This window comes from Massilia solisilvae (assembly GCF_024753215.1).
In the GTDB taxonomy this organism is placed as follows: domain Bacteria; phylum Pseudomonadota; class Gammaproteobacteria; order Burkholderiales; family Burkholderiaceae_D; genus Telluria; species Telluria solisilvae.
The window spans coordinates 113,483-167,416 of the sequence record NZ_JANUGV010000008.1 but is presented as its reverse complement, the minus strand read 5'-3'; the positions used below and the strand labels follow the sequence as shown (position 1 = coordinate 167,416).

The 53,934-nt window shown below is 66.9% G+C and carries 44 protein-coding genes (1 of these 44 running past the window's edge); 9 read left to right on the top strand and 35 right to left on the bottom strand.

The annotated features are described in order from the left end of the window. Positions 1 to 24: 24 nt before the first annotated feature. The 5 genes from NX773_RS21600 to NX773_RS21580 form a co-directional block, all read right to left on the bottom strand. Complete coding sequence (locus NX773_RS21600) at positions 25 to 2,850, bottom strand: ATP-binding protein (RefSeq protein WP_258858328.1); 2,826 nt, start codon at positions 2,848 to 2,850, stop codon at positions 25 to 27. An 8-nt stretch (positions 2,851 to 2,858) separates the two neighbouring features. After that, on the bottom strand, positions 2,859 to 3,584 hold the full coding sequence (locus tag NX773_RS21595) for a hypothetical protein (RefSeq protein ID WP_258858327.1): 726 nt from the start codon (positions 3,582 to 3,584) through the stop codon (positions 2,859 to 2,861). Continuing rightward, positions 3,577 to 4,953, bottom strand: a complete 1,377-nt coding sequence (locus NX773_RS21590; RefSeq protein ID WP_258858326.1) for a hypothetical protein — start codon at positions 4,951 to 4,953, stop codon at positions 3,577 to 3,579. Before NX773_RS21590 ends, NX773_RS21595 begins: the two co-directional genes overlap by 8 nt. Positions 4,954 to 5,324: 371 nt before the next feature. Continuing rightward, positions 5,325 to 6,077, bottom strand: a complete 753-nt coding sequence (locus NX773_RS21585; RefSeq protein WP_258858325.1) for a DUF3108 domain-containing protein — start codon at positions 6,075 to 6,077, stop codon at positions 5,325 to 5,327. 1 nt (position 6,078) lies between these two features. After that, the gene (locus NX773_RS21580) at positions 6,079 to 7,191 is read right to left on the bottom strand and encodes a DUF3108 domain-containing protein (protein WP_258858324.1); all 1,113 of its coding nucleotides are present in this window, start codon (positions 7,189 to 7,191) and stop codon (positions 6,079 to 6,081) included. 112 nt (positions 7,192 to 7,303) lie between these two features. Here NX773_RS21580 and NX773_RS21575 point away from each other — a divergent pair, with 112 nt between their 5' ends. Next, the gene (locus tag NX773_RS21575; RefSeq protein WP_258858323.1) at positions 7,304 to 7,984 is read left to right on the top strand and encodes a PhaM family polyhydroxyalkanoate granule multifunctional regulatory protein; all 681 of its coding nucleotides are present in this window, start codon (positions 7,304 to 7,306) and stop codon (positions 7,982 to 7,984) included. 189 nt (positions 7,985 to 8,173) lie between these two features. Further along, entirely contained in the window at positions 8,174 to 11,422 is a 3,249-nt protein-coding gene (locus NX773_RS21570) for a patatin-like phospholipase family protein (RefSeq protein ID WP_258858322.1), read from the top strand. On the opposite strand, the gene NX773_RS21565 is transcribed toward NX773_RS21570, so the two are convergent. The 4 genes from NX773_RS21565 to NX773_RS21550 are packed head-to-tail and all read right to left on the bottom strand — an operon-like array spanning position 11,419 to position 16,167. Next, positions 11,419 to 13,161, bottom strand: coding sequence for a tetratricopeptide repeat-containing response regulator (locus tag NX773_RS21565; RefSeq protein WP_258858321.1), 1,743 nt, complete (start codon positions 13,159 to 13,161; stop codon positions 11,419 to 11,421). The two genes, NX773_RS21570 and NX773_RS21565, sit on opposite strands and share 4 nt — an antisense overlap. Further along, the gene (locus NX773_RS21560) at positions 13,158 to 13,880 is read right to left on the bottom strand and encodes a sensor histidine kinase (protein ID WP_258858320.1); all 723 of its coding nucleotides are present in this window, start codon (positions 13,878 to 13,880) and stop codon (positions 13,158 to 13,160) included. The genes NX773_RS21565 and NX773_RS21560 overlap by 4 nt, the downstream gene beginning before the upstream one ends. Before the next feature lie 45 nt (positions 13,881 to 13,925). Beyond that, positions 13,926 to 15,596, bottom strand: coding sequence for an FAD-dependent 5-carboxymethylaminomethyl-2-thiouridine(34) oxidoreductase MnmC1 (mnmC1, locus tag NX773_RS21555; RefSeq protein WP_258858319.1), 1,671 nt, complete (start codon positions 15,594 to 15,596; stop codon positions 13,926 to 13,928). A gap of 7 nt (positions 15,597 to 15,603) precedes the next feature. Beyond that, positions 15,604 to 16,167, bottom strand: a complete 564-nt coding sequence (locus NX773_RS21550) for a DNA-3-methyladenine glycosylase I (RefSeq protein WP_258858318.1) — start codon at positions 16,165 to 16,167, stop codon at positions 15,604 to 15,606. 90 nt (positions 16,168 to 16,257) lie between these two features. On the opposite strand from NX773_RS21550, the gene NX773_RS21545 reads away from it, so the two are divergent. Both NX773_RS21545 and NX773_RS21540 read left to right on the top strand, forming a co-directional pair. Continuing rightward, positions 16,258 to 16,719 carry an OsmC family protein gene (locus NX773_RS21545; RefSeq protein ID WP_258858317.1) on the top strand — a complete coding sequence of 154 codons (462 nt, stop codon included), beginning with the start codon at positions 16,258 to 16,260 and terminating at the stop codon, positions 16,717 to 16,719. Continuing rightward, a complete protein-coding gene (locus NX773_RS21540; RefSeq protein WP_258858316.1) occupies positions 16,719 to 17,354 on the top strand; it encodes an FMN-binding negative transcriptional regulator in 636 nt (211 codons plus the stop codon). Before NX773_RS21545 ends, NX773_RS21540 begins: the two co-directional genes overlap by 1 nt. Before the next feature lie 247 nt (positions 17,355 to 17,601). On the opposite strand, the gene NX773_RS21535 is transcribed toward NX773_RS21540, so the two are convergent. From NX773_RS21535 to NX773_RS21445, 19 genes are all read right to left on the bottom strand, one after another. Next, positions 17,602 to 18,561, bottom strand: a complete 960-nt coding sequence (locus NX773_RS21535) for a DUF4142 domain-containing protein (RefSeq protein ID WP_258858315.1) — start codon at positions 18,559 to 18,561, stop codon at positions 17,602 to 17,604. A 256-nt stretch (positions 18,562 to 18,817) separates the two neighbouring features. Beyond that, positions 18,818 to 20,473, bottom strand: a complete 1,656-nt coding sequence (locus NX773_RS21530) for an acid phosphatase (protein ID WP_258858314.1) — start codon at positions 20,471 to 20,473, stop codon at positions 18,818 to 18,820. 192 nt (positions 20,474 to 20,665) lie between these two features. Further along, a complete protein-coding gene (locus NX773_RS21525; protein ID WP_258858313.1) occupies positions 20,666 to 21,133 on the bottom strand; it encodes a DUF4405 domain-containing protein in 468 nt (155 codons plus the stop codon). Between the two features lie 3 nt (positions 21,134 to 21,136). Beyond that, entirely contained in the window at positions 21,137 to 21,952 is an 816-nt protein-coding gene (locus NX773_RS21520; RefSeq protein WP_258858312.1) for an FAD:protein FMN transferase, read from the bottom strand. Beyond that, complete coding sequence (locus NX773_RS21515; protein WP_258858311.1) at positions 21,949 to 22,485, bottom strand: FMN-binding protein; 537 nt, start codon at positions 22,483 to 22,485, stop codon at positions 21,949 to 21,951. Before NX773_RS21515 ends, NX773_RS21520 begins: the two co-directional genes overlap by 4 nt. Before the next feature lie 11 nt (positions 22,486 to 22,496). Further along, positions 22,497 to 23,846 (bottom strand): putative porin, encoded by a 1,350-nt coding sequence (locus tag NX773_RS21510; RefSeq protein WP_258858310.1) that lies wholly within the window; start codon positions 23,844 to 23,846, stop codon positions 22,497 to 22,499. Between the two features lie 18 nt (positions 23,847 to 23,864). Further along, positions 23,865 to 25,073 (bottom strand): cytochrome-c peroxidase, encoded by a 1,209-nt coding sequence (locus tag NX773_RS21505; RefSeq protein ID WP_258858309.1) that lies wholly within the window; start codon positions 25,071 to 25,073, stop codon positions 23,865 to 23,867. Positions 25,074 to 25,324: 251 nt separating this feature from the next. Then, positions 25,325 to 25,981 carry a response regulator gene (locus tag NX773_RS21500; protein ID WP_258858308.1) on the bottom strand — a complete coding sequence of 219 codons (657 nt, stop codon included), beginning with the start codon at positions 25,979 to 25,981 and terminating at the stop codon, positions 25,325 to 25,327. A 32-nt stretch (positions 25,982 to 26,013) separates the two neighbouring features. Further along, complete coding sequence (locus tag NX773_RS21495; RefSeq protein WP_258858307.1) at positions 26,014 to 27,960, bottom strand: type IV pili methyl-accepting chemotaxis transducer N-terminal domain-containing protein; 1,947 nt, start codon at positions 27,958 to 27,960, stop codon at positions 26,014 to 26,016. A 75-nt stretch (positions 27,961 to 28,035) separates the two neighbouring features. Further along, the gene (gene moaA, locus NX773_RS21490; protein WP_258858306.1) at positions 28,036 to 29,010 is read right to left on the bottom strand and encodes a GTP 3',8-cyclase MoaA; all 975 of its coding nucleotides are present in this window, start codon (positions 29,008 to 29,010) and stop codon (positions 28,036 to 28,038) included. A 19-nt stretch (positions 29,011 to 29,029) separates the two neighbouring features. Next, positions 29,030 to 29,776 carry a peptidylprolyl isomerase gene (locus NX773_RS21485; RefSeq protein WP_258858305.1) on the bottom strand — a complete coding sequence of 249 codons (747 nt, stop codon included), beginning with the start codon at positions 29,774 to 29,776 and terminating at the stop codon, positions 29,030 to 29,032. A gap of 10 nt (positions 29,777 to 29,786) precedes the next feature. Further along, a complete protein-coding gene (narI, locus tag NX773_RS21480; RefSeq protein WP_258858304.1) occupies positions 29,787 to 30,470 on the bottom strand; it encodes a respiratory nitrate reductase subunit gamma in 684 nt (227 codons plus the stop codon). A 13-nt stretch (positions 30,471 to 30,483) separates the two neighbouring features. Further along, entirely contained in the window at positions 30,484 to 31,152 is a 669-nt protein-coding gene (gene narJ / locus NX773_RS21475; RefSeq protein ID WP_258858303.1) for a nitrate reductase molybdenum cofactor assembly chaperone, read from the bottom strand. Beyond that, a complete protein-coding gene (gene narH / locus NX773_RS21470; protein WP_258858302.1) occupies positions 31,149 to 32,705 on the bottom strand; it encodes a nitrate reductase subunit beta in 1,557 nt (518 codons plus the stop codon). The genes narJ and narH overlap by 4 nt, the downstream gene beginning before the upstream one ends. Before the next feature lie 3 nt (positions 32,706 to 32,708). Then, complete coding sequence (locus tag NX773_RS21465; RefSeq protein ID WP_258858301.1) at positions 32,709 to 36,404, bottom strand: nitrate reductase subunit alpha; 3,696 nt, start codon at positions 36,402 to 36,404, stop codon at positions 32,709 to 32,711. Between the two features lie 133 nt (positions 36,405 to 36,537). Continuing rightward, on the bottom strand, positions 36,538 to 37,197 hold the full coding sequence (locus NX773_RS21460; RefSeq protein ID WP_258858300.1) for a carbonic anhydrase: 660 nt from the start codon (positions 37,195 to 37,197) through the stop codon (positions 36,538 to 36,540). 17 nt (positions 37,198 to 37,214) lie between these two features. Then, positions 37,215 to 38,600 carry a NarK family nitrate/nitrite MFS transporter gene (locus NX773_RS21455; protein WP_258858299.1) on the bottom strand — a complete coding sequence of 462 codons (1,386 nt, stop codon included), beginning with the start codon at positions 38,598 to 38,600 and terminating at the stop codon, positions 37,215 to 37,217. A 27-nt stretch (positions 38,601 to 38,627) separates the two neighbouring features. Beyond that, positions 38,628 to 39,875, bottom strand: coding sequence for an MFS transporter (locus tag NX773_RS21450; RefSeq protein WP_370662275.1), 1,248 nt, complete (start codon positions 39,873 to 39,875; stop codon positions 38,628 to 38,630). A 184-nt stretch (positions 39,876 to 40,059) separates the two neighbouring features. Beyond that, a complete protein-coding gene (locus NX773_RS21445; protein ID WP_258858298.1) occupies positions 40,060 to 40,611 on the bottom strand; it encodes a helix-turn-helix domain-containing protein in 552 nt (183 codons plus the stop codon). Between the two features lie 129 nt (positions 40,612 to 40,740). On the opposite strand from NX773_RS21445, the gene NX773_RS21440 reads away from it, so the two are divergent. From NX773_RS21440 to NX773_RS21425, 4 genes are read left to right on the top strand one after another with little or no spacing between them, the layout of a single operon-like run. Continuing rightward, positions 40,741 to 41,523: an aldolase gene (locus NX773_RS21440; protein ID WP_258858297.1), complete on the top strand. Its 783-nt coding sequence runs from the start codon at positions 40,741 to 40,743 to the stop codon at positions 41,521 to 41,523. A 23-nt stretch (positions 41,524 to 41,546) separates the two neighbouring features. Continuing rightward, the gene (locus NX773_RS21435; protein WP_258858296.1) at positions 41,547 to 42,431 is read left to right on the top strand and encodes a dihydrodipicolinate synthase family protein; all 885 of its coding nucleotides are present in this window, start codon (positions 41,547 to 41,549) and stop codon (positions 42,429 to 42,431) included. A gap of 10 nt (positions 42,432 to 42,441) precedes the next feature. Continuing rightward, complete coding sequence (locus tag NX773_RS21430) at positions 42,442 to 43,185, top strand: MOSC domain-containing protein (RefSeq protein ID WP_258858295.1); 744 nt, start codon at positions 42,442 to 42,444, stop codon at positions 43,183 to 43,185. Between the two features lie 52 nt (positions 43,186 to 43,237). Beyond that, on the top strand, positions 43,238 to 43,471 hold the full coding sequence (locus NX773_RS21425; RefSeq protein WP_258858294.1) for a hypothetical protein: 234 nt from the start codon (positions 43,238 to 43,240) through the stop codon (positions 43,469 to 43,471). A gap of 133 nt (positions 43,472 to 43,604) precedes the next feature. On the opposite strand, the gene NX773_RS21420 is transcribed toward NX773_RS21425, so the two are convergent. The 5 genes from NX773_RS21420 to NX773_RS21400 all read right to left on the bottom strand — a co-directional run bounded on the left by NX773_RS21420 (position 43,605) and on the right by NX773_RS21400 (position 50,688). Beyond that, positions 43,605 to 44,384: an enoyl-CoA hydratase gene (locus NX773_RS21420; protein ID WP_258858293.1), complete on the bottom strand. Its 780-nt coding sequence runs from the start codon at positions 44,382 to 44,384 to the stop codon at positions 43,605 to 43,607. 113 nt (positions 44,385 to 44,497) lie between these two features. Continuing rightward, on the bottom strand, positions 44,498 to 45,694 hold the full coding sequence (locus NX773_RS21415) for an acetyl-CoA C-acyltransferase (protein ID WP_258858292.1): 1,197 nt from the start codon (positions 45,692 to 45,694) through the stop codon (positions 44,498 to 44,500). 25 nt (positions 45,695 to 45,719) lie between these two features. Beyond that, positions 45,720 to 48,116: a 3-hydroxyacyl-CoA dehydrogenase/enoyl-CoA hydratase family protein gene (locus tag NX773_RS21410; protein WP_258858291.1), complete on the bottom strand. Its 2,397-nt coding sequence runs from the start codon at positions 48,114 to 48,116 to the stop codon at positions 45,720 to 45,722. A gap of 117 nt (positions 48,117 to 48,233) precedes the next feature. Further along, positions 48,234 to 50,024, bottom strand: coding sequence for an acyl-CoA dehydrogenase C-terminal domain-containing protein (locus NX773_RS21405; protein WP_258858290.1), 1,791 nt, complete (start codon positions 50,022 to 50,024; stop codon positions 48,234 to 48,236). A 49-nt stretch (positions 50,025 to 50,073) separates the two neighbouring features. Continuing rightward, on the bottom strand, positions 50,074 to 50,688 hold the full coding sequence (locus NX773_RS21400; protein ID WP_258858289.1) for a TetR/AcrR family transcriptional regulator: 615 nt from the start codon (positions 50,686 to 50,688) through the stop codon (positions 50,074 to 50,076). 224 nt (positions 50,689 to 50,912) lie between these two features. Between NX773_RS21400 and NX773_RS21395 the strand changes: the two genes are divergently transcribed. Further along, on the top strand, positions 50,913 to 51,467 hold the full coding sequence (locus tag NX773_RS21395) for a hypothetical protein (RefSeq protein ID WP_258858288.1): 555 nt from the start codon (positions 50,913 to 50,915) through the stop codon (positions 51,465 to 51,467). Positions 51,468 to 51,481: 14 nt separating this feature from the next. On the opposite strand, the gene NX773_RS21390 is transcribed toward NX773_RS21395, so the two are convergent. Then, on the bottom strand, positions 51,482 to 52,507 hold the full coding sequence (locus NX773_RS21390; RefSeq protein WP_258858287.1) for a hypothetical protein: 1,026 nt from the start codon (positions 52,505 to 52,507) through the stop codon (positions 51,482 to 51,484). Continuing rightward, on the bottom strand, positions 52,504 to 53,934 hold the 3' portion of the coding sequence (locus NX773_RS21385) for an FAD-binding protein (RefSeq protein ID WP_258858286.1). The gene runs 774 nt beyond the window's last position; only the last 1,431 of its 2,205 coding nucleotides appear in the window; its start codon lies off the right edge, out of view — the gene reads right to left on this strand; the stop codon is at positions 52,504 to 52,506. The genes NX773_RS21390 and NX773_RS21385 overlap by 4 nt, the downstream gene beginning before the upstream one ends.

Sequence of the window (53,934 nt, the reverse complement as noted above, 5' to 3'; positions counted from 1 at the left end):
GGGGCCAGCGGCTCCTTTCGATTTTTATGCGGCCTTGGCCGCCTCCGCCTGCCGGCGCTGCAGCACGAAGATCGGCTGCGCCCACTGCATGTCCTTCTTCTTCTTGCTCGTGATGAGCGTCAGTTCCGAAGGATCGTACACGTCGGTGTTGTGCGTCAGCGGCGTGGTCATCAGGTACTGGGCGTCGGTGTTCTTCAGGAACTCGCCCACCAGCTGGATATTGCGGATGTCCAGGTGCGCAAACGGTTCGTCGATGAACACGAAGCCGCCCGAGCCGTCCTCTGACTTCAGCAGGCCGATCAGGAGCACCAGCGACTTCATCACCTGCTGGCCGCCGGAGGCCTCGCCGTCGTTCATGCCGATCTGGTCCTTGCCGTCGAACTTGAAGCGCACGTGCAGGCCCGCCTGCGCCAGCTGCACATCGTCGTTCTCCAGCCGCACCGGGTCGGCCTGCACGTCGATGCCGGCCAGCGCGCCCAGCTCCTTGATGTTTTTGCTGTAGGTCTTGATCGTGTAGCGCAGCCGCTCGATGTAGGCGCCGCGCGCGTTGGCGGTGGCCTCGATCGCGCGGTTGTTCTGGTAGCGCCGCTCTTCGGTCTCGGACTGGCGGCTGTGCAGCTGGTCGTTCAGGCGCTGGTACTGGTCGATCACGGTCGCGTCCAGCTCCCAGTCGTCGCGCGCCAGCGCGTTGTCCAGCCAGTGAACGCGCAGGTTCACCTGGTGCACGTTCTGGTGCTCGGCCACCAGCGCTGCACGGCGCGCGGCACGCCGCCACGACATCGGCAGGTGGCGCCAGGAACGGCGCAGGTCACGCAGCGCCTTGGCGTGCTCGCCGCGCTGCTCGATCTGGCGGCGGTGGTTCAGGCGCAACCCGGCTTCCGCTTCCGACAGGGCCATGCGCGCGTTCTGCCACACGGTGTCGGCACGGGTGCGCGCCACCGTGGCGTTCTTGATGAGCGTTTGCAGCTCGCCCAGGCGGCCACCCACTTCCAGGCGCTCGGCCTTGAGCGGGCCGATGTTGCGGGCCGCTTCCTCGAACTCGGCCTGGCGCGCGTCCAGTTCCTTGGCCGCGTCCACACCCGCGATGCGCGCGCGCAGGCCGCCCACTTCGGCCGCCAGCTTGCTGATCGACAGCGTGAGCTTGTCTTCCTGCTCTTCCAGTGCCGGCAGCGAGCGCTGGATCGCTTCCAGGCGCTGGATGCGGCCGGCTTGACCGAAGCGGTAACGCGACGGCTCGACGAACAGCGAGCGTCCACCGCGGCGTTCGCGGTGGTAGGCGTCCGGCGTGATCCACTCTTCCGATTTGCTCTTGAAGCCGTCATCGACCGAGTCAACGCGGTCGATGCGTGCCAGCTGGTCGATCAGCCACGACGGTGCCTTGCCGGTAAAGCGCACCACCGACAGCAGGCTCGAATCCTTGACGTTGGGCGCCTCGATGCAGTCGGGGACGATGAAGTGGCGATAGCGCTCCTTCTCGGCCAGCTTGTAGGCCGCGGGTGCGTCCTTGGCGCGTTCGAGCAGCACCACCGACGCGTAACCGCCCAGCACGCCTTCGACCGCGCCCTGCCATTTCGGATCCGTCACTTCGACGATATCCGACAGCATGGCGTGGGCGATGCCTTCGTCGTTGAGCGCGCGGCGCATCAGGCGCTGCGCTTCCGGCTCCGGCATTGCGCTCTTGCCCTGCAGGGCCGAGATGGTGGCGCGCTCGCCCATGATCTTGGCCGAGATGGAATCGCGCGACTGGCGCTGGCGTGCCAGCTCGATCTCTTTTTCCTCGATCTGCTTGGCCACGTCGGCCAGGTCCGCCCCGGCGTCCGCCGCCAGTTTCTGCAGGCGCTCCTTCTGCTCCAGCAGACTTTCCAGCGGCTTGAGCTTGGTGTTGACTTGCGCGAGCTTGCTGGCCAGGTTGGTCGCCTCCTGCTCCAGCAGCGCCTCCTGCTGCTGGGCCTCGGTCAGCGCGCGCTGCTGCGCGGCCAGCGCCTTGCGCTTTTCCTCGAGCTGGCTGTCGGCCTGCGCCATGGGCTTGCGCGCTTCGCGCAGCTGGCGGCTCATCAACGCGGCTTTCTCGCGCGCCTCATGGTATTCCAGGCTCGGCAGCACCTCTTCCGTCAGGTTGCGGCGTTCCTTGTGCAGGTCTTCCCACTGGTGGTAGTTGGCCACGCGCAGGCGCAGGCCTTCGAGGTTGGTGCGGGAAGTCTCCAGCTCCGCTTCGAAGCGCTTGAGCTCCGTTTCGGTGTCGCGCTGATGGCGCTTGGCTTCGTCGTAGGCGTCGAGCACCTCCTTGTCGCCGAACACCTGGAACACCAGGTCCAGCAACTGGCGCGGCGCGTATTCGCACAGCTTGTCGGTTTCGCCCTGCTCCAGCGCCAGCACCTTGGCCATCGCCGGCGACAGGCCGGCCTGCGCCAGGCGCTTTTTGTAGTTTTCCACGCCGAGCCAGTCGGTCGCTTCGGTCACTTCCTCGATGTCGATGTTCCCGGGTCGCATGAGGTACATGCGCTTCCAGTCGCCGCCATTCTTCTGCACCTGGCAGAACAGCGTCACCTCGTCGTCGCTGAAAAAGCCCGAGTGGCGGAACGGCCGGTTCGACAGCTGGCGCCCGGCCGGCTGGTTGTCCACCACCGCGCGAATCCACGCGCTTTGCTGACCCGAGTGGCGCGCGTAGTGCTTGTAGGTCCGGCCCATCGAGCAGTCCAGGCCAAACAGCGTGCGCAGCGCGTCCAGCAGCGTGGTCTTGCCCGAGCCGTTCTGGCCGGCGATCGTGATGATCTTGGCATCCAGCGGGATGTTCTTGATCCGCTGCCAGTAATCCCAGTGGACCAGTTCAAGTGATTTAATGTGGAACATCGGGGCCTCTAGTTCTGGATGTCGGGTGCGGCGTCGGCTTCGCTCGACGCATCGAGCACCGGTTCGCCGGCCGCCGGGTCGTTGGCGCTCTTGCGCGCCGGCGCCACGGCCAGCGGCGCGCGCTTGAACACGTCGGCCAGCGCGCCGTTGACGATGCGCTCCTTGAGCAGGTCGGTATCCATCATCAGGTCCAGCAGCGGGCCTTCGAGGATCACGTCGCCGCGCCGTTCGATGAAGCCGAGCTTGGACAGCACGCCCAGGTTCATGTCCATGCGCGTCTTCTTGCCCAGCTTGTCGCCGAAGTCGGCCAGCAAGGCGGTGTACGAAATGCCGATCGACGCGTCTTCCGCGCGCGGGATCGGGTTGTCCTTGTCGAACATGTCGCTCTGGTCGATGTCGACGTGGTGCGTTTCCTGGCGCTCGCGCTTGGGCAGGATGATCTGCGCCCACAGCACCACCAGCAGCGCCACGCCGTCGCGCGTGAGGCCGAAGTTATTGTTCTGCCAGATGTCCTTGGCGCCGAAGATCTTCGGCTCCACCGCGCGGTGCAGCGCCAGCGTCACGTGGTCGGCGTACACGTTGTCGAGCAGCTTCATGCCCGATTCGAGCAGGCGCTTGTCCAGCTCGGCGCGGAACTGGTCGTCCGACAGCGCGCGCTTGACCATCTTGTCGTCGCGGCGCAGGGTCTGGTGCGTGAGCAGGCGCGCGATCAGGATTTGTGCGTCGTCATTCATCTTCTTGCGAGCCGCTTTCTTGAATCAGTGAGAGGGTAGCGACCGACATCGCGGCCACTTCGGGGTCGTCCAGCTCGACCATCGCGTCCGATGCGTCAAAGCGCACCGGCAGGCGCGCCAGCTGCGCGGTGGCGCCCTGCAGGCTGGCCTCGGCCGCGTCACCGAGCAGCGGCAGCAGCGACGCGCGGTACGAGGCCAGCGCAAAGCTGGCCGGCAGCAGCGAGTCCTGGATCGGCACCTGCTTGGGGCTGCCGGCGGCGACCTCCGGGAAGGTGTCGACGTTGGCAAAGCTGGACAGGCGCGAGATCCAGGTGTCGAGCTCGCGCTGGATTTGTGGGTTGTCGTTGATCGTGAGCGGCGCGTCTTCGCCGCTGGGCAGGCCCGCCGGGCCGGTATGGGTGGCGCGCTCGGTCAGCAGTTCGGTTTCGGCCACGTCGATCATCTCGGCCGGCGTGATGAAGATCGGGACCACCGGGCGGTCGATCGCGTCCTCGGCCAGGCTGGCCAGGTCTTCGTGCGCGAGCAGCCACAGCTTGACGTCGGTGGTGGACAGGCCCGACTGGCCCAGGTGCACGCGCTGGCGCTCGATCTGGTTGAGCGCGCGCGAGAACATGCCCTGCATGTTGAGCAGCGCGCTTTGCGCCCGGCCGATCGCCTGCGCGGCGCGGTGGGTGGCCGCGTCGGCCCGTTCGTCGGTGGTGATCGCGCGCAGGATCTCGGAGCCCTTCTCGACCCAGTCGCAGGCCGTGTGCCACTTCTCCTGGGATGTTCGCAGCTGGAATTCGGAGCCCGAGGCGATCGCGTCGCGGAACTCCTCGGTGAGCGCGTTCAGGCGCCCCATCAGGTGCTTGAGCTGGTCCACCGTCACCCCGCCCACGGCCTGCGCGCCGGCCACCTGCGACAGCAGGAAGCCCATGTCGGCGTCGTCCTCGTCGGACTGGCTACCCACGGACAGCAGCGTGTCCAGCGCGGCCAGCACGTTGCGCGCCATCGGCGTGATGCGGTACACGGCGGCCGGTGCGTCCCACGCCAGCAGGCCATGGCTGCGCAGACGGTTGATCACCGTTTCCAGGCTTTCCGGGACCAGATAGGCGAACTTCAGGTTGATGTCCGCGCGCGAAAAGGCCGAGCTGGCGCTGTCGGAAGCCAGCTCGCGCAGCACCAGGAGGCGCAGCGTCACGCTGTCCTGGCCACCGTGGAACAGCGCGGTGAACGCCTGCAGCGTCGGCTGCGCGCGCTTCAGGTGGAAGACCTGCTCGATCTCGTCGGGGATCACGCCGGCGTGGAAATGCGCCTGCAGCGGATCGTCGTCCTGTGCCGGGGTCAAGGGTTCTGCGGCCAGGGCCGCGCCTGCCAGTGTGTCGATCATCGTGTTCCGGTAGTTGCTGGGGCGACGTGCCGCGCTGCCGTAAGGCGGGCCAGACTCGTCCGCGGGGGCGCCAGTATACCAGTTAAGACCCGGCAACTAGTACCAGAAGCCGGGACTGGCGGGCCGCGTCGGTTGTTCCGCAACGTTTCCTGGACGCAATAATAACTTGCCAGACTGACAAAATAAAGAAGCTGGGTTGAAACCTGGGCCAAGGAACAACCAGGGGGACAATGGGATTTGTCCGAATGAGCCCGCGAATGAACGATAGCGCACGATTTTGCGCGGTATCGCTGCGAAACAGCACGATTCTCGCGCGAGTTCGCGCGCAAAGAAGAAATTGCGGATGCGCAGCCGTTCAGCGCGGTCGCGCCCTATTTCTTGACCACCTGCTCCAGCGACTGCTCGACGAAATCCTTGTCGTCGTCGGAAAAGCGCAGCTTGACCGGATACCAGTCCTTGGCGGGGGCCAGCCAGATGTCGAGGTTCTGGCCTTTGACCGCCGCCGTTTCCTCGCGCACGATGTGCACGGCGTCGAACTCGCCGGCCGGGGTGCTCACCTTTTCGCGCTTGCCGACGCGGAAGGTCCACGGGTCGGCGTCATGCCGGCCGGCCACAAAGTACGACCAACGCGTGCCCGGCTTCAGGCTCTCGCCCGCCGCGCGCGCCTGCGCCACCAGCTGCCAGGTCACTGACGCGCGGTCCTGCTCGCCGCCCTTGAGGGGATAGGTCTGCTTGCCATCCGTGAAACTGAGCGTCTTGCCGGCATGGTCGAACTTGGCCGTGGTCGGATCCTTGCGCACCCGTTTTTCATAGAACTCGGTTGGGGCCAGGCCAAAGCTGTCGATCGTGCCGGTGCTGCGGTTCTCCGTGATTTTGCCGAACAGCGACACGCGCGACTCGGCCGTGACGGCGTACTTGCCCTCATTCCAGCGCCAGGTGATCACCGCCTTGCCGGCCAGCGAAAAGCCGCTCTGGCGCGCAGTGAGCTCGTAGGTCAGGTCGGCCGGCGGCGGCAGGTCGAACGGGCGCTTGACCGACGGATGCTCGTCCTGTGCCCAGGCGCACCCCAGCCCCAACGCCAGCAGCGTTGCCACGCCGGCCTGTTTCAACAAATCTCGTCGCATATCAGCTTCCTGTCATTACGATGTTGTTCGCGGTCTGCGTAGTCACCGCCCCGCTTGCTTCGGTGTTGCGGATCTTGACCGGGTACCAGCCGCGCTCCGGCGCCAGCCAGATGTCCAGCCGCGAATTGTACGATCCCGGCCTGGGCGGACGCGACAAATGCCAGGCACGCAGCTTGCCCAGCCGGGTGTCGATCTCCTCCTGCCCCACCAGCACGAAATGGAACACGGTCGCGTCGCGGTCCTCGCCCACCTGCATGTCGATGCTGTCGCCCAGCTGGCCCGGGTCGGCGCGGGCAATCGCGGCCAGCTGCAGCGGCACGCTCGCCTTGTCCTGCGCGCCGGCGGCCAGCGGGTATTTGTTCTGCGAGGCCGAAAACGTGATCGTGCCGTCCTGCCGGTTGAAATGGGTGGCCGTCAGCGCGCGGCCACGACGCTTTTCCGTCATCACGGCGGGCGCAAACCCGGTCTCGCCGGTTGCGCCCTCGCTCGTCAGTTCAAGCAGGTTCACACGCGCGAACAGCAGCCGGATGCCGACCTCGACCTTGGCCCGGTAACCGCCGGGCTGCAGGCGCCAGCCGAGCGCGGCCTCGCCGCTCCAGTGGGTGCCGTCGGCGTCCACCCGGTCCACGTCGAGCGTCATGTCGGCCGAGGGTGGCAAATCGACCCGGTAGCTGCGCACGGGCGGCGCCGGCGGCGCAGCGGCGGGTGCCGGCACGGGAGCGGCCTGCGCCGCCGATTCTACGCCGGGTCCGGCAAGGGGCGCGCCAACTTGCCCTGCCGCAGTGCCGTCCGTGGCCGCCGCTTCGGCGGAGGGCCCGCCCGCTGCCACCGGCAACCCGGCCGGCACCACGTCGGCCAGCTGCGGCGGGGGCGGCGGCGGTGGCGGCAAGGGTTCGCTGCGCAGCGGCAGCAGCGCAGGCGGCGGCACCAGCGGGCGCGGCGCCTCATCGGGAAGCAAGCGGGCCACCGCCGTCACCTCGTCCGCAGCACGCGGCAAGGGCTGCCGCCCGAGCTGGCCGTTGAGCCAGCCCAGCACGGTCCAGTGCAGCAGGAAGGTGACCGAGCCCAGCAGCAGCGCGCGGCGCCGTCGGGCTTGGAAGAATGCGGAGCTCATTCCCCTAGTGTAGCCTGTCCCGGCTGGCCGCACTGACGTGTTCGCGCACACATTGCTTTGAACCGGACTTGGTATTCTGCTACGCTAGCCTGACCATTTACGGAGAACCGCCATGCCCAATCCGCCGCCCGTGCCGCCCATTCCCGGAATGACGGACACGCTCGAGTTCGTCAAGAACCTTTGGGGCGGAATGAACGTGCCCGGCGCCGGCACCCCGCCGGCGGCCGCCATGCCGGGCGCCACCGTGTCGATCGACGACCTGGACAAGCGCATCGCCGACCTCAAGGCGGTCGAGGCCTGGCTCAACATGAACATGACCATGCTGCGCGGGACCATCCAGGCGCTCGAGGTCCAGCGCGGCACGCTGGCCACGCTCAAGTCGATGAGCGCGAGCATGGCGCAGGCGATGAACCAGACCGGCGAGCAGGCAGCCGCCATGGCCGCGCCGTTTGCCCAATTCTTCACCCAACCCGGCGCCGCCTCGCCGGCCGCCTCCGGCTCTGCGCCTCCCGCCGGCGGGCAATCCAAGGCACAGGGTGCCCAGGGCGGCCAGGCCGGCAGCGCCGACGCGCAGGCCGCGCCCGGCATGCCGGCCGCAATCGCATGGTGGAATCTGCTGCAGGACCAGTTCAAGCAGGCCGTCGAGAGCGCGATGACCGCGCAGGATGCGGCCGCCAAGTTCGCCGCAGCGGCCATGCCGCCCGAATCTGGCAAGACCGGCGCGGAACAGAAGGGCGGCGGTTTTGCCCAGCCGGGCACGCCTAAGCCGCAGTCCAGCGACAAGAAGAGCTGACGCACTTGCGCCGTCGTCCCGGCTTCCGCCGGGACGACGGCTTTCGTTTCTCCCCGCCAACTACATGCGCGTCCTTTGATCCTGCCCGCTGCGCCAAGGCAAAAAGCGTGCTGAACTGGACTGTGCGGCCGGGGCGTTCCCCTGCCTGTTCGTCCCGCGCCGCGCCAGCATCTGCCGTGGAGGGCGCGCTTGCCGTACATCGACTACACCAGCCTCACGCCCGACCAGGTGGCCGACGTGCGGCGCAAGCTCGAAAGCGCCGGCATCGAGGTGCCGCCGGCCGCGCACACGCTTGCCGAACTGGCTGGCGCGATCGACGCCTTCCGCCAGCGCGAGGGCATTGTCACCGACGGCGCGCTCGACCAGGTGACCTGGCGGCGCCTGAACGCGCTGGCCGGCAGCGTGTTCGCCGAAGTGCTCCAGAACGAGCTGGACCTGCTGCGCCCGCGCCCGGACGGCAGCGCCGGCCCCGACCAGGTGCTGCCGGCGTCGCGCGCCGAACTGCTGCGCCGCGCCCACGCCGCCGGGCTCACCGGGCTTGCGCTGTCCGGCGGCGGCGTGCGCAGCGCCACCTTCAACCTCGGCGTGCTGCAGGCGCTGGGCGAGCAGCAGCTGCTGCGCGACTTCGACTACCTGTCCACCGTGTCCGGCGGCGGCTTCATCGGCGGCTGGCTGTCCAAGTGCATCCGCGAGCGCCACGGCGACGTGCGCGCGGTGGAAGCCATGCTCACACCCGGCGCGGCCGGCGAGCCGGTCGATTCCGAAGCGGTCGAGATCCAGTTCCTGCGCCAGTACAGCAACTACCTGTCGCCGCGCGCCGGGGTCTTCAGCGCCGACGCCTGGACCCTGATCGGCACCTACGTGCGCAACACGGGCCTGAACCTGGCCATGTTGCTGGCCTGGCTGTGCGCCCTGCTCCTGCTGCCGCGCTTTGCCGTGTGGGCCGTCAACCGCATCGTCGGCAAGGACGCGCCCTGGGCCGACTGGTCCGACCCGGCCTGGATGCTTGGCACCGCATCGTTCCTGATTGCGGTCTTTTGCATTGCGCTGTCGATCTCCAGCAAGCCGGAAGCCTCGCGCGGGCAGCGCTGGTTCCCGGTGAACCAGGGCGCGGTCCTCTGGTTCATCAACTTCCCGCTGCTGCTGTCCGGCTTTTTGGTCAGCATCGGCCTGTGGCGGCACGGCGGCGTGATGCCGTCGATGCTGCACGCGGCCCTGTCCGGCAAATACGAGTGGCGCATGGGCTGGGTGCTGGTGCCCGGGCTGGTGTACTTCATCGTCTGGGCCTGCGGCTGGTATCTCGCGCACGACCGCACCAGTCCGTACCGGCGCTCCGGCTACGCGGTGTGCGCGGCGTTCCTTACCGGCGTGGCGGCGCTCATGCTGGCCGGGACGCTCGAATTCGCGCCGGGACTGGTCGAACACGCGGTCGGGCATGACACTGCGCTGCGCATCGCCCGGGGCTGGGTGCCGGGCCTGGCCGGCGCATTCCTGCTGCTTGCCGTGGGCCTGGCCGTGCCGGCGGCGAAGCGCAGGCAGCGCGTGCGGCGCGACGTCTCGCGCACCGACGTGCACGAAGGCCTGTCGCACTTCCTTTCCGCCATGTTCGCGCTCACCATCGGCACCCTGCTGCTCCTGCTTGGCCTGTCCTGGCTGCCCAACCCGGCCGAGCACCCGATCCTGAACAATGCGGTGGCGCTCACCACCTTCGGCATGCCGCTGATGATGACGCTGTTCTCGGTGACGATGACGCTGATGATCGGCCTGATCGGCACCCTGTACAGCGACGCCAGCCGCGAGTGGTGGAGCCGCCAGGGCGCCTGGACCTCGATCTTCACCATCGCCTGGCTGATGATGTTCTGCGCGGCGTTCTTCCTGCCGCCGCTGCTGCACTGGGCCTGGATCACCTATGACCCGCTGGCCAACGCCGGCACCGCGATCGGCTGGCTGGCCATGACCTGGCTGGGCGTGAAGGCCGGCAGCGGCGGCACCACCACGCTGTTCGGCGTGCGCTTCAACCAGCTGGAGCTGCTGGCGCGGCTGGCGCCCTACGTGTTCACGCTCGGGATCTTCGCCGTGCTGGCCACGCTGGTGCAGGCCGCGGTCGCCCCGCCCGACCTGCGCTGCGACAGCCCGACGCTGGCCTGCGTGTACGCCTCGCACGCCAACGCCAGCCTGGCCACCAGCGGGGCCACGCTGGCCACCGCCTTTGCGCTGTGCCTGGGCGCGGCGCTGCTGCTCGGCTGGCGGGTGGACATCAACAAGTTCTCGCTCTACATGCTGTACCGGAACCGGCTGGTGCGCGCCTACTTCGGCGCCAGCAACGCGCACCGCAAGCCGCATCCGTTCACCGGTTTCGATCCGGACGACGACCCGCAACTGGCGGACCTGCAGGACCAGCTGCCCTACCACATCGTCAACACCTCGCTCAACCTGGTGCGTGGCGAGGAACTGGCATGGCAGACCCGCAAGGCCGCCTCGTTCGCGTTCACGCCGCGCTTTTGCGGTTTCGAGACGCCGTTGATGCCGGCGCAGGGCGCCAACTGCGCGCAGCACGACGCCCAGCGCGGCACCTACCGGCCCACGCGCCAGTACGCCTCGCGCGCGGGCAAGGGGGTGGACGACGACGCCAAGGTGCGGCTCGGGATGGCGGTGGCGCTTTCCGGCGCGGCCGCGAGCCCCAACATGGGCGCGCATTCGTCGCCGCCGCTGAACTTCCTCATGACGATGTTTAACGTGCGCCTGGGGCGCTGGTGCCCGAATCCGCGCAAGGCGGTGTGGAAGCGCAGCTCGCCGCCGATCGGGCTGTTCAGCCTCATCGCCGAGCTGTTCGGCATGACCAACGCCGACGCCAACTACGTGTACCTGTCCGACGGCGGCCACTTCGAAAACCTGGGCATCTACGAGCTGGTGCGGCGGCGCTGCCGGCTGATCGTGGCGGTGGACGTTGCCAGCGACCGCGAACTGGCGTTCGAGGACCTGGGCAACGCGATCCGCAAATGCGCCACCGACCTGCACGTGGCGATCGAGCTGGATGTGTCGCGCATGGAGCTGGTCAAGGGCACCGACCTGGCCGGCGCGAGCTGCGCCGCCGGCACGATCCGCTACAGCCACGTCGATGCCGAGGGCGTGGACGGCACGCTCTTGTACATCAAGCCGGCGATCGTGGGCGACGAGAACGCGGACGTGATCAACTACCGCAAGGCGCACCCCGACTACCCGCACCAGAGCACCGCCGACCAGTGGTTCGACGAGGCGCAGTTCGAGAGCTACCGCGCGCTCGGCTACCACATCGCGCGAAACGCGCTGGCGCGTGCGGCCGAGGTGTCGAAGGTGCCGGGCCAGCGGCGCGACGTGGGCAAGCTGTGCGAGGAGCTGATGAAGCAGCACACGGGCCCGGTGCGCGCCGATGCCGCACCCACCTCGGTTCACAGCTAGCCGGCGGCGCTCTCGCCTTCCGCCTCGGCGCCGGCTTCCGCCGCCGCTTCCTCTTCGTCCTCTTCTTCCTGTTCTTCCTCCGGTTCCGGCTGCGGCACCAGCGCCGCGAGCTGCTCCATCAGCTGCGCAAAGCGCGGCTGGCCGCTCTGCAGGCGGTCCACATGGTTGAGCACATCGCTCGCTTCCTGCGCCAGCGCCTCGTCGTAGCCGTACTGCTGCAGGTGCGAGATCAGCACTTGTGCGGCGTTGAACAGGATGCGCTGGTTGTTCGGCAGCGCGGCGCGGGCGTTGCGCATCCACTCGACCGCCTCGCGCAGCTTCCCGCTACGCCACAGCATCACGCCCTGGTTCATCAGGTCCGACGCTTCCTTGCGCGACGCCTTGATGAGAACCTCGCCTTCTTCCGCCATGCGCGCCTTCTCGAACAGCCGGCGCACCTCGTCCAGCAGCACGGCCTGGTCGTGGTTGTTGCGGATCACGTAGCACAACAGGTCCACCGGCGCGTCCTTCACGCCCACCGCAAACAGCAGCGTGGCCATTTCCAGGCAGGTCGGCACGTCCGGGCGCTCGGTGCGTTCGCGCAGCAGGGTTTCGATTTCGTCGCCAGCCTTGCGCGCGCGGCGGTAGTCGCCGCTTTCGTGGTACACCAGCCCCTCGGTGATCTTGGTGCGCAGCTCGATGTCGGCATGCTCGCCGCCGAACTCGCGCTGGGCCGCTGCCAGCCACTGCAGCGCTTCCTTGGGGTCGTTCTTCAGGCCGCACACGCGCGCCAGGCCCAGGTAGGCGTCGGGCGTCTTGCGGATCGAGTACTCGCCGATCGCCACACACTTGCGGAACGACTTCTCCGCCATCGCCATGTTGCCCAGCTTGAGGCAGGCCATGCCGAGGTTGCGCTGGCGCGGCACCGAGTTGGGCGACAGCTTGGTCGCGCGCTCGAGGATGTCGGCCGCTTCGTCGAGCTGGCCCATCGCCTGGTAGGCCGCGGCCAGCTGATCGTAGGCGTCGATGTAGTAGCGGTTTTCCGCGATCACGCCCAGGAACATCTGGCGCGCCTGCTCGTATTCGCCGTTCAGCATGCGGATCCGGGCCAGGCCCGCGCGCGCCCACTGGTATTCGCGCTGCGCCAGCACCTGCTCGTAGGCAGCGCGCGCCTTGTCCGGCTGGCCGCTTTTTTCCATCAGCCGCGCCTTCATGCGCAGCAGTTCGATCTCGTGCGCCTTGTTCGATTCGATCTGTTCGTCGCACAGGCGCGCGGCGCGCAAGTAGTCCTTCTCGGCATAGGCCTGGTCGATCGCGCGGAACACCTGCTTCTTGTGCCATACGCGGTTCAGCCGCGTGAGCAGCACCCCTTCGGTGATCGGCTTGATCAGGTAGGCGTCGGGCTGGTGCTCGGCCGCGCCCATCACCGACTCCACGCTCTTTTCGGCCGAGACCATGATCCACACCGTGCTGGGGTTGATCAGGTTGCGCATGCGCGCTTCCTCCAGCACCTGCTGGCCGTTCTTGCCCTCGCCAAGGTAGTAATCGCACAGCACCACGTCGTAACGCGTGCGCATGAGCTGACCCATCGCCTCGCCGCCGCTGGTGGCCTGATCGATGGCCCTAGCGCCCAGGCTGCGCAGGCTCTCGCGCAGCAGCTGGCGCACGCCGGCGAAATCGTCCACGATCAGGTAGTTCTTGGAAGCCCAGTCAACCTGGTCGTCCACGCCCACGGCGGCAACGAGCGGCACCGCGCTCATGGCAACCTCAGGATGAAGCAGCCACCGCCATAGGCCCCGCCGTTTTCAAGCCGCAGGCTGCCGTGGCGGCCGCGGTGGCGGTGCATCTTGGCCACCTCGCTCGTAAAGTACAGGCCGAGGCCGGCGCTGTTGGTCAGGAAGTTCACGCCGCTGGTGGCGCCGTTCATCGCCGCCACGCCGGCCTCGAGCATCGATGGGGGATAGCCGTCGCCGTTGTCCTCGACGCGGATCTCGAGCCAGCCGTCCACCTCGGCGATTGCCAGGCGCACCCGGTCGCGCGTGTAATTGGTGGCGTTGTGGATCGCGTGCGAAAGCACGCCCAGGATCAGGTCTTCGTCGAAGTGCCAGACCAGCTGCGGGTCGCAGTCGATGTCGAGCGTGACACCGCGCGACTGCAGCAGCACCTTTTCGCTGGCCGCCACCTGCCCGGTCAGCTCGCCCATTTCGAGTGCGCGCATGTCGAACGGGTACTCCGGCGTGCCCACCTGCTTGTACAGGGCCAGCAGCTGCATCAGCTGGTTGTTCAGGCGCCGCGTCTGGTGCAGCATGTGCGCCATCTGCGGATAGGCCGGCTCGGCCTGCGGCGCCTCGGCCAGCAGCCGCTCCAGCGTCCCGGACAGCACGCTGAGCGAATTCTTCATGTCGTGCGCGGTCGAGGCGAGGAACAGGAACAGCTCTTGCGGGCGAGATTGGTCGTCCATCGGTTGGCGTGGTTGCATGGCGGTAATTTCCGTATGGAAAATTATAACCGCGTTGGCTGGTTCTTATTGTTCTGGATCAGTCGGAATGCAATGTGGCCCGCGCGGGGCGCGGCGTGCGCGCAACACGAAGCGCGCCGGATCGAGTGCGTCGGCCAGGGAAGCCTCCAGCGGCAGCGGTTCGCCTTCCAGCCCGGCCGCGAGCAGCTCGGCCGCCAGCGGCGCCCAGGTGATCCCGCGCGAGGCATAGCCGAGCAGGCTGTACAGGCCCGGGTAGCGCGGCACCTCGCGCAGCCGTTCGGTGCCGCCGGCCGCGTCGAAGTCGGGCAGGCGGCCCACCAGGGGCAGCCGGTCCGGCGCCACCGTGCGAAAGCCCACCCGCCCCTTGAGCGGCGCCTTGGCGGCCGCGTGCGGATCGGACAGCAGCGCGCGCAGCTTGGCCAGGTTGTCGTCGTGGCTGGACTGCCACAAGGCGGGGTCGGGGTCGGTATCGTAGGTCGCGCCGGCGCAGCAGATGCCGTGCGAAGCGGGCGTCACATAGGCCTCGCGGCACAACACCAGCGGCAGCGCCGGCAACGTGGCGGCGTCGATGTGCGACACCTGGCCGCGCAGCGCCGCGAGCGGCAGCCGCGCCGCCTGCGGAAACTGCGCCGCGCCCGCGCCCGACGCAAGGATGACGGTCGCGGCGCGCGCCAGCACCTGGCCTTGCTCGTCGATGACGGTCCACTCGTCGCCCGCGCGTTCGAGCCGCGCGCCGCAGGCACCGAAATGTGCCTGCAGCCGGCTGCCGCAGGCGGCCAGCATCGCTTCGCATACGCTGCCCGGGCGTGCCCAGCCGCCCTGCGGGAACAGCCAGCCGCCATCGGGCGCCGGCAGGCCAAGCAGCGCCTCGGCCTCGGGCTGTTCCAGCCAGCGCGCGAACTGCGGCGGATAGTGGCCGGATGCCGCGATTGCGCGCTGTACCTGGGCGTGCGCAGCGTCGCGCGCAAGCTGCAGCACGCCACAGGCAGCGCCGTCGATCGCGCGGCCGATCCCGCCCAGCCCCTCCCAGTAGCGCAGCGCGTATAAGAAGGCCGAGCGCACCAGGCGTGTGGGGATGTTGTCGTCCTTCGACACCAGAGGCATGAAGATGCCCGCGTGGTTGCCCGACGCTTCCATCGCCGGCCGCGCATGGCGCTCGATGAGGGTGACTTCCCAACCGCGCGCGCACAGGCGCTCGCAGGCGGCCGAACCGGCGATGCCGGCGCCGATCACGATGGCGCGGCGCTGCGGCGTGGCCGGCACGGGCAGGCGCGGCTTGCGGCTGGCGAAATGCGCTTCGCTCGGGCTGGCCTCTTCGAACGCAAAGCCTTCGCCGGCCAGCGCCGCCGCTTGCGCGGCACTGAGGCCGGAAGCCTGCAACTGCGCGTGGGCCGCCGCGATACGGGCCAGCGGCCGCGCGAACGCAGTGCCCTCGCGCGCGATGCCATGCAGGCGGATGAAGTCGAGCCGCGCCACCAGTTGGGCCAGCGCGATGTCGAGCGGCGCCGACAGCAGGTCCAGCGTCACGCCGGGCTCGGCCTGCGGGATGCGGTGAAAGCCGGGCATGAGGCCATCAGCGCGCGCCACCACATGCAAGCGCGCTGGCCGCAGCGGATCGTCGCGCCACGCCTGCACCAGCGCGCGCACGCCGCTACCGTCGCCGTAATCGGTGTCGAACACGGTGTAGCGCTCACGGCCGCGCCAGTGCAGCAGCATGTCCACTTCAGCGCCCCGTGTGGCAGAAGCAGTCGGGATCGTGGTCGTCCACCATGCCGATGCCCTGCATGTAGGCATAGATGATGGTGGAGCCGACGAACTTGAAGCCGCGCTTGGACAGGTCTTTCGAGATGCGGTCCGACAGTTCGGTGCGCGCCGGGCGCTCGCCCCTGGCCCAGCGGTTCACGATCGGCTTGCCGCCCACGTGCGACCACAGGTATTGGTCCAGCGTCAGGCCGCCATCGAGCATCGTCAGGTAGGCGCGGGCATTGGTGATGGTTGCCGCCACCTTGAGCCGGTTGCGCACGATGCCCGGGTTGGCCAGCAGCTCGGCCACCTTGGCATCGTCGTAATGCGCGATCTTGCGCGCGTCCCACTGGTCGAAAGCGGCGCGGTAATTCTCGCGCTTGTTGAGGATGGTCTCCCAGGACAGGCCGGCCTGCGCGCCTTCGAGGTTGAGCATCTCGAACAGGCGCAATTCGTCGTGGCAGGGCACGCCCCATTCTGTGTCGTGGTAGGCGAGGTAACGCGGATTGGCCGGGTTGGCCCAGGTGCAGCGGATCTTGTTCATGGGCGGCAGTATACCTTCCGGCGGGCGGCGCCGGACCTGCCCGCGAGGATAGGTTAAGATTGCATTTTTGACAGCTAACGAGGAGAGGCGATGAAGCAGTTTGAAGCAACGCTGGCGTGGCGCCGCGGCAGCCAGCCATTCCTGGACCAGCGCTACAGCCGCGCGCACGAATGGCGTTTCGATGGCGGAACCAGCGTGCCCGCATCCTCCTCGCCGCTGTCGGTACCGGTGCCGATGTCGGACCCGGCCTGCGTCGATCCGGAAGAGGCGCTGGTGGCCGCCGCATCCAGCTGCCACATGCTGTTTTTCCTGTCGCTTGCAGCGCAGCGCGGCCTGGTGGTGGATGAGTACTTCGACCACGCGCTCGGCGTGCTGGACACCGACCGCGACGGCAAGCTGTCGATGACGAGGATCGTGCTGCGGCCGCGCATCACCTGGGCCGGCCCGGCGCCGGATGCCGCAGCGCTGATGCAGATCCACCATATCGCGCACGAGAAGTGCTACATCGCCAGCTCGCTCAAGGGCGAAGTGGTGGTCGAGGAGGCGCCCTGATGTACATGCCGCGCGCAAACGAGGAAACCCGGCTCGACATCATGCACGCACTGGTGGCCGACCACCCGCTCGGGGCCCTTGTGCGCATGGGCGACGACGGGCTGGTAGCCGATCACATTCCGTTCGAGATTGCCGCGCCCACGCCGGATGCGCCCTTCGGCGTGCTGCGCGCACACGTTGCGCGCGGCAACCCGCTCTGGCGCAACGACGGCGCGCAGGTCATGGTGCTGTTCCAGGGGCCGGCGTCCTACATCACGCCCGAGCTGTACGAAGAAAAGGCACGCAGCGGCAAGGTGGTGCCGACCTGGAACTACGCCGTCGTGCACGCGCACGGCAAGCTGCGCGCCATCGATGACCGCGAATGGGTGCTCGACTTCGTGCGGCGCCTGACCAACCGCCACGAAGCCGGCCGCGCCACGCCGTGGCAGGTGTCGGACGCGCCGCAGGAATACACCGACGCGCTGCTCAAGGCGATCGTCGGCATCGAGATCCCGATCCAGCGCCTGGAAGGGAAATGGAAGATCAGCCAGAACCGCAGCGCGGAGGATTACGCACGCATGGCGGCCGGGCTGGCCTACACCGGCAGCGGCGCACCGCTGGCGCAGCTGATGCGGGAGTGGCACCCGGCAGCCTGACGTAATTGCAGCGTGCGGCTTGCACGCCAGCGAAGCGAGGCCGCCAAAGCTGGTGTCAGCGCGTGCACGTCGTCCCGGCGAAGGCCGGGACCCATGGACAGCTCGCGTTGTCGAAAAGCCGCCGCGAATGCGCACGCTCAGCATGGGTCCCGGCCTTCGCCGGGACGACGGTGGGTCGTGGTCGACGTGAACGCGAACGCAGCGGGCTGGACCAGTCACCGGCCAGTTCAACCCGTCGCGCTGCCCCTTACTTGCCCGACGTCGTGCCCGACTTGGGTGCCGGCATCTGCTGGGCCGACTTCAGGTGCTGCTCGACCACCGGCGCCATCTTCGATGCCAGCGCCTTCACGTCCGGGTCCTTGGCTTTCTTCTCGTCGGCGAGCAGCATGCTGTGCACTTTCTTGTGGTCGGCCAGGCCGGCCTGCGCCATGTAAGCCTTGTCGAACGCGTCGCCGCTCATTGCCTGCAGCTTGGTCGCCATGGCCTTGTGCTTGGCGTCCGGCTCGGTGGGCAGGGTGACCCCCTTCTGCTGCGCGACTTGCTGCACGTCGTTCAGCGCCTTGGTGTGATCGTCGATCATCTGCTGGGCGAAGCTTTTCACCTGGTCGTTCGAGCTCTTGCTTTGGGCAATCTTGCCGGCCTCGATCTCGGAAATGTTGGCCAGCGCCATGTTCTTCAGGATCGTCTCGTCGCCCTTGGCCAGCGTGCTCTTGCCCGTGGTGCCGGCCGCCGTTGCGCCTGCCGCCGCGGCGCCGCCGGTGGCGGCGCTGCTGCCCGAGCTGCCCTGGCTGCCGCTGGTCCCGCTGGACTCTTTGCTGCCATGGGAGTTGGTCTTGCCCTGACGTTTTTCCATGCCCTGGCTGTCGGTGTTGCCGACCGTACCCTCGCGCGTGGTCTTGCCGGTGGCGGTGGACGACGCGCCGGCGCCGGTGGTGTCCTGCACCCCGGTCATGCCGCCCTGGCTGCCGGCGCTGGTGCTTCCCTGGGCGCCGCTGGTGCCACGCATCTGCTCGTCCTTGCCGCGGCTGTCGGTGCTGCCGGCAGTGCCTTCACGCGTGGTCTTGCCTTGCACGGCGGTAGCGTCCTGGCCGCTGCCCGAGGTGCTTGCGCTGCCGCTGGTGGTCTGCGCATACACACCGAATGTACTGAACATTGCCGCGACGGCGGTGACGGTCAGCAGTCTCTTCAACACTTTATTGTTGTGCATGATGTTCTCCTGTAGGTTTGTTGTGGGGCAGGCGCGGCCTGGCGCCCCGCTCCTGTTCATTTTGACAATCATGTTCGCTTGCGAGTTCGTAAAGGAATCGCGCAGCGTCGGACGATATCAAGCTCACAATATCGGGCTGTCGCAGTGTATCCCCACACTTTTTTCCACAGCGCCCGTTAGCCAACAGGAAAGTTTATGAACGGCAGGGCGAAAAAAAGCCAGGCGCGCGGCCTGGCTTTGACGACGGCGGCAACGCTTAGCGGAAGCTGAGCGCGGACGTCAGGTCGCCCGGTCCGCGTGCGCCACGCTCGGCAAAGGCGGCGTCGCGCGCGGCGAGCCCTTCAAGCAGCGGCAGGTCGTGCAGGCGCGTGATGAAGCGCAGGATCGAGGTGGTGTCGTAGAAGTTGTGGTCCACCGCCCCCTTCTTCGCGAACGGGGACACGACGATCGCCGGCACGCGCGAGCCTGGCCCCCAGCGGTCGCCCTTGGGCGGCGCCACGTTGTCCCACCAGCCGCCGTTCTCGTCGAAGGTCACCACGATCACCATGTTCTTCCACTGCGGCGACTTCTTCAGGTGCTCGATCACGTTGGCCACGTGCGCATCGCCCGACTCGATGTCCGAGTACCCGGCGTGCAGGTTCAGGTTCCCCTGCGGCTTGTAGAAGGCGACCGCCGGCAGGCGGCCCGCGATCGCGTCCGCCAGGAAGCGGTTCGAGATCGGGCTGTCGCCCAGGCCGCCGTCGAGCAGGTGCTTTGCGCGCGCGGCGGTACCGGGCGCGTACTGGCGGAAGTAGTTGAACGGCTGGTGGTGGTACTGGAAGTTCGGCTTGCTGCCCTCGCCCCGGTGCTCCAGCGCGGCCTGCCAGGCGCTCGCGTACCATGCCCACGACACCCCCCGTTCCGACAGCACGTCGCCGATGGTCTTGTAGGTCTGCGGCGGCAGCACGTCCGGATCGCGCGGGTCGGCCGTGGACGGGTCGCCGCCCGGGCCGGGCCTGACCCAGCTGGGCTGGTACGGCGGCGCCATCGTGTTGACCGTGTAGCCGTCCGGCGTGATGTTGCCGTCATTGACGAACTGCGGCGGGCCATCCAGCGCCGAGCGCGGCGACCTGGACGACATCTTCAGGCGCACGCCAAGCGGCCCGTCCTCGAGCACCGCGATGGTCTTGCTGGCCGGGGTCGAAGCGGCGTCGAAGTATTCCGGTGGACGCGCCGCGATCAGGAACTGGTGGTTCAGGTAGGAGCCGCCGAAGGCGCCCATGAAGAAGTTGTCGCACAGGGTGTATTCGCGCGCGATCTGCCACAGGCCCAGGTTCGTTTGCGTTTCGCCGTAGTAGCCCATCACCAACCCGCCAGCGTCCGACCAGGCCGCGAAACCGTCGTTCTTGCCGCCGTTGATCTGCATCTGGTTCTGGTAGAAGCGGTGCCACAGGTCGCGCGTGACCAGTCCTTCCGGCAGCGGATTGCCCTCCAGGTCCTTCAGCTTGTACGGCGCGTTGGGCAGGCCCGAGACCTGGTTCTCCGCGATCACGTAATCCTTGCCACCGATGTTCTGCCGTTCCGGCACCATGCCGCCCCAGACCTTCGGCAAGGCCGGCAACACCGAACCGTCACGGTCGCGCTGGACGCTGGCCTCCCGGCTCACGGCGGACAGCGGCGCGGCGGTGCCGGGAAAATTGGCGAACAGGTTGTTGAAGCTGCGGTTCTCGAGGAAGATCACGACCACGTTCTTCACCTGCGCCTTGAGCTTGGCGTTCAGGCTCTTGGCCGCGCTGGCATGGGCAGTGGCCGCGTCGGCCACGCCGGGCAAGGTGGCCGACAGGCCGGCTGCGGCTGCGGCCTGGAAGATGCGGCGGCGCGATGGGTTGTCGGGCAGGTCGTCGCCCGGCTGCACGGAATCGTGGTCTTGCACTTGCTCTCCTGGTTCTTGCTGGCGTAGCGCCAAGGGAGCAATGATTATCCGTGTTTTGCCTTGAAGAACCAAACGCCGTCAAATGCCTGTCACATCCGATGGCGACAATGGCGGCACTCGCAGCGGCAATGCGGGTTGGCGGCGGCGGCCGCCCTACCGGCGTCGGCGGTCGGGAAATATACCGGCACCAGTTTATTGGACGCTCTTGCGTCCCACCACGATGTGCAGCACGAAGAGCCCGGCCACCGCCAGGCCCACGATCCAGTGCACGGCGGACCAGAGCGGGCGGTCCGCTTCGCTCGCGACGTAGTACAGGCCGTAGCCGGTCAGCGCGAGCAGAAGCAGCGTGGCGATCATCGCCCATCCCGTCACCAGGTTGCGGCCGGACTTGAGCGCGCGGCGGATGTGCACGTGGATCAGGCTGCCCATGAAGAACAGCGCCACCATCGCGGCCAGGCCGTGCAGCTTCATGGCCCACGGCTCGAACGGGTTGACGGTCTCGCCGAACTCGCTCACGGGTCGCAGGAAATAGCGCAGCACCAGCCACGCGACGCCGGAAGCGAGCAGCGCGGCGCCGGTAGCGTAGATGGCGCGCCGGTGCCAGCGTTCCAGCTTGAAGGACAGCCGCGGGCGCACCGCGGCGGGGGGATTTTGCGTCATGGTTCACACCAAAAAAGCACTGGCGCCGCAAGCCGCAAGCGCCGGATGGTTGGCGTCGCCGGTGGCCAGCACCACCTTGGCCAACGCGTCGGCCAGCACGCAGCGTGGCGCACGCACCGAGGCGCTGCGATCCAGCGTGAGCGCCGTGCCGTCGCGTGCATCGACCAGCGCGCTGACCTGCCGGCCACCGCTGCTGCGGCGCGAAAAATAGCTGGCCGAGGTGGCGAGCGCTTCGTTGGCCAACATGATACGCGATGCGGCCTGTCCCGGCGTGATCGGCGAGCGCACCGCCACCGGCATCGGGGACGGGCCGAACACGCGCAAATCGCCGCCGGCGTTGACGCAGCCCTCGGCAATGCCGGCCTGGCGCAGCGCGTCTGCCGCCAGGTCCACGGCATAGCCCTTGGCGATGCCGCCCAGGTCGATCCAGCCCGGCGCCAGCTTGCGCACGCGCTTGCCCTCGTCAAGCGCGATTACTTCCTGCACCGGGCGCGCTTGCGGGCGCGCGGGCGCGGGGGCCGGCAGCACGTCCCACGCTACCAGCCGCGGCGCGCAGGCGATATCGAACACACCATCGGACAGCTCGGCCAAATCCAGCGCGATGCGCAACACCTGCCAGGTGTCGGCGTCCACCTCGACCGCGTCGCCCGGGTCGCCGCGGTTCACGCGTGAGACGTCGCTGGCGGCGTCGTGAAAACTCATCAGCCTGTGCACGCGCGCCACCTCGGCGAACGCGGCATCGGCCGCCGCAAGGTCGTGCGCGCCGGGGATGGTCACCTCGACCATCGTGCCCAGCCAGGGCTGCGCGCGGCGGATCATTTGGCCAGCGCCACCTGGGCCACGGCGGCGATGCGGCGGACACCGTCGGTAATGTGGGTGCACGACAGCGTGGCGCCGCTGATGTTCTGGATGCCGCCGCCGATTGCCAGGCCCCCGCCCTTGGCGGTCTTGCCCACGAACTGCTTGCGCCACGCGGCCAGGCGCACTTCGCCGCCGTGGCTTTCGCGGTAGGTCAGGATCTCGACCTGGCGCACGCTGGCGTCAGGGTTGATGCCGACCGCGTACGAGATCAGCTCGAACTTGCCGACCACGTCGTCCAGCACCATGTAGCCGAGCAGCGCATCGCCCTTGTACGCGCCCACCACGCGCCACTGCACCGAGCGCGCCGGCAGGCCGGACAGCTGTTCGACCTGCCTCATCTGCGCCGCGTCCAGCGAAAGCGGGTGCGGCTTGAACCCATCGGCCTCGGGGAACATCAGCTTTTGCGCCTGTTCCGGGCTCAGGTACTGCGTGGCGAACGCGGGCGCGCTGGCGGCGCCGGCGACGAGCAAGGTCAGGGGCACGTAACGCATGGCTGGATACCTCAATAAGAGAAGCCGACGCCGAGGTTCACCCGGTCTTGCGACTTATCGTCACGGAATTTCTGGTAATCGGCCTTGAGCACCACGCCCTGCCCGACCAGGAGGTTGGCGCCCACGGTGGCAACGCGCTCATACCCCGCGGACGGCACGCCCAGGCCCGCCGGCAGCGCGCTGTAGCTGCGCGCGGTGTTGAAGCTCTCGAAGCGCGCGAACGGGCTGAGCGTGAAATCGCTCTTCTGCCACAGCTTGTACGCGGCTTGCAGGTACCAGCCGGCAAAGCTGCTCGGAACAAGGGTCGGGTTGCCGACGAAGGTGGCGTTCAGGGCGTTGGTGTCGGTGATGCGGCCGTAGGCCCACAGCGCCGACAAGTCCCACGCGCCTGGCGTGTAGCGGGTGTGCAGGTCCCACAGCGTCACGCGCGCGCCCTGCGCCGGAAAGCCTGCGGTCGCGTGGCCCGCCTTGCCGGTGAAGACCGAGCCACCCACCAGCAGGCCCGGATAGCCGCGCCAGTTGAGCGCCCCGTGCAGCGCCAGGTCGCGCGACTTGGCAAGCTGGCCTTCCTGGTGGATCGAACCGAGCGGCGACTCGCGGCCTTCCTCGGAGGCCGGGTCCCACTTGGTCAGGTCAAAGCCGGTGGTCAGGCCGGCGTCCCAGGTGAAGCCCTCGCCAAATTCGCCGGTCAGGCCCACGCCGGCCTCGCGCCAGGTGGTCGGGATGATGCGGGTCTCGACGAAGTTGCGTTCCACGCCGTAATACGCGGTCGGCTCGTGGTTCTGGTTCAAGAGGCCCACCGGCATCAGGAACAGGCCGGCCTTGGCGCGCAGGCCGCCGGCGAATTCGCGCTCGACATACAGCTGCTCGACCTCGGCCTCGCCCTTGTCCTCGGCCGACGCGATGGCGTGCTCCCATTCGAATTCGGACACCAGCTTGGTCTTCTCGTCGAAGCGGTGCTGGAAGCCGATGACCGCACGCCGCACGTCGGTCTGCGAGCCGCTGGCATTGCGCACCGGGTGGTTGTAGTTGACTTCGCCGTAGCCGGTGAGCACGGTGTCCTGGCTCATCGCGCTGGCCGGGGTGGCGGTCATGGCCGCGATGGGTGCCGGCGCGTTGGACGGGACCTGGAGCGGTGCGCCGGCGGCCCGCACGACGGGTGCGGCCGGTGCGGCGGGTGCGGGCGCTGGCGCCGGCGCGGCGGCAGCCTGCGCCTTCTGCGCCGCCAGCTCGGCCTTCACCTTCTCCAGTTCCGCCGCCAGCTGCTCGACCCGTTTTGCCAGGTCCGTTTCCTGCGCCATGGCGGCCATCGGGGCCAGGAAGGCGGCGCCCAGCGCCGCAGCGATCAATTTCTTTTTCATTTTCTGCTCCGTGAATGGTTATGGTCGGTAGCCGTCGGTCAGCGTGCCCAGGAATTGGACAAGATCGGCGATCTCGGTTTCATCCAATGCGGGGGTCATGCCCGGCTGGCGGTTGTAGGGGGCCTCGCTGGTGTTCACGTTCTTGCGGAACTCCGGCGGCAAATCGTTGAACTTCTGCACCACCCCGTCCGGGCCGGCCGGGTACCAGCGCTCGGGATTGGTGTCGCGCGTCACGTAAAAGCGCACCACGTCGGTCAGGTTCGAGAACGCGCCGTTGTGGAAGAAGCTCTTGCGGGTGGCCACGTTGCGCAGGGTCGGCACCTTGAACGCGCCGCACAGGTCGGTGCGTGTCGTCAGGTCGGTGCGGTCCGGGCCGCACAGGCCCAGGTCGTAGTAGGCGGGGTTGCTGGTGGCCGGGATGCGCGTATTGCGCGGCACGCCCAGGTTGTCGTAGCTGAAGTCGGTGAACAGCGGCGCGCTGCCGTCGGCGCCGCGCGCGCTGGTATGGCAGGCCGCGCAATTGCCCTTGTTCGGGTTGTTGAACAAGGCCAGGCCGCGCAGCTCGGCATCGCTGAGCATCACTTTGCCGGCCAGGAACTGGTCGTATTTCGAATCGAAGGGCGTGAAGCGCGGGTCTTCCTTCTCGAACTGCTGCAGCGCGAACTGGATGCGGCTGAATGCCTGTTCCGCGTTATCGAAGATGGCAGTGCCGAACACGGCGCGGAACTGGTCGGCGTAGGTGGCCTGCTTGAGCTTGGCTACCACGTCGGCCTTGCTGCCGTTGGCCATCTCGTGCGGGGCCAGGAAGGGGCGCTCGGCCTGCTCGGCCAGCCTCTGCGCGCGGCCGTCCCAGGTGAAGCCGCCCACCGGCGTGCCGTCCGCCTCGAAATGGAAGGCGGGCGTGGCCTGCATGTAGCGCAGCGACGGCGCGGCGCGAAAACCCACTACCATGCCGTCCGGCCCGCCGAGCTCCACCGCCAAGCCGCTGGTCGGGCCGTGCCCGTTGGCCGGATTGTGGCAGCTTGCGCACGACTGCCTGCCCGAGGCCGACAGCGACACGTCGCTGAAGATCTTTTCGCCCAGCGCGGCGGCTTGGCTGAGCGAGGACACCGATTCCACCGGCGCCTGCACCGGCGTGGCGCTGCCGCCGCCTCCCCCGCCGCAGGCTGTGAGCGCGACGGCGGTCAGCACCGCAAGCAGGGTCGGGAGGCGTGGCGTGGTAGGCATGTTGTGGGATGAGCGCAAATCTAAATGAGAATGATTCTAATTTGCGATCATGTCGATTGCAACACTTTGTTGCGAAATGGCAGCGATGACGCATGAGATGGCTCATCGTTTGGGCGAAAAATGGGGGAAGGACTGGGAAGAGAAACCTCATCCCGGCGCACGCCGGGATCCATGCTGAGCCGGCTACTTCGGTAGCTCAGCATGGTCCCCGGCTTGCGCCGGGGCGACGGGGCATTCGTGCTGGCAGGACCTCAGTCGTGCAGCTGCGCCTGGTTCGCAACGGCAAACACCGCCGCCTGCACACGGCTGGCCAGCTTGAGCTTGCGCAGCACGTTCTGGACGTGGATCTTGACCGTGCTCTCGGCCAGGTCGAGCGCGCGCGCGATCGCCTTGTTGCTGTCGCCGCGCGCCAGGCACGCCAGGATCTCCTTTTCGCGCGCGGTCAGCTTGTCCAGCTCCGAGGGCGGGCGCGCAGGCGCGGCGCCGGCCGTGATCTGGTCCATCAGCTTGCCGGTCATCGCCTCGGCCACCACCTTCTCGCCGGCGGCCGCGCGGCGGATGGCGCGCACCAGGAAATCGGTCTCGATGTTCTTGACCAGGTAGCCGCTGGCGCCGGCGCGGATCGCCAGCGTCAGGTCGTGTGCCTCTTCCGACACCGTCAGCATCAGCACCTTGCAGCCGGGGCACTCCTGCAACATCAGCTGCAGCGTCTCGACACCGGAGATGCCCGGCATGTTCAGGTCCAGCAGCACCACGTCCGGCCGCAGCTGGCGCACGCGCTTGACTCCCTCCACGCCGTCCGGCGCTTCGCCCACGACGACGAACTCGCCCTGGCGCTGCAGCAGCGAGCGGATCCCGCTGCGAAACAGCGCGTGGTCGTCCACCAGCAGCACGCTGATCGGTTTCACTGTCTCTTCGGTTTGCACGAAATCCCCCTTGTTCAAGCGGCGTGCCGCATTTCCATCGGCAGCCGCAGCGTGACCCTGGTGCCGGCGCCTGGCGCCGACTGGATGTCCAGCGTGGCGTCGATGCGCGCGGCGCGCTCGCGCATGATATGCAGCCCGACCTGGCTGTCCTTGCGCTCCAGGACCGCCGACGCATCGAAACCAGCCCCGTCGTCCTCGATCGAGAGGACGAAATCGTGGCGGTCGTGCAGGCGCACCAGCACATGGCTTGCGCCGGCGTGCTTGCGCACGTTCGACAGCGCCTCCTGCACGATGAACAGGATCTGCAGCTGCTGCTCGCCCGGGAACGGCGCGCCGTCCTCGCCGTCGCTCTGCAATTCGACCACGATGCCGGCCTGCTGGCGGAACTTGTTGATCGTCATTTGCAGCGACGCCAGCAGGTTCCCCTCGTGCAGGCGGCTGCGGAAGTTCAGCAGCAGCTCGCGCACGTCCTGGTAACTTTCCTCCACCCCGGCCCGCAGCGCAGGCACGATGTCGCAGGCTTCGTCCAGCCGCTTGGCCGCGAGCGACTGCTCCATCATCTGCACCTGCAAATTCAGGAAGTTCAGGCCCTGCGCAATGCTGTCGTGCAGGCCACGCGCGACCAGGTTGCGCTCTTCCGAGATCGCCATCTCGCGCTCGCGCACGAAATAGCGTTCATTCTCGATCGCCACGCCCAACTGCGCCCCCATCGATTCGAGCAGCGCACGCTCGCGCTCGTCGAACTGGCGGGCGCATTTGAAGTGCAGGTTGAAAAAGCCCAGGTTCTGCTCGTGCGCGAAGATGTGGAACAACGACACGGTCTGGAACCCCGCGCGCCGGCATTCGAGCGTGGGCCCGGCCGGCGCCTGGCGCAGGTCATGCACCAGCGCCACCTTCTTCACGACCGCTTCGCCGCACAGGCATTCGCCCACTTTCAGGCAGTGCTCGGCCTCGACCAGGCGCGCCGGAATGCCCTTGTGCGCCACCATGTGCAGGTTGCCGCGGTTGGGATCGAGCACGCGCACCGAGCCGCCATCGGCCTTGAAGTACTCCATCAGGCGCGCCAGGAAGCCCTCGCACATCGCATCCACCGGCAGGCGCTGCTGCAGGAAGGCCGCGCTGTCGTACAGCAGCGCCAGTTCGCCGTTCTGCGCTTCCAGCGCGGCGGTCTTGCTGCGCACCAGTCCTTCGAGGTCGCCGTACAACGATTGCAGGCGCGCCGCCATCTGGTTGAAGCCGTGCGCCACCTGGCCGAACTCGTCGTCGCTGTCCACCGCCACGCGCACGCTGAAATCCTCGTCGCCCATGCGCATGATGCCCTGGTGGATGCGCATGACCGGCGCCACGATCAGGCCGAACAGCACGTACACCAGCGTTACCGTGCTGGCCACCGCCATCGCCAGCAGCGCCATCTGCGAGGCGCGCAGCCAGAACATGCGGCGCTCGCTGTCCGTTTCGATGGCGCGCACCAGCGCATCGGCGTCCCTGACGAAACCATCGATGAGCGCCTCGCAGTGCACCAGCGCCTGCATCGACTGGCTGCCCGGCGCCGCCGCGAGCACCGACAACGCGGCCGGCCGCACCGCGTCGTTCCAGTAGGCCGACACACGGGAAAATTGCGCGTGGATGGGTTGTGCCGGCGGCAGCACGAGCGGGCGTTGGGGATCGCCCTTGCGCAGCTGCCAGATGGCCGTGCCCAGGGCATCGAGCTGGCGGCGCGCCTCGTCGGCGGCCTCGGCGCGTTCGCCGCGTGCCGCCCGGGCCAGCTCGAGCGAGAGCCGGTAGCTCGCCATGCGCAGCTTGCCGGTTTCGTTGATGGCCGCGGCGCTGCCCTGCAGCTGCCAGGACAGGTACAGGGTGGTCCCGATCATGACCAGGGCCACGGCCAGAAAGCCGACAAGTACGCCGACGATCTTGGTCGACAGTGAACGCCGTACCGGTACCCGCTCAGTTTCCGACATTGCCGCTTCTTTCATGGGGGCGCTGCGCCCGTTCCCGACAGTATATACCCGCGGTTCATGCCATCAACCTACCATCTAGCCACCCGTTTGCGCCATGAACCGGATCACCTTTTCCGGCCTTTCTTCAAATTCGTGCCGCTGCGGCTTGCGCTCCACCGCGGCGCGGATCGCGGCCTCCAGTTCGCCATCGCTGGCGCCGCCGCGCAACAGCGGGCGCAGCGCAACGCTGTCGTCCTGGCCCAGGCACAGGTAGAGCGTGCCGTCCACGCCCAGCCTGACGCGGTTGCAGGTGGCGCAGAAGTGCTGCGACATCGGCGTGATGAAACCGATGCTGGCGCGCCCATCGGGCGTGGCGAGGTAGCGCGCCGGTCCGCCCCCCAGCTCCACTGCCTGGGGCACCAGTGCGAAGCGCTCGCGCAAGCGCGCCTGCACCAGGGCCAGGCTCAGGAACGACGCGCCGCGCCCGGTGTCACCCACCGGCATCGCCTCGATCAGGCGCAGTACGAAGCCGCGCTCGATGCAGAACGCCGCCATGTCCTCGATCTCGCTCTCGTTCACGCCGCGCATCGCGACCATGTTGATCTTGATCGGCTCGAAGCCCGCTTCCTGCGCCGCCCGCAAGCCGGCCAGCACCAGCGGCAGGCTGTCGCGCCCGGTGATGCTGGCCATGCAGGATCGGTCGAGCGAATCGAGGCTGACGTTGATGCGCCCTACCCCGGCCTGGCGCAGCGCGTGCGCATGGCGCGCGAGCGTGGTGCCGTTGGTGGACAGGGACAGGTCGCGAATGCCAGGCAAGGACGACAGCCGCGCAGCGAGTAGCGGCAGGCCACGGCGCAGCAGCGGCTCGCCACCGGTCAGGCGCACACGCGAGGTGCCCAGCCGCGCAAACGCGGCGACCACGCGCTCGATCTCGTCGAACATGAGCCAGGACTCCAGCTCCTCGAATCCCTTGAAGCCGGCCGGCAGGCAGTAAGTGCAGCGCAAGTCGCAGCGGTCGGTCACCGACAGGCGCAGGTAGTCGATCGAGCGGCCAAAGCGGTCACGTAACATCGCGGTTCTCCTTCCAGCGCTACTGGACCAGCGGCGTGGCCGCACCATCGAGCTCGATGCCCTCGATCGCCGCGCGTCCGGCCAGCAGCCTGAGGTACTGGTGCAGCGCGCGCTGCCAGCTGCTGCCGGACAGGTGGTCGGCGATGCGCTGGCGGACCAGTTCGAACGGTAACGGCGTACCGTCGATCCGCCGCGTGACCTGCACGATGTGCAGGCCGAAGCGCGACTCCACCGGGCGCGGCGCGAACTGGCCTTCGGCAAGGCGGAACAGCACCTGTTCGAATTCGGGTACGCACTGGCCGCGCGTCAGCTGTCCAAGGCTGCCGCCCTGCGCGCCCGACGAGCAGTTGGAATACTTGGCCGCAAGCTCGCCGAAACGTTCCGGGTCGCGGCGCAGTTCTTCGAGCACCGCGCCGGCGGTCTCGCGCAGCAGCGCCAGTGGCGCCTCCGGCGTCACCTGGAACAGGATATGACGCGCCTCCACCAATGGGCTGGGTGCGAAGCGTTCGAGGTTGGCGGTGTAGAACCGCACGCAGCTGTCCAGGTCAGGTTCGGGCACGGCCACTTCGCGCGCAAACAGGGCCTCGATGCGATCGTCCTCGGCCTCGCCATCCACGTCCAGCCGATCCGCCTCCTGCAGCAGCAGAGTGCGCAGGACCACTTCGTGCACACTCTCGGCGAGCGGGTTGGCAGCCTGCTGGTGCCAGGCCAGTTCGGCCTGGATGCGCTCGTCCGTGATGACCACGCCATTGACGCTGATTCCCATGATCGCTCCTTCAGCGCACGCGCACCAGTTGCCAGGCGCGGCGCAGGTAGCCTGCCGCGCCGAAGCCGCTCCACACGTGCACCAGCCGGGTGAACGGGAAGATGAGGAACAGCGACATGCCCATGAACAGGTGCAGCTTGAACACCAGCGGCACGTCGGCGATGAAGCCGGCGGCATCGCCGCGCAAGGTCACCACGTGCTGCGCCCAGGTCATCAGCTGCACCATGACGTGACCATCGGTGTGCGAGGCCGAGACGAAGATCGAGGCCAGGCCGAGCGACAGCGCCACCAGGATCCAGCCGAGCACCAGCTTGTCGCGCGCGGTGGTGATCGCACGCAGCCGCTCGTTGCCAAAGCGGCGCGCGAGCAGGATCAATATGCCGAGCAGGCACAGGCTGCCCATCACGCCCCCGGCGGCCATGGCGAACATCTGCTTGGCCTGATGGCTCACGCCCAGCGCGTCCCACACCGCCACCGGCGTCAGCAGGCCCACGGCGTGGCCGAAGAACAGGCCCAGCACGCCGATGTGGAACAGCGTGCTGCCCAGGCGCAGGCTGCCCCGGTGCAGCAGCTGGCTCGACTCGGAGCGCCAGCTGTACTGCTCGCGATCAAAACGGACCAGGCTGCCGAGCAGGAATACGGCGAGCGCAATGTAGGGATAAATCCCGAATATGAAATGGTGCAGGTAGTCCATGTCCCTTCCTTTGTCAGACTGTCTTGCGTGGGCGCTGCGGGTAGAAATTGATCGGCTGGACGCCGCCTGTCGCACTTCCGAGCAGCGGTTCGGCGCCGTCCGCGCCCGGCCCGAAGGTCTCGAGCGCTTCGTCCATGTCGCGCACCGGCTGCACGTCCAGTTCGGCCGGCGCCACGCTGCTGAGCAGTTCCAGCGCGGCGAACACGCCGGCGTACGGACTGCCCTGCTGCGCCAGCTTGCGGCCGACGTGGGCCAGCACGTGCACCGCCTCGCCCAGCAGGTTCGCGCTCTGTGTTTCGTCCAGCAGCGACAGGAACTCGAGGAACAGCGGCACGTAGTCGGGCAGGTCGTCGCCCTCCATCTTCAGGCCGTGGCGCTGGTACTCCTGCATCAGGTCCACCATCGCCTGGCCGCGGTCGCGCGACTCGCCGTGGATGTGCTCGAACAGGTGCAGCGAATGCGACGGGTTGCGATCGAACGTGCCGACGTATTCTTGCTGCAGCTCGATCAGCTCGCCGGCGCTCAGGTGGACCAGTAGCGGCGTGACCTTGTCGTGCAAGGGCGAGCCGGTATGCAGCGCTGACTCGATCTCCGGCAGCGCCGCAACGAGCGCGGCGTCCGGATACTGCAGCAGGGCTGCCAGCGCGCGGTAGTAGCGCGCGTCGAAGGCGTAGGCGCTCACGCTGATTCCTCCTGCTTCTTCTTGCGCGACTTGGGCATCGAGACGAAGATCGTCGAGCCCTGCTGCTTCTTGCCGAACAGGCTCGCTTCGCTGACGCCGTCCGAGCAGCCGTTGCCGAAGCTGAAGCCGCACGAGCCCTTGTCGTTGAAGCTGTCCTCGACCATCTCCTTGTGACTGCTGGGGATGACGAAGCGGTCCTCGTAGTTGGCAATGGCCATGATGTGGTACATGTCCTCGACCGTCTCGCGCGTCAGGCCGACCTGGGCCAACAGGTCCAGGTCCTCGTGCTTGTCCACGTGCTTGCCGCGCATGTAGGCGCGCATCGCCAGCATGCGGTCGAGCGCGCGCAGCACCGGCACCTTGTCGCCGGCGGTGAGCAGGTTGGCCAGGTACTGCACCGGGATGCGCAGCGAGGCGGTGTCGGGCAGGATGCCATTCTTGCCCAACAGGCCCGATTCGGCCGCCGCCTGGATCGGCGACAGCGGCGGGATGTACCAGACCATCGGCAGCGTGCGGTACTCGGGGTGCAGCGGGAAGGCGATCTTCCAGTCCACCGCCATCTTGTACACCGGCGACTTGCGCGCGGCCTCCAGCCACGATTCCGGAATGCCCTGGCGGCGCGCTTCCTCGATCACCTTGGGGTCGTTCGGATCGAGGAACATCGACAGCTGCGCCTGGTACAGGTCACGCTCGTCCGCCACCGAGGCAGCGGCCTCGATCTGGTCGGCGTCGTACAGCAGCACGCCGAGGTAGCGGATGCGGCCCACGCAGGTCTCCGAGCACACCGTCGGCTGGCCGGCCTCGATGCGCGGGAAGCAGAAGGTGCACTTCTCGGCTTTGCCCGAAGACCAGTTGTAGTAGATCTTCTTGTACGGGCAGCCCGAGATGCACATGCGCCAGCCGCGGCACTTGTCCTGGTCCACCAGCACGATCCCGTCCTCCTCGCGCTTGTACACCGATCCTGACGGGCACGACGCCACGCAGGCCGGGTTCAGGCAGTGCTCGCACAGGCGCGGCAGGTACATCATGAAGGTGTTCTCGAACTTGCCGTACATGTCCTTCTGCATGTTGTCGAACAGCTTGTCGCGGCTGCGCTGGGCGAACTCGCCGCCCAGGTCGTCCTCCCAGTTCGGGCCCCACTCGATCTTGTCCATCTTCTGCCCGGTGATCACCGACACCGGGCGCGCGGTGGGCGGGGTCTCCGACAGCGGCGCGTTCTGCAGGCGCTCGTAGTCGTAGGTGAAGGGCTCGTAGTAATCGTCGATCGACGGCAGGTTGGGGTTGGCGAAGACGTTGGCCAGGATCCGCATGCGGCTGCCCTGGCGCGGCTCGATACGCCCGTTGGCATTGCGCTTCCAGCCGCCCTGCCATTTGTCCTGGTTCTCCCACTCCTTCGGGTAGCCGACGCCAGGTTTGGTCTCGACGTTGTTGAACCATGCGTACTCGACGCCGTCACGGCTGGTCCACACGTTCTTGCAGGTGACCGAACAGGTGTGGCAACCGATGCACTTGTCCAGGTTGAGCACCATGCCGATTTGCGCTCTGATTTTCATGCTTTACTCTCCCGTGGCGGCGCCGGCCAGCGGACGCTCGAGCCAGTCGATCTTGGCCATCTTGCGGACCACGACGAATTCGTCGCGGTTCGAACCGACGGTGCCGTAATAATTGAAACCCCAGGCCAGCTGCGCGTAACCGCCGATCATGTGGGTCGGTTTGGTCACCGCGCGTGTCACCGAGTTGTGGATACCGCCGCGCATCTTCGACGTCTCCGCGCCGGGCACGTTGACGATCTTTTCCTGGGCGTGGTACATCAGGGTCATCCCGGGCGGAACGCGCTGGCTGACCACGGCGCGCGCGGTGAGCGTGCCGTTCACGTTGAACACCTCGATCCAGTCGTTGTCCACAATCCCGGCCGCCTTGGCGTCTGCCTCCGACACCCACACGTGGGGGCCGCCGCGCGAGAGCGTGAGCATGCGCAGGTTGTCCGAGTAGGTCGAGTGGATGCCCCACTTCTGGTGCGGCGTGATCCAGTTGAGCACGATCTCCTGGTTGCCGTTCGGGCGCGCACCCAACATCGGCGCGATGGTGCGCGTGTCGATCGCGCGCTTGTACACGCAAAAGCCCTCGCCGAAGTCGCGCATCCAGCGGTGGTCCTGGTAGAACTGCTGGCGCCCGGTGAGCGTGCGCCAGGGGATCAGCTCGTGTACGTTGGTGTAGCCGGCGTTGTAGCTGACCTCTTCCGATTCCAGCCCCGACCAGGTGGGCGAGGAGATGATCTTGCGCGGCTGCGCCTGCACGTCGCGGAAGCGAATCGTGTCATGCTCGCGCGGCTTGGCCAGGTGGGTGTGGTCGCGCCCGGTGATCTTCGACAGCGCTTCCCATGCCTTGACCGCCACGTGGCCGTTGGTCTCAGGCGCCAGCGCCAGGATCATCTCGGCCGCGTCGATCGCGCTGTCCAGGCGCGGCTGGCCCTTCGACACGCCCTCTTCCTGCACGGTGCGGTTAATCCCGCGCAGCAGCTCGACCTCGTGCCCGGTCTTCCACGATATGCCCTTGCCGCCGTTGCCGACGGTTTCGAGCAGCGGGCCGACCGAGGTGTACTTGCGGTACACGTCGGCGTAGTCGCGCGCGACCACGGTCATCGCCGGCATCGTCTTGCCCGGGATCGGCTCGCATTCACCGGCGCGCCAGTCCTTCGGGTCGAACGGTTGGCCCAGCTCGCCCGGCGTGTCGTGCATCAGCGGCGTGAGCACCAGGTCCTCGCACTTGCCCAGCAGTTCGCCGCCGATCTCGCTGAATTTCTTGGCGATGCCCTTGTAGATCTCCCAGTCCGAGCGCGACTGCCACAGCGGCTGCACGGCTTCGGACAGCGGATGGATGAACGGGTGCATGTCCGACGTGTTCAGGTCGTCCTTCTCGTACCAGGTGGCGGTGGGCAGCACGATGTCGCCGTACAGGCAGGTGGTGGACATGCGGAAGTCAAGCACCACCAGGAGGTCCAGCTTGCCCTCCGCCGCCGGGCGCACCTTCACGTCGCGCGGCTTGATGCAGTCCGATTCGTCGCTGTTGACCGCGTTCTGGGTGCCGAGCAGGTACTTGAGGAAGTATTCGTGGCCCTTGCCCGAGCTGCCCAGGATGTTCGAGCGCCAGACGAACATATTGCGCGGGAAGTTGGCCGGGTTGTCCGGATCGTCGCACGAAAAGTTGAGCTTGGACTGGCGCATCTGCTCGACCGCGAACTGCACCGGGTCCTGGCCGGCGGCACGCGCCCGGCTGGTCACGTCCAGCGGATTGGTTTCCAGCTGCGGCGCCGACGGCAGCCAGCCGAGGCGCTCCGCCTTGGCGTTAAAGTCGATCAGCGCCATGCTGTCCACCTCGCTGCCGGCGGTCGGCGCGGCGATCGCGGAGGCCGGCAGCTTCTCGTGGCGCCACTGGCTGGTGTGCGCATAGAAGAACGAGGTGCCGTTCATCTGGCGCGACGGGCGCTGCCAGTCGAGGGCGAACGCCAGCGGCGTCCAGCCGGTCTGCGGGCGCAGCTTCTCCTGGCCCACGTAGTGCGCCCAGCCGCCGCCGGACTGGCCCACGCAGCCGCACATCATCAGCATGTTGATGATGCCGCGGTAGGTCATGTCCATGTGGTACCAGTGGTTCAGCGCCGCGCCCACGATCACCATGCTCTTGCCATGGGTCTTGTCGGCGTTGTCCGCGAACTGGCGCGCGACCGTGATCACGTCGGCGGCCTTCACGCCGGTGTGCTTCTCCTGCCAGGCGGGCGTGTACGGCACGTCGTCGCCGTAGTCGCGCGCCACGTTGGCGCCGCCGAAGCCGCGGTCCACGCCATAGTTCGCGAGCGTCAGGTCGTACACCGTGGCCACCCTGGCGATGCTGCCGTCGGCCAGCTGCAGGTGCTTGACCGGTACATTGCGCAGCAGGAGCGGGTCATGATCGTCGCCGCCGAAATACGGGAAGCTAACCGCCGCGATCTCGTCGCGGCAGCCCGCCAGCGACAGCAGCGGGTCGATAGCCTTGCCGTTCGCGCTCTTTTGCTCCAGGTTCCACTTGCCGCTCTCGCCCCAGCGAAAACCGATCGAGCCGGTGGGCGCCACGATGTCGCCGCTGGCCTCATCGATCACGAGCGTCTTCCATTCGGGATTATTGGTTTCGTCCAGGTTGCGGGCCAGGTGCGAAGCGCGCAGGAAGTAGTCCGGCACCAGCTTGCCCTCGTGCTCCTTGAGCAGCACCAGCATCGGGAAGTCGGTGTACTGCTTGGCGTACGAGCGGAAGTACTCCGACTTGCCGGTGGCGTGGTACTCGGACAGGATCACGTGGCCCATCGCCATCGCCAGCGCGGCGTCGGTACCCTGCTTGGGCGCGAGCCAGATGTCGCCGAACTTGGCCATCTCGCCAAAGTCGGACGACACCGCCACCGTCTTCGTGCCCTTGTAGCGCACCTCGGTGTAGAAGTGGGCGTCGGGCGTACGCGTCATCGGCACGTTCGAGCCCCACACCATCAGGAAGGTCGAGTTGTACCAGTCGGCCGATTCCGGCACGTCGGTCTGCTCGCCCCACACCTGCGGGCTTGCCGGCGGCAGGTCGCAGTACCAGTCGTAGAAGCTGAGCGCCACGCCGCCGATCAGCGACAGGTAGCGCGTGCCGGCGGCGTAGCTCACCATCGACATGGCCGGAATCGGCGAAAATCCGACCACGCGGTCAGGCCCGTAGCGCTTGACCGTGAACGCGTTGGCGGCGGCGATCATCTCGTTCACCTCGTCCCAGCTGGCGCGCACGAAGCCGCCCTGGCCGCGCACCGACTTGTACTGGCGCGCGCGGTCCGGGTCCTGGCTCACCCACTCCCAGGCCGACACCGGGTCCATCGACATGCGCGCCTGGCGCCACATCTTCATCAGCCGGCCGCGCACCATCGGGTACTTCACGCGCTGTGCGGAATACACGTACCACGAATAGCTGGCGCCACGCGGGCAGCCGCGCGGCTCGTGGTTGGGCAGGTCGGGACGGGTGCGCGGGTAATCGGTCTGCTGGGTCTCCCAGGTGATCAGGCCGTTCTTCACATAGACCTTCCAGCTGCACGAACCGGTGCAGTTCACGCCATGCGTCGAACGCACGATCTTGTCGTGCTGCCAGCGCTGGCGGTAGGCCTTCTCCCAGGTGCGGTCTTCGGCCACGACGGCGCCGTGGCCATCCGCGAAGGTCTCGCGGGAAAAGAACTTCAATCGATCCAAAAAGTGACTCATCTGCTCTCCAGGCTTGCGCCTTGTAGGGGTCAAAACGTCAGTAGGCAGTCTAAGCAGCGGCCTGTCTGATGGGTATTCGCATAACAGGCGAAAGCGCGCTTCTGGAAGTACTAGTCCGTCTAGCGCTAAATGCCTATGCCGCCCGCGGTCCGGCCTGCGCCGCCGGCACCATCGGCAGGAAGCACTGCTGGCGCGCCGAATAGGCCATCAGCGCGCCGCATTCCATGTCGAAGTACCAGCCATGCAGCTTGAGCGAGCCTTGCGCCACGCGGCTCGCGATCCACGGATAGGTCATGAGGTTGTCCAGCGATTGCAGGATGCTGGCCTGCTCGAGCAGGCGGCGCCGCTCATCCAGGCTGCGGTGCTGGTAGCCGCTTTCGATCCTTTGCCGCACCGGCTCGGCGATCTTCATCCAGCGCCCGACAAAATCGGTTTCCGGCGCCAGCTGGCGCGGCGCCATCAGTGCGGCAATGCCGCCGCAGCGCGCGTGCCCGAGCACGATGACGCGCTCGACCTGCAGGTTGCAGACCGCGAACTCGATCGCCGAGCTCACGCCCGGCGGCGCCTGCGGCGTGCATGGCGGGACCAGGTTGGCGATGTTCCGCACCACGAACATGTCGCCCGGCGCGCTGTCGGTGAGCAGCGCCGGGTCCACGCGCGAGTCGCAGCAGCCGATCACCAGCGTGGACGGGTGCTGCCCTTCGCGCAGGGACGCGAACAGTGGGTGGCCGGCCGCGAAATACTGCTTCTGGAAGCGGCCGAATCCTTCGATGAAGCGTTCGATGTCTTCCATGGGCAGCCCGCGTTCCTTTAGCAGGGCATCGGCGCGTTGCGGCGCGCGTAGTGCCACCAGGTGATTCCCACGCAGGTCACGTAGTAGGCGATGAACGCCCACAGCGCAGCGTTCGGGCTGCCGGTCAGCGCAATCGAGGTGCCATAGCTCTTCGGGATGAAGAAGGCGCCATAGGCTGCAACGGCCGAGGTGAAGCCGAGCACCGCGGCGCTCTCCTTGTTGGCGTCCACGATCGCCTGGTCCTGTGCCGCCTTGTCCTTGCCGGCCGCCTCGCGCTGGCGCTCGGTCATGAAGATCACCGGGATCATGCGGAAGGTCGACGCGTTGCCCACGCCCGAGGCGGCGAACAGCAGCATGAACATCCAGAAGAAGCCATGGAAGTTGCCGGCCGCGCCGTGCGCCGGCGCGAACGAGAGCACGCCCATCACCGCGCCGATCATCACCAGGAAGGTCCACAGCGTCACGCGCGCGCCCCCCAGCTTGTCGGAGATGTAGCCGCCGGCCACGCGCGCCAGCGCGCCAACGAGCGGGCCCAGGAACGCGTACTGCAGCGGGTTCACGTCGGGGAATTCGCTCTTGATCAGCAGCGGGAACGCCGCCGAATAGCCGATGAACGAGCCAAAGGTGCCGGTGTAGAGCCAGCACATGAGCCAGTTGTGCTTGCGCTTGAAGATCACGGCCTGCTCGCTGAACGAGGCCTTGGCCGGGGCCAGGTCGTTCATGCCGAACCAGGCGGCCAGGGTGGAGAGGAGGATGAACGGCACCCAGATGAACCCGGCGTTCTGCAGCCACATCTGGCTGGTCTCGCCGTTCTTGACCACGGACTGCGCCTCGCCGCCGATCGCGCCGAACACCGCGCCCGTGATCACCAGCGGCACCACGAACTGCACCACCGATACGCCCAGGTTGCCAAGGCCCGCGTTCATGCCAAGCGCGTAGCCTTTTTGCGCCTTGGGATAGAAGAAGCTGATGTTGGCCATCGACGAGGCGAAGTTGCCGCCGCCGAAGCCGCACAGCAGCGCCAGCACCAGCATGGTCGGGTAGCTGGTGTTCGGATCCTGCACCGCAAGGCCGATGCCGACGGCGGGCAGCAGCAGCGAGGCGGTGGAGATCGTCGTCCATTTGCGCCCACCAAAGATGGGCACCATGAATGAATAGAAGATGCGCAGTGTGGCGCCGGACAGGCCGGGCAGCGCGGCCAGCCAGAACAACTGGTTGGTGCTGAACTTGAAGCCGATCGACGGCAGGTGCACCACCACCGCGCTCCACACCATCCAAACGGCGAAGGCCAGCAACAGGGCCGGGATCGAGATCCACAGGTTGCGGTCCGCTGTGCTCTTGCCGGTGTCGCGCCAGAATGCCGGGAACTCCGGCTCCCAGGTCTGTATCAGGTATTTGCTCATGTCGTACTCCGAGAAGGAATAAAGGAATCAAGCCGCGCGCGGCGCAAGCGGGGCAGCGTTGGCCCGCGCGGGCTTGAAGGAAAAGTGCATGCTGATCAGCGACACGCAGACGGTCCCGTACAGCAGCATGAAAGCGCTGGAGCGCACGCCGGTCAGGTCGACCAGGGCGCCGAACATGATCGGCAGGATGAAGCCGCCAAGGCCGCCCGCCAGCCCCACCACACCCGAGACGGCGCCGATGTTGTCGGTGAATTCGTCGCCGATGAACTTGAAGACGGAGGCTTTACCGATCGCCATGGCCACGCCGACCACGAACAGCAGCGCGGTGAACATCCACGGGGTCAAGGCCAGGTTCAGGTTCAGCGCGCCGTTGACGGTCTTGATGGTCATGCTCGTCTGCGGGTACGACAGCAGGAACAGGCACACCCACATCACCCACATCACGTACCACGTGACCTTGTAGGCGCCGTACTTGTCGGATATCCAGCCGCCGACCGCGCGCACGGCGCCACCGGGCAGCGAAAAGCAGGCGGCAAGCAGCGCGGCGGTGGACATCGTGAAGCCGTATTCGGCCACGTAGTACTTGGTCATCCACAGCGCCAGCCCGACGTAGCCACCGAACACCACCGAGTAGTACTGGCAGTAGCGCAGCACGCGCGGATCCTTGAGCACCTTGAGCTGCTGGCTGAAGCTGGAGCCGCCGGCGCCCACGTGCGACGGATCGGTGTACGAGAACAACCAGAAGATGACGGCGGTGGCCAGCAGCGCGATCGCGAACACGCGCGGCACCGCCTGCCAGCCCCAGGCCGCGATGATGGCCGGGGCGACGAACTTGGTGAGCGCCGAGCCGGAGTTACCGGCGCCGAACACGCCCATCGCCAGACCCTTGCGCTCTTTCGAGAACCAGCGCGCGACGTACGGCGTGCCGACCGAGAACGAGCCACCGGCCAGGCCCACACCGAGACCGAGCAGCAGGAACTGCCAGTATTCGGTGGCGTAGCTGATCAGGGCGACCGGGATCACGGCGGCCAGCATCAGCGCGAACAGGACGATGCGCCCGCCGTAGCGGTCGGTCCAGATCCCGAGCGGGACGCGCACCAGCGAACCGGTGAGAACCGGCGTGGCCGCGAGCAGCCCGAACTGCGTTTCGTTCAGGCCAAGCTGGGTCTTGATGGGGATGCCCAGCACCGCGAACATCATCCAGACTGCAAAGCAGATGGTGAAGGCAAAGGTGCTGCTGATGAGGACAGACAGGGGCTTGCGTTGAATAGACACGTGCTTCTCCAATCCCAATAACGGATGGAGAAAGCTTAGTGAAGCCCGCCTGTGGCGACCATTGGCCGGAGGGCTGCGCGAGGACCTGCAGGCTGCCTAGTCCGATGCGCCGGATGGGCTAGTACGTCGGGTGGGGAACTAGTCAGTTCGTAGCATGCGAAGGTTTATTCGTGGTTCGCAAGCGTCAGGCCCCATCCTCCTCGTCGTTGCTGACGACGACCAGCACCTCCGCTTGCACCGGACCGACACTGCGCATGCGGTGCGGGATCAGCGCATTGAAGTAGACGGAGTCGCCTTCGTCGAGGCGCACGGTCTCGTTGGGAAATTCGAGCTCGATGGCGCCGCGGTGCACGAACAGCAGCTCCTCGCCTTCATGCTCCTTGTAACCCGACGCCGAGAACTCGGCGGACGGCCAGGCCACGAAAGGCAGCATGCGCTTGGGCGCCACTTCGGTGGCAATGCCCTCCACTTTGCGCGCGCTCGATTTCGGGTCGCCAATGCGGGTGCGCTGCGCCGCGCGCGTGATGACGACCGCCTCGCGGTTGCGCTCCTCGGAGAACAGGTCGCCCACCTCGACGCCAAGCGCCTTGGACAGCTTGAGCGCGACCGCGATCGACGGCACGCTCACGCCCCGCTCCACCTTCGACAGGTAACTCTTGGTCAGGCCGGTCTGCTCGGCGAGCACCTCGAGCGACCAGCCCTTCTGCTTGCGCAGCAGTTTCAGCCTGATAGTCATAGCCTGCACCCACGATATGGAAAATCTATTGTACAGTAGGACACCGTGTGTCCTATGATTTACGTCGTTTCCAGCCAGGTGGGCCCGCCAGGTGGGGGAACGCCGTTCATCAAGCAACAGGAGAACCAATTGGCTGATACCTTGAACCTATCCAAACCGGAGCTTGTCTCCATCGCCCAGCAACGCCTTGCCCAGGAAGTCGGCGACAGCGGCTGGAGCGCACGCCAGAAGCTGGCGCTCACCTGCCGCGTCCTGTTCGACGCCGGCCACGATTCCGGGCTGGCCGGGCAGATCACCTGCCGCGCCGAAGGCGGCGACAGTTTCTACACCCAGCAGCTTGGCCTGGGTTTCGACGAGATCACGATGTCGAACCTGATCCACGTGGACCAGGACCTGAAGGTGCTGGCCGGACGCGGCATTCCCAACCCTGCCAACCGCTTCCACACCTGGATCTATCGCCAGCGGCCCGACGTGAACTGCATCATCCACACCCACCCGACCCATGCGGCCGCGCTGTCGATGCTCGAAGAACCGTTGGCCGTCTCGCACATGGACACCTGCCCGCTCTACGACGACTGCGCCTTCCTGCCGGCCTGGCCCGGCGTCCCGGTCGGTAATGAGGAAGGCGAGATCATCGCCCGCGCCCTGGGCGACAAGCGCGCCATCCTGCTGGCCCACCACGGCCAGCTGGTGGTCGGCAAGACCATCGAGGAAGCCTGCATGCTGGCGATCCTGATCGAACGCGCCGCGCGCCTGCAGCTGCTGGCGATGAGCGCCGGCGCCATCAAGCCGCTGCCCGAAGCGCTGGCGCGCGAGGCGCACGACTGGATCTCCACGCCCAAGCGCGACAGCGTCACCTTCGCCTACTACGCGCGGCGCGCCCTGCGCCGCCATGCCGACTGCCTGGCTTGAGCACACACGACAAAGGAACAATCATGACCAAACAATTCAAAGGGATCATCGCCTATCCCGTCACGCCGTTCACCCACAACAATGAGGTGGATGCGCCGGCACTGGAAGCGCTGGTCGAGCGCCTCGTTGCCAGCGGCGTGCATGCCATCGCCCCGCTGGGCAGCACGGGCGAAAGCGCCTACCTGTCGGACCACGAGTGGGACTGCGTGGCCGACACCGCGATTCGCGCGGTGCGCCAGCGCGTGCCCGTCGTGGTGGGCATTTCCGACCTGACCACCGATAACGCCATCCGCCGCGCGCGCTTTGCCGAGAAGGCCGGCGCGGATGCGGTCATGGTGCTGCCGGTCTCGTACTGGAAGCTGAACGAGGCCGAGATCCTCGGCCACTACGCGCGCATCGCCGAAGCGATCTCGATTCCGATCATGTTGTACAACAACCCGGCCACCAGCGGCGTGGACATGTCGCCGGAACTGATCGCCCGCATCTGCCGCACGGTCCCGAACGTCACCATGGTCAAGGAGAGCACGGGGGACGTGCAGCGCATGCACCGGCTGGCGCAGCTGACCGACGACGCCATCCCGTTCTACAACGGCAGCAACCCGCTCGCGCTGGCCGCGCTGGCCGCGGGCGCCACGGGCTGGTGCACCGCCGCCCCGAACCTGAACGCCGAGCTGCCGCTGGCCTTGTACGAGGCGATGCAGGCCAACGACCTGCCACGCGCGCGACAGCTGTTCTATCGCCAGCTGCCGCTGCTGCAGTTCATCGTCAACGGCGGCTTGCCCACCACCGTCAAGGCAGGCCTGAAGCTGCTCGACTTCGACGCCGGCGCACCGCGCGCGCCGCTGCAGCCGCTGGGCGACATGCAGACGGCGGAGCTGGCCACCATCCTGGCCGACCTCCGCGGCTGACCGGACCGCGATGCGCTGGACGGTTTCAAGCCTGCTGGCTGGTCCCGTGGCGCCGCTGGGGGCCGTTGCTGCCAGTGGCATCGCCAAGCACGCGCTTCAAGCGCCCTGCTGGCTTGGCCGCAGCGGTCTGGAAGGTGATGCCCAGGCCGACACCCGGCGCCACGGCGGCCCCGCGAAAGCGCTGCACCACTACGCACTGGAGCATTACACGTGGTGGATCAAGCGCATCGGGATGCGCGCATCGCTGGCGCGGGCCGGCGCCTTCGGGGAAAACCTGTCCACCATCGGGTGCACCGAAGCGGACCTGTGCATCGGCGACGTGCTGGCCCTGGGCCAGGCCATCGTACAGGTATCGCAGTCGCGCCAGCCCTGCTGGAAGCTGAACCTGCGGTTCGCCGAACCTGCGATGGCCGCGCTGGTCCAGCGCAGCGGGCGGACCGGCTGGTACTACCGTGTGCTCGCGCCGGGCTGGGTGGCCCCAGGGGATGCGCTGGTGTTGCTGGAGCGGGCGCATCCAGCCTGGCCACTGTCGCGCATCATCGCTGCGCTCTACGACAGGGATACTCCTTCGCAGGTGCTCGTCGAGCTGCCCGGGCTTGCCGCGCTGCCCTCGAATTGGCGCGACCTTTTCGCGCGCCGCCTGGCGAGCGGTCAGACCGAAGACTGGACCGAGCGCCTGTCCGGCCCCACCGGCAAAATGCGAGGCGCCTTGTGCCCTGCCAGTTCGTCAGCATCGGACGGGCATGCGTATTGACGGGTTGGCTGATCCCGAAATATGATGAAACGACAATTAAAAGGAGGAGAACATGGCACTCGTCTCATGCAGGCAATGCGATTCCGAAGTCTCACCCAAGGCCACCGCGTGTCCAAAGTGCGGCGAGCCCGACCCATCCCGGCAGGGCCGCAACAAAGCGCTGCGCGTACGGTTGTTCGGCCTGGCGATCGCGCTGGCCGCCGGCAGCTACCTGTGGTTGGTGGCCCTGCCCGACGCGACGCAGGGTTTCAAAGACGGGTTGCACGCCACCGCGCCCCAGAGGTAACCGGAAGCTCCCGTAGGGTGGGCGGGTCTCCCGCCCACGCGTTCAGGCGACGCAAGCACTCCGGAGCAGGCGTTCAGGCCACACAAGCGTGCGCTGAACGCGTGGGCAGGAGGACCTGCCCACCCTACCTCGTTCAGTCGAACTTCGAAAAATCGGGCTTGCGCTTCTCGAAGAATGCGGTGAACGCTTCCTTCGCCTCGGCGCCCAGCAGCATTGCCCCGAACTGCTTGTTCTCGACGGCCATGGTGTCGTTGATCGCATCAGTGCGCGGCCGCTTCATCAGCGCCTTGGTGGCGCGGATTGAGGCTGGCGGCAGCGCCACCAGCTTGGCCAGCTGCTGCTGCACGAACGCGGCCAGCTCGCCGGCCGGCAGCACGCGCGTGACCAGGCCCATCTCGAACGCTTCCTGCACCCCGAACGCTTCGCCGAGCAGCAGCTTCTCGGCCGCGCGCGGGTAGCCTGCCAGCTGCGGCAGCAGTATCGACGATGCGAACTCCGGGCAAAGGCCCAGCTGCGAGAACGGCAGCGAGAACTTGGCGTTGTCGGCCGCGTACACCAGGTCGCAGTGCATCAGCATGGTGGTGCCGATGCCCACAGCCGCGCCCGACACGGCCGCCACCACCGGCTTGTTCATGCCCGCCAGCGCGCGCATGAACTGGAACACCGGCCGGTCGATGCCCATCGAGCCGTCTTCCGGCTTCACGTTGTTGAGGAAGTCGTCCAGGTCGTTCCCGGCCGTGAAGATCTCCGGCTTGCCGGTGATGAGCACGGCGCGCACCGCACTGTCCTGGTCGCCGTCCAGCAGCGCGTCGGCCACGGTCTTGTACATGGCGCCGGTGATCGCGTTCTTGCGCTCCGGGCGGTTGAATTCAATGGTCAGGATGCCGTTGGCCTTGGTGGTCAAGATCTCCATGCGGGGTCTCCGATTTCTTATGGGTTGAATGAACGCGTGGGCGGGAGACCCGCCCACCCTACCGAATCGTAGGGTAGGCAGGTCTTCCTGCCCACGCGTTCGCTACAGCTTGATCAGACGCGCTCGATGATACCAGCCGCGCCCATGCCCGCGCCCACGCACATCGTCACCATGCCGTACTTCAGGCTGTTACGGCGCAATGCGTGCACGACGGTCGCGGCGCGGATGGCGCCGGTCGCGCCCAGCGGGTGGCCCAGCGCGATCGCGCCGCCCATCGGGTTGACCTTGCTGGTGTCCAGCCCCAGGTCGCGGATCACGGCCAGCGCCTGCGCGGCAAACGCTTCGTTCAGCTCGATCCAGTCAAGCTGGTCCTGGCTGATGCCGGCCGCGGCGCAGGCCGCCGGAATCGCGAACTTGGGACCGATGCCCATGATCTCCGGCGGCACGCCGCGCACCGCGAACGAAGAGAACTTCGCCAGCGGGGTCAGGTTGTGCTCCTTGAGGATCTTCTCGCTCACCACGATCAGCGCGCCGGCGCCGTCGGACATCTGCGACGAGGTCGCCGCGGTGACCGAACCCTTGGCCGCGAACACCGGCTTGAGCTTGGCCATCGACTCCATGCTGGCGTCGGCGCGCGGGCCTTCGTCCAGCTCCACCATGCGGCGGCTGATCTTGATCTCGCCGCTGGCCAGGTCCGGCTTGCGGTTCACCACTTCGACCGGCGTGATCTCGTCCTTGAAGAGCCCAGCCTGCTGCGCGGCGATGGCGCGGCGGTGCGACTCCAGGCCGAATGCGTCCTGGTCTTCGCGCGACACCTTCCACTGCTCGGCCACCTTCTCGGCGGTCAGGCCCATGCCATAGGCCAGGCCCACGTTGTCGTCCTCGAACACGCGCATGTTGATCGACGGGTGGTGTCCCATCATCGGCACCATCGACATCGATTCCACGCCGCCGGCGATCAGCACGTCGGCCTCGCCCACGCGGATGCGGTCGGCCGCCATCGCCAGCGCGGTGATGCCCGATGCGCAGTAACGGTTGACGGTGACGCCGCCCACGGTCTTGGGCAGGCCGGCCAGCACCACGGCCTGGCGCGCCACGTTGAAGCCCTGCTCGGCCTCGGGGAACGAGCAGCCGACGATGGCGTCGACGATCACGTTCGGGTCCAGGTTCGGCACCTGCGACAGTGCGCCCTGGATCGCGGCCACCAGCAGGTCGTCCGGACGGGTCTTGTTGAACACGCCGCGCGGCGCCTTGCCGATCGGGGTACGGGTCGCTGCGACGATGTATGCGTCTTGAAGTTGTTTGCTCATGTTGGTCGTCCTGTTCTGTTCAGCGTCAGTTGCGCACCGGTTTACCGGTCTGCATCATGCCCATGATGCGTTCCTGGGTCTTCGGATTGGACAGCAGCGCGATGAAGGCGCGGCGCTCCATGTCGAGCAGCCACTGCTCGGACACGTAGCTGCCCTGATCGATGTCGCCGCCGGTCACGATCTCGGCGATGGTGTCGCCAAGGTGGTAGTCATACGCCGAGATGAAACCGCCGTCGCGCATGTTGACCAGTTGACCGCGAATCGTCGCCCAGCCGTAGCGGCCGGTGACCGGAACCGGGCGGCGCAGCGGCGCGCGGTAGCCGGCGTCGAACATCGAACGCGCGGTCGTCTTGGCCACGTGCAGCAGCTCGTAGATGTTAAAGACGATCAGGTCGTCTTCCTTCAGGTAGCCCATTGCCTTGGCTTCCAGCGCCGACTTGGACACGTTGGCCATGGCGGCGTTGGTGAAACCGTTTTTCAGGAACTGCAGGATGTCGTTGCCCTTGGCTTCATTGGCCGCGCGCACCGCGCATTCCTTCAGGCCGCCGCCGGCCGGGACCAGGCCCACGCCCACCTCGACCAGGCCGATGTACGACTCGAGCGCGACGACGCGCTTGGACGCGTGCAGCACCATCTCGCAGCCGCCGCCCAGCGCCAGGCCTGCCACGGCTGCCACCACCGGAATGTTCGCGTACTTCATCGACATGAAGGTGTCCTGCAGCTCGCGCACCAGCGGTTCCATCGCTTTGGCGCCGCCGGTCATGAAGGCCGGCAGGGCCGATTGCAGGTCGGCGCCGGCCGAGAATGCGCCGCCTTCCGCCGAATCGGGCTGCCAGATCACCAGGCCCTTGAAGTTCTGCTCCGCTTCCGCGATCGCGCGCTTCAGGCCCTTGGTGACGCCGTCGCCGATGACGTGCATCTTGGTCTTGCTGGAGAAGATGAGCACATCGTCGCCGGTGTGCCACAGGCGTACCGAGTCATCCTCGAACACGGTGGTGCCGAAGGTCTTCGGATCGTTGCCGCCGCCACCGAGCACCGGCGCGCGGAATTCCTGGCGCTGGTACACGGGCAGGTTCGAGCGCGGCACGTAGGTTTTGCGGCTCGGCGAGTACGAACCTTCGGGCGTGTGGACGCCTTTCTCGGCAACCGGGGCTTCGAACACCCAGGCAGGCAGCGGCGCATTGCACAGCGCCTTGCCCGCGTCGATGTCTTCCTTCACCCACTGGGCGATGGTGTTCCAGCCCGCCGCCTGCCAGGTCTCGAACGGGCCGGTGCTCCAGCCAAAGCCCCAGCGCATCGCAAAGTCGATGTCGCGCGCGTTGTCGGCAATGCTTTCCAGGTGCACGGCGATATAGTGGAAGGCATCGCGGAAGATCGCCCACAGGAATTGCGCCTGCGGGTTGGTCGATTCGCGCATGGCCTTCATCTTCTTGGCCGGGTCCTTCTCCTTCAGGATGCGGCCCACGATGTCGGCCGCCTTGGCGCCGCCCGGCACGTATTCGCCACTGGCGAAGTCCAGGCGCATGATGTCCTTGCCGACCTTCTTGTAGAAACCGGCCTTCGATTTCTGGCCCAGCGCGCCCTTCTCGATCAGCTTGGCCAGCACGTCCGGCGTCTTGTACACGCTGAAGAACGGGTCATCGGCCAGGTTGTCCTGCATGGTCTTGATGACGTGGCCCATCGTGTCCAACCCCACCACGTCGGCGGTGCGGAAGGTGCCCGACTTGGCGCGGCCCAGCTTGGCGCCAGTCAGGTCGTCCACCACGTCCACGGTCAGGCCAAACTTCTCGGCCTCGTGCATCGTGGCCAGCATGCCGAAGATGCCGACGCGGTTGGCGATGAAGTTCGGGGTGTCCTTGGCGCGCACCACGCCCTTGCCCAGGGTGGTGGTCAGGAAGGTCTCGAGCTGGTCGAGGATCTCCGGGCGCGTGGCTGCGGTCGGGATCAGCTCGACCAGGTGCATGTAGCGCGGCGGGTTAAAGAAGTGCACGCCGCAGAAGCGCGCCTTCAGCTCGGCGTCGAAGCCTTCGGACAGCTTCTCGATCGACAGGCCCGAGGTGTTGGTGGCGAAGATCGCGTTCGGGCCGATGTGCGGCGCAACCTTCTTGTACAGGTCGTGCTTCCAGTCCATGCGCTCGGCGATCGCTTCGATGATCAGGTCGCAGCCGGCCAGCACGTCGAGGTTGTCCTCGTAGTTGGCGGCCTGGATCAGGTCGGCGTCATCCTTGTTGCCCAGCGGGGCCGGGCTCAGCTTCTTCAGGTTGTCGATCGCGCGCTGGACGATGCCGTTTTTCTGGCCTTCCTTCGCGGGCAGGTCGAACAGCACCACAGGCACCTTGGCGTTGACGCACTGCGCGGCGATCTGCGCGCCCATCACGCCGGCGCCCAAGACGGCCACTTTCTTGACAATGAAATTAGACATTTTTATTTCCTCAGTGTGGACGTCGTTCCCGCGCAGGCGGGAACCCATAGGACGCAGGCCACAGAGGCGGTCTATGGGTCCCCGCCTGCGCGGGGACGACGGTGGGTCGCGTTTTCGTTAGAACAGTTCTGCGTCGAGCGCCAGCAGGTTCGATGCGCCGGAACGGGCCTGGCGGATCAGCATTGCGGTCTCGGGGTACAGGCGCGCAAAGTAGAAGCGCGCGGTGGCGAGCTTGGCTTCGTAGAAGCGGTCGCCCGAATCTTTCTTCTCCAGCGCGATCTTCGCCATCTGCGCGAAGAAGTAGCTGAACACCAGGTGGCCGGCCACGCGCAGGTAAGGCACGGCGGCGGCGCCCACCTCGTCCTGGTTCTGGAAGGCCTTCATGCCGATTTCCATGGTCAGCTTGGTGACCTTGTCGCCCAGCTCGCCCAGCGGGGTGACGAATTCGCTCATCTCCTCGGACAGGCCATGCTCCTCGACGAAGGACTTGATCTTTTCGCCGAACTTGCGCAGCTTGGCGCCGTTGTCCATCAGGATCTTGCGGCCCAACAGGTCGAGCGACTGCACGGTGTTGGTGCCTTCGTAGATCATGTTGATGCGCGCATCGCGCACGTACTGCTCCATGCCCCACTCGGCGATGTAGCCGTGGCCGCCGTACACCTGCAGTGCCTCGGAGGTCGAGATCCAGGCGTTATCGGTCAGGAAGGCCTTGACGATCGGGGTCAGGAGCGCAACCTCGTCGGCTGCTTCCTTGCGCACTTCTTCGTCCGGGTGATTCAGTTCGCGGTCGATCTGCAGCGCCACGTACGAGGTGAACGCGCGCGCGCCTTCGGCATAGGCCTTGGCGGTCAGCAGCATGCGGCGCACGTCCGGGTGCACGATGATCGGGTCGGCCGGGCGGTCCGGCGCCTTGGGGCCGGACAGGCTGCGCATCTGGATGCGGTCCTTGGCGTACACCAGCGCGTTCTGGTAGGCCACTTCGGTCAGGCCCAGGCCCTGCATACCCACGCCCAGGCGCGCCGCGTTCATGAACACGAACATCGCGTTCAGGCCCTTGTTCGGCTGGCCGATCAGCCAGCCTTTGGCGCCGTCCAGGTTCATCTGGCAGGTGGCGTTGCCGTGGATGCCCATCTTCTCTTCGATCGCACCGCAGGCGATGGCGTTGCGCTCGCCCGGATTGCCGCTCGCGTCCGGAAGGAACTTGGGCACCAGGAACAGCGAGATGCCCTTCGACCCGGTGGGTGCGTCCGGCAGGCGCGCCAGCACCAGGTGGATGATGTTGGCGGACATGTCATGCTCGCCGGCCGAGATGAAGATCTTGGATCCGGTGATGCTGTAGGAGCCGTCCCCCTGCGGCTCGGCCTTGGAGCGCAACAGGCCCAGGTCGGTGCCGCAGTGTGCTTCGGTCAGGCACATGGTGCCGGTCCACTCGCCCGATGCCAGCTTGGGCAGGTACACGGTTTTCTGCTCATCGGTGCCATGCTCCTTCAGGCACTCGTAGGCGCCGTGCGACAGGCCCGGGTACATCGACCATGCCTGGTTGGACGAGTTGAGCATCTCGTAGAACGAGTTGTTCAGCGAGACCGGCAGGCCCTGGCCGCCGTACTCGGCATCGCACGCCAGCGCGGCCCAGCCGCCTTCGACATACTGTTTATACGCTTGCTTGAAACCCTTCGGCGTGGTGACCGTCTTGGTCTCCTTGTCGTAGTGGCAGCCTTCGCGGTCGCCGCTGTGGTTCAGCGGGAACAGCACCTCCTGCGTGAACTTCGCGCCCTCTTCCAGCACCTGGTTGATGATGTCGGCGTCGATCTCCTGGTAGCGCGGCAGGTTCTTGAATTCCTCGGTGACGTTGAGGAGTTCATGCAGCACAAACTGCATGTCCCGGATTGGCGCGACGTACTGACCCATGTTGTTCTCCTGACTGAAGTTATATGTATTGATGTGGCGTGGGCGATGCTCAGGCTTGCTGGCCCGGTTGGTTGTCGGTGCTGCGGTAGTTTTCGATCAGCCGCTCGAAGCCGCGGCGCGCCCGATCGACCGCGCCCGGGATGCGCAGGAAGCGCGCATCGTGGTGCAGGGCGAGGATCAGGCCGTACATCTCGAACACCATCTGCTGGGCGTCGGTGTCGCTCTTGAGGTGGCCGCTGTCGATCGCCTGCTGCACGCAGCGCAGCAGCGCGTTCTGCCAGGCCTGCACCATCGAGACCAGCTGCTCGCGGATCGGGCCCGGACGGTCGTCGTACTCGACCGCGCCGCTGATGTAGATGCAGCCGGAGGCGATTTCGACGGACACGCGCTTGACCCAGCGTTCGAACATCGCGACCAGGCGCGGCATGCCGCGCGGCTCGCTGATGCTGGGGTAGAACACTTCCTGCTCGAAGCGGTGGTGGTACAGCCGTATCACCTCCATCTGCAGGTCTTCACGCGAGCCGAAGTGCGCGAACACGCCGGATTTACTCATGTTCATCCGGTCGGCCAGCACGCCGATGGTCAGCCCTTCAAGGCCGTCGCGGCTGGCAAGCTGAAGCGCCTCGTCCAGGATGGCCGCCCGCGTCATTTCGCCCTTGCGCATGAATTTTGTCGAAGTGTTAATAATAGTACCCCAAGAACGATCGAAAAAAATCCGAACGCTCGTACTATTATCTACCGGCGGTGAAATGTCAAACGGGAACTTAGAGGTGCGGTTCTATTGATGAGATGCAAAGAGAGTGCGAGCTTTTCGCTTCCAGTGTAGCGGGTGCCGGACTGGCAAGAAAGTGATATCCGCATGGTAACATCGCGGGCTGGAGGAACGTCATGACCAAACAACGTTTTACTGCCCTGCTGTGCACACTGGCCCTGGCAGGCTGCGCCTCGACCACGGTCAAGAAGGCCGAGGCGGAATTCAAGGAGAGCCAGCTCGCCTATGGCGCGGTCGTGGCCGTCCGGCCGCTCGCCGCCGCAGACCTCAGTGCACAGTGCCGTCAGGCGCGCAGCGACCTGGAAGCGGTATGCCGCCAACCGGCCGATTATGAACAGGCGAGCGTCGCCATCTTGCACAGCAGCCGGCTGGTCGCGGGATGGGCGGTCGTTCCCAAGAGCTGGCACGTGCAATACCGCTCGATCGTGCAGCTGGACCCGAAGCACACGCCGGTGGCGACACGGCTCGCGGCCGCCGAGCCGCGTAGTGGCTGCCGGTGGACCGGCTACGAGCTCGATAAGCTGACCGGGAAGGATCGCCTGGCGCTGGTGAGCGGCTTTGCGCAAGGCCTGTTGGTCCTCCCGGCCGTGATGGTCGCGGCGGACGATTCGCTTCACGAGGGCGGCGTCGACTGCGAGGGCTGGTCGTACAGGAAGCTGCTCCACTACTAGGCACGCACCGTAGCTCAGTAATCGTACACGTGCTCGACCTTCACGCCTGACTCGTCGGCACGCAGCAGAAACGACGACAGGCCCGAGACCGGCAGCACGAGCGCCACGCGCCGCTTGCCGGGCATGGTCAGCAAGGGCTGCTCGAACAGCACGCGCGCCCCGCCTGAGGGCACGGGCTGGTCCGCGTTGAGCCAGACCGTGACCAGGATGTCGCCCGTATTCCCCGCGATATCCTGCAAGGTGGCGCCTGCCCTGGCCAGCTCGGTGGCCGCGATCCGGAACCCGTAGTAGCGCGGCAGGTCCAGTACCGCGCGGCCATCCTCCACGCCGCGCACCAGCTTGACGTCGCGCGGCAGTTGCGACGGCGCGCGGTCGACCACCACCTGGGTTGTCAGCAGCGCGGGATCGTATGCGGCGCGCGTGGCCAGCTCGATCAGCTTGCCGTACACCGCCTTGACCGCGTACTCGCTCGTCAACGCATAGCGCCGCTCCCATTTGCGGATCATGTTGGGCCCCAGCGCCGGCGTCGTCGCCCACAGTCCCTTCAGTCGTGCGGTGAAATCGAACAGGTACCACGGCTCCTTGCGGATGAAATCCACGTATTCCTGGGCCGCCCGCGCGCCATAGCGGTCTTCGGCCGTGAGCTCACCGTCCGACACGCTCCAGCTCAGGCGACCGATGGTGTTCTCGTAGGCCGAGCGCAGCGCGTACTCCACCGTGGTGCTGCCCGCGATCACCATGATCATGACGTGGTAGCCGAGGTTGGACGGGTAATGGCGGCGCAGCTGTTCGCCGGTGACGCTGGCGTAGCTCGACCAGATCTGGCGCGCGTGCCCGATGAACGGGAAGTCATGGGCGGGATGCGCGGCGACCCAGGCGGCGTACTCGGCCGGGCTGTGCACCAGGAACCATTCCGGATAGGTGAGGAAAGTCTGTTCGACGCCGCGCCGCTGGTTTGGGGCGACAGGGCTGTCGGCCGCGAACGCGCTTGCGGCGCACAGGAGCACGGCGACCAACAACGCAAGGAATCGGGTCTTCATGCCAGCACGGTGTTGCGGGTGAATGCCATCAGCAGGTTGTCCGACGGATCGCCTTGCTGCAGCAGGCGCGCGCCGGTGTGGGTGAAGCCGGCGGCCTCGATCTTCCTGATCCAGTTGTCCGCGCTGTCGAAGTGGCGCAGCTCCGTCGCATTGGTTTCCCAGCTCTCGCCCAGTCCCGCATTGAACACGCAATGGGCGAGCGAGACGAAGTCGTGCATCTGCGCGCTGGTCACGTCGTGGTCCCGCACCACGAAATAGCCGCCTGGCCGCAGCACCTGCGCAATCGAGCGCAGGAACGGCACGAGTCGTTCCGGCTTCATGTGGTGCAGGCCGATGAAGCAGGAAACCAGGTCTGCGCTTTCCGGTGGCAGCGCCAGCGGCGCGTAGTCATCCAGCGGAACGAACTTGCCCACCTTGCGCAGCGCGCCACGCTCGGCGATGTCGGCCGGCGAATTGGTCGGCGCCTTGTCGTGGACCAGCGTGACAGGCCCCGACAGGTTCAGGCGCTTTCTCAGCGCGCCGACATAGCGGCCGGTGGAACCGATTTCGACATAGCCGCGCAGCGCGCGGGTGCCGATCAGCTGTGCGGTCTGACCACCGATTTCCCTCTTCTGCACGGCCAGGGCGGGAAGCGCATAGCGCAGCAACGACAAGGGCGGCGTAATGGAAGGCAGGCGCGCCTGGATGTCGCGGTAGATCTGTTCGTCGTCCGCCCCATTCGCAACCGCGTCCTTGATGAGGGCGTGGAAACGGTCCTCCGGGTACAGGTGGAAGATGTTCTGCAAAAAGGCGTAGAAGCGGTCGGCGTAGCGGGCGTTTCCATATACGGACCGGAACAGCGATGGCTGATCGTCCACGGGTTCGGCAATGGTCGGCATATAGTATTTGTCCCACAATGCGCCGCGCAGGCGGTAGCTTGGATCGAGTTCTCTTTTCAGCGCAAAGAGCTGTTCGGCACCCGGATAGGCACGCCGGAACTGCTCGTCGGTGCCGTGCAGTTGGTAAGGCAGGTAATACGTGCCGCCGCAGTCGATGACGGCATCGATCAGCTCCCGGGTCCAGACCGCAACGCGTTCTTTGGCGCTGTTGCGGGTGCGCTGCTTGTAGTACAGGACGAAGGCGAATGTTTCGCCGCGCGCCCAGGCCAGCAGCGTGCCTGGATCGGCCAGCGCGTGCCTGATCGAGATGTTGATGATGTTGGCCTTGTGGCGGCCCAGGATCTCGCCCATGCGCGGCACGAAATCCATCAGGCGCTCGCACGGGACGAAGTACTCCTGCAGCACGTAGGTACGCATGCTGCGCCCCATGGGCTCGAGCTCGGCCACGTCGTAGCCTGCCTCGTAGTTGCGCCAGTGGACCTTGTTGCGCAAAAAGAGCAGCGGGTCGATCAGGTATTCGCGCCGCAGCTTGCCGAACGGCGTTTCCGA

Bases quoted from the DNA above. Each gene is read 5' to 3' on its own strand.
- NX773_RS21600 (WP_258858328.1), bottom strand. From the start codon at position 2,850: ATGTTCCACATTAAATCACTTGAACTGGTCCACTGGGATTACTGGCAG.
- NX773_RS21595 (WP_258858327.1), bottom strand. From the start codon at position 3,584: ATGAATGACGACGCACAAATCCTGATCGCGCGCCTGCTCACGCACCAG.
- NX773_RS21590 (WP_258858326.1), bottom strand. From the start codon at position 4,953: ATGATCGACACACTGGCAGGCGCGGCCCTGGCCGCAGAACCCTTGACC.
- NX773_RS21585 (WP_258858325.1), bottom strand. From the start codon at position 6,077: ATGCGACGAGATTTGTTGAAACAGGCCGGCGTGGCAACGCTGCTGGCG.
- NX773_RS21580 (WP_258858324.1), bottom strand. From the start codon at position 7,191: ATGAGCTCCGCATTCTTCCAAGCCCGACGGCGCCGCGCGCTGCTGCTG.
- NX773_RS21575 (WP_258858323.1), top strand. From the start codon at position 7,304: ATGCCCAATCCGCCGCCCGTGCCGCCCATTCCCGGAATGACGGACACG.
- NX773_RS21565 (WP_258858321.1), bottom strand. From the start codon at position 13,161: ATGAGCGCGGTGCCGCTCGTTGCCGCCGTGGGCGTGGACGACCAGGTT.
- NX773_RS21560 (WP_258858320.1), bottom strand. From the start codon at position 13,880: ATGCAACCACGCCAACCGATGGACGACCAATCTCGCCCGCAAGAGCTG.
- mnmC1 (WP_258858319.1), bottom strand. From the start codon at position 15,596: ATGCTGCTGCACTGGCGCGGCCGTGAGCGCTACACCGTGTTCGACACC.
- NX773_RS21550 (WP_258858318.1), bottom strand. From the start codon at position 16,167: ATGAACAAGATCCGCTGCACCTGGGCCAACCCGGCCAATCCGCGTTAC.
- NX773_RS21545 (WP_258858317.1), top strand. From the start codon at position 16,258: ATGAAGCAGTTTGAAGCAACGCTGGCGTGGCGCCGCGGCAGCCAGCCA.
- NX773_RS21540 (WP_258858316.1), top strand. From the start codon at position 16,719: ATGTACATGCCGCGCGCAAACGAGGAAACCCGGCTCGACATCATGCAC.
- NX773_RS21535 (WP_258858315.1), bottom strand. From the start codon at position 18,561: ATGCACAACAATAAAGTGTTGAAGAGACTGCTGACCGTCACCGCCGTC.
- NX773_RS21525 (WP_258858313.1), bottom strand. From the start codon at position 21,133: ATGACGCAAAATCCCCCCGCCGCGGTGCGCCCGCGGCTGTCCTTCAAG.
- NX773_RS21520 (WP_258858312.1), bottom strand. From the start codon at position 21,952: ATGATCCGCCGCGCGCAGCCCTGGCTGGGCACGATGGTCGAGGTGACC.
- NX773_RS21515 (WP_258858311.1), bottom strand. From the start codon at position 22,485: ATGCGTTACGTGCCCCTGACCTTGCTCGTCGCCGGCGCCGCCAGCGCG.
- NX773_RS21510 (WP_258858310.1), bottom strand. From the start codon at position 23,846: ATGAAAAAGAAATTGATCGCTGCGGCGCTGGGCGCCGCCTTCCTGGCC.
- NX773_RS21505 (WP_258858309.1), bottom strand. From the start codon at position 25,073: ATGCCTACCACGCCACGCCTCCCGACCCTGCTTGCGGTGCTGACCGCC.
- NX773_RS21495 (WP_258858307.1), bottom strand. From the start codon at position 27,960: ATGTCGGAAACTGAGCGGGTACCGGTACGGCGTTCACTGTCGACCAAG.
- moaA (WP_258858306.1), bottom strand. From the start codon at position 29,010: ATGTTACGTGACCGCTTTGGCCGCTCGATCGACTACCTGCGCCTGTCG.
- NX773_RS21485 (WP_258858305.1), bottom strand. From the start codon at position 29,776: ATGGGAATCAGCGTCAATGGCGTGGTCATCACGGACGAGCGCATCCAG.
- narI (WP_258858304.1), bottom strand. From the start codon at position 30,470: ATGGACTACCTGCACCATTTCATATTCGGGATTTATCCCTACATTGCG.
- narH (WP_258858302.1), bottom strand. From the start codon at position 32,705: ATGAAAATCAGAGCGCAAATCGGCATGGTGCTCAACCTGGACAAGTGC.
- NX773_RS21465 (WP_258858301.1), bottom strand. From the start codon at position 36,404: ATGAGTCACTTTTTGGATCGATTGAAGTTCTTTTCCCGCGAGACCTTC.
- NX773_RS21460 (WP_258858300.1), bottom strand. From the start codon at position 37,197: ATGGAAGACATCGAACGCTTCATCGAAGGATTCGGCCGCTTCCAGAAG.
- NX773_RS21455 (WP_258858299.1), bottom strand. From the start codon at position 38,600: ATGAGCAAATACCTGATACAGACCTGGGAGCCGGAGTTCCCGGCATTC.
- NX773_RS21445 (WP_258858298.1), bottom strand. From the start codon at position 40,611: ATGACTATCAGGCTGAAACTGCTGCGCAAGCAGAAGGGCTGGTCGCTC.
- NX773_RS21435 (WP_258858296.1), top strand. From the start codon at position 41,547: ATGACCAAACAATTCAAAGGGATCATCGCCTATCCCGTCACGCCGTTC.
- NX773_RS21430 (WP_258858295.1), top strand. From the start codon at position 42,442: ATGCGCTGGACGGTTTCAAGCCTGCTGGCTGGTCCCGTGGCGCCGCTG.
- NX773_RS21425 (WP_258858294.1), top strand. From the start codon at position 43,238: ATGGCACTCGTCTCATGCAGGCAATGCGATTCCGAAGTCTCACCCAAG.
- NX773_RS21420 (WP_258858293.1), bottom strand. From the start codon at position 44,384: ATGGAGATCTTGACCACCAAGGCCAACGGCATCCTGACCATTGAATTC.
- NX773_RS21415 (WP_258858292.1), bottom strand. From the start codon at position 45,694: ATGAGCAAACAACTTCAAGACGCATACATCGTCGCAGCGACCCGTACC.
- NX773_RS21410 (WP_258858291.1), bottom strand. From the start codon at position 48,116: ATGTCTAATTTCATTGTCAAGAAAGTGGCCGTCTTGGGCGCCGGCGTG.
- NX773_RS21405 (WP_258858290.1), bottom strand. From the start codon at position 50,024: ATGGGTCAGTACGTCGCGCCAATCCGGGACATGCAGTTTGTGCTGCAT.
- NX773_RS21400 (WP_258858289.1), bottom strand. From the start codon at position 50,688: ATGCGCAAGGGCGAAATGACGCGGGCGGCCATCCTGGACGAGGCGCTT.
- NX773_RS21395 (WP_258858288.1), top strand. From the start codon at position 50,913: ATGACCAAACAACGTTTTACTGCCCTGCTGTGCACACTGGCCCTGGCA.
- NX773_RS21390 (WP_258858287.1), bottom strand. From the start codon at position 52,507: ATGAAGACCCGATTCCTTGCGTTGTTGGTCGCCGTGCTCCTGTGCGCC.